A 57,671-nucleotide genomic window follows, 5' to 3' on the forward strand; every position below is an offset into this window, starting at 1 on the left:
GGTAGTTTTTTTTATTTCTTTTTTTACACAAAATAAAATATCTCTTCTCATTTCTATTTTCTGTTCTTTCCCATATGACAATTATCATTTTTTTATAATACTTATCAGGTTACTTTTGAAACTTAAAAGTAGACCATCATGTCAATTTCCTTAATTCAAAAATATAATGTTCCTGGGCCAAGATATACTAGTTATCCGACGGTTCCTTATTGGGAAGAAAATTTATTTTCATTGGAACAATGGAAAAGTACTTTTATAAAATCATTCAACGAATCTAATGCTGCTGAAGGTATTAGCTTATATATTCATTTGCCTTTTTGCGAAAGCATGTGCACCTTTTGTGGCTGCAATAAACGAATAACAAAGAACCACGAAGTTGAAAATCCTTATATTTTAGCTGTTTTAAAAGAATGGAATTTATATTGCGATTTGTTACCAAATAAACCCATTATCAAAGAAATTCATCTTGGTGGCGGAACACCTACTTTCTTCTCACCAGAAAATTTAGAAGCTTTAATCAACGGAATTTTCACTCGTGCTGTCAAAGCAAAAGAACACGAATTTAGTTTCGAAGGTCATCCAAATAACAACACAAGAAGACATTTACAATCACTTTATGATTTAGGATTTAGAAGAGTTAGTTTTGGTGTGCAAGATTATTCTAGTAAAGTTCAAACGGCCATTCATAGAATTCAACCGTTTCATAATGTGGCGAAAGTTACTTTTTGGGCCAAAGAAATTGGTTATACTTCCATTGGTCACGATTTAATATTTGGATTACCATTTCAAACTTTGAATGATGTAATTGATACGATTGATAAAACCAAATCATTATCACCTGATAGATTGGCTTTTTATAGTTATGCTCATGTGCCATGGATAAAAGGTAACGGACAACGCGGATTTAAAGGTGAAGATTTACCAAAAGACGATGAAAAACGTCAATTGTATGAAGCAGGAAAAAATCGATTATCACAGAATAATTATCATGAAATTGGGATGGATCATTTTGCTTTAGAAACCGACAGCATGTATGATTCTTTTCAAAAAGGAAATTTACATCGCAATTTTATGGGATACACATCTTCTAAAACACAATTGATGATTGGACTTGGTGTTTCTTCTATAAGCGATAGTTGGTATAGTTTTGCTCAAAATGAGAAAACTATTGAAGACTATTACAAAAGACTAGATGCTAATGAATTGCCTGTTTTTCGTGGTCATATTCTAACTGATGAAGATTTAATTATTAGAAAACACATTCTAAATTTGATGTGCCAATTTGAAACTTCATGGAAAAATGATAGTGACTTTTTTCCTGAATTACCTGAAATCATCAATCAACTTCATGAAATAGAAACTGATGGTTTGGTAAAAATTACAAGCCAATCAATACAAGTTACAGAAAAAGGTAAACCATTTGTGAGAAACATTTGTATGGCTTTTGATTTACGCTTAAAAAGAAATGCACCACAAACAGAATTATTTTCAATGACTGTATGATTATCAAAATTATAATAAAATAAGGGAATTAAAAAATTGATTTTAATTCCCTTATTTTTTTTTAAATTACTTTATAAACTGTTCTAATAATGGACAATTGTATTGTTGGTAAGTTTTAGTATTCTTATAAATAGTTAAGAAATTTTTAATTTCAATTCCTGCAATAAATGGCTTCGGATTTTCCTCATAAGGTTGTGCGAAGGAATAATGCTTGGTTAAATCACATTCAAAAATCATTAAACTTGCCATTGCTTTTATCTCTTTATTTTTAGCTAACTGCAATGCTTTTTGATAGTATTGACTTGCCATTTCAAGATTGTAGAAATTCCCATTTTGAAATGTTACTTCTTTATCTACTCTATTGCCACCAAAAACATAATCTGCAAAACTATATTCACCCGAAGACAAACCATAAGCTGTCATCATCCAAGCGTTTCCAACTGAAGACACATTGTAATAAGCATGAGCTAATTTCAAATTGCTTTCGGCAGTATTTTGTTTTTTCAACTTAATTAATGTAGCTACAAAATTGGCTTTGTCAAATTTATAATCATATTTTCTTTCCTTTGTTCCATAAACTAAAACCTTTGGAATGAAAGGATTTTCATTTAAATAGTATTTAAATTCATAATTTTTTTCATAGAACTCTTTCGGAATTTCAGCAAAAGTTTTTTGAGCTAATTCTAGATTATTATTTCTAAAAGCAAGCGTTCCTTTTACATCTTTGTAGGCATTAATATCTTGATATGTTGTACCAGAGCAAATGTATTTTTCAAAAGGCGTTTTGTTATCTTTTTGAATTAATCCCATCAGGTTATCAATATCTTTTTCTTTTGCAAAACGCTCGAAATAACCTATGTAATAATAGTAGTATTGGTCTTCATAATAGCTATAATATCCACCAAAATTATCTGAATATGTCTTCTTGTTTTCTGATTTTAAAAACAATAAACCCGCAGTTGCAGCATCTTTTTTATCTAAATATTGTTTACTTGCAATGCGATATAGAGAATACATACTTTTAAAAAGTGTGGCATCATTTTCTACAATATCTTCAATAGCATTGAAACTTTCGAATAGAATTTGTTTCGTTTTTTCATCAGAGATATTTACTTGTTTTAGAGCTATTAAAGCCAATTGAATATGCTTTTGAAGTAGAATACTAGCATTCGCATTGGCAGAAATTTTATCGGAATATTGCTTGCCTAGATCTATTTCATCGTTTATAAAACATAATTGTGATATGGCTGTGTTGTAAAAATCTTTTTGCTCACCAACAGCTTGGGATTGAATTACAATTAAAAACTCTTTCAGCTCGTTTAAGTAAGCTAAATCTTTAATTTCGTTTACTTTTTTGGCTTTTTCATAATCGGTATACCAATCTTGAGTTTCAAAAACCACTGATGGAGAATTTTCGGTATATTTTGGAGTAAAAATCCAATCTTCTAATTTGTTGATTTCTCTTCCAACAAGAAAACTAAAATACTCACTTTGAGGAATTAATTGTTGAATTTCCTTCAAGTCTTTTAAAGCTGGTGATGGATTTCTCATGCATTTTAATGCCAAAATTATTCCTTTTTCAAAATCGTTTTTAGCATATTTTAATGTTTCTTCAATGATTTTATCATCAAAATTTAGCATTACAGCAAATGCTTTTTCATCACATGAAACAAAGACTTTACTTAAATAATAATTTCTTAATGCTTTATCTTCTATAGACATAGCAAAATAATGCATTGCCCAAGGATTCAAAATAGAATTGTCTTTAGAAGTAAAATACTTTTGATACAACTCTTCAATTTCTTTAGAAGTTCCATTGTTGTAAAAATCATATCGCAACAATAAAAATGCATATCTTTTAATTAGAAAAGCGTCTTTAGTAGATTGCAATTTATTTTTGAAATTTGAAATTACCGCTTTCACTTTAGATTTTTCATGATAATAATCTACTTGAATATCATCCCAAGATTCCCATTTATTTCTGCCTAAATTGTTATATTCAATCTTTTTGGCTAATGAAATATACTCAAAAAACAATTTGTTCTTTGGTAAAGCCAATGCTTCAATAAAGGAATTGTCTTTAAATACATTTTGTAAAACTTTAGATTTAGAGGCATTTTCAAACTTTTCAGATTCAGTATTGTAAAGAATTTCATAAATGTCATCAATAGAAATTTGGTTACCAAGTTTGGCTTGCCATTCTTTACAATTTCTAATTTGATCGGCATTTTTTCCTTCTTTTACAGACATATAATAATCGGCAGAATAGCAAAATGGTCTTAACTTAATATTATTAATTCGCTCGGCACGAAATAACGCTAAACGAGTTGTTTCAGGAGTTTCACTCCATCCACAAGCAAAAACTTGAATACTAAATAACAGAAAAAAAGAACTAAAAACTTTCATAATACTTGGATATGTTTTGAACTCCATAATCGTTTATGTATTTTTTATCGAATGAAAAGAAGGTAACTTTAGTAGTGTTTGAAATCTTTACTTTATCTTTAATTATATCAATCATATCGTCAATTTCTTTATCTGAAATTTTTTCAATTTTTATTTCATCACCATTTCTTGCGTAGAAATTTCCTATTTGAATGTCATCTTGCAAAGTGTATTTGTTATCATCCGTTTTTTTGAAAATTGTTGGGCTTTTTTCAAATTCTTGATAATCGGAAACAACACCTTTAAATTCGCCACCACGAAATAAAACGGACCAACTAAACAAAGACAAAGCAATATCTAATTCTAATGGATATTTATCATGCGTGATGTAATCTGCTAATTCATCACTTGTACCGATAGAATTTTTGGTTTTATATTCGGTTGGATTTGTCATGTTGTAACACATTAAAAGTCCTTTATCTACTGGAGGTATTCCAGCTTTTTCATAGTATTTATATTGCCAAAGTCGAATGGTTGAAGCAATTTTATAATTAGAAAATTTTGATTTCAATTTTTCTAATAAATAAAAATAATTCTCTTTAGATGATTCGGTCCAATCGCAATCAAAAAGAAGTTCTTGAATGTCTCTTTCGAATTTTGGTTTTTCAGCTTTTGAAATAGAATCAATTAAATCTTGACTTGGACTATCATATACAGCTTTATTCTTATATCCTTTAGCCATAACTTTGTATGCGATAGTGCTAACTTTCTCGTCTTGATATTTACCAATTATTTTATTGATACGAGCAACTATTCGTTCCGACAAAATATCCAATTGAGGTTTTGACGAATTTAAAAGCACATCATTAGTTATAAAAATACTTGGTGTAATTTTTAAACTATCTGTAATTCGAATATTATAAATCGTTGCCACAGGTTGGGCTTCTTCTGCATACGGATTCCAATCGACATCAAAAAAGCGCACATACATGTGCTTTAGATTCATTTGTTTGGCAAGAGAATCTTCTTCTTGTCCAAAATAACTATCGGTTTTCCAATAGCAAAAAGACTTAATGACATCATGCTTCTTTTTACTTTCGCAAGATAAAAATAACAACACAACTAGCGGAAAAAGGAGTTTTTTATACATTGAAATATTGGTATTAAATCGATAACGAAATTAGTATAAAACTAGTATATTTTACTAATTAAAAAGTTAGTAATTATGAAAGTTATTTTAGCTTTGATTGTAAGTAGATTCTTTTAAAATGTTTGAACAATAATACAAAATCAAAAAGCACGTCTAACAACGTGCTTTACTTAAAACCCAAAATAAAAATTACTATCTATTAAGGTAAGAATAAATCTTGTCTTTAAGGTTTAGTAACTTTGCTTTTAACTCGTGAGCATATTCATCTATTACAATTTCTTCACCAGTATTGATATTGTGAATTCTATGTTCTAATTCGTGATATTCATCGAATATTTTTCTAAAATGAGTATCTTCAACTTTTAATAGGTGGATTTTATCCTGAAATTCAGGAAACTCGTGGATTAAATTATGTCTTTCCATAATAGTTTGTGTTTAGTTAATTAATTATGACAATTTGCATTTGCTTGCACAAACAAATTCATATTACTTGGTGATAGGTAGGCAATATCTAATCCTAATCCCCTTAAAATAAAGAGCGTTCCGATAATAACAGTAACTAAAGGAATTATCTTTTGCATTTTACTTCGTAATGGAATAGATAAGAAATTAGAGATATAAACTACAGCACTCATCATTGGTATGGTTCCCAATCCATAAAGCAACATATAGGTTACACCTAAAGTTACATTTTGCATGGCTATGGCTCCAAAGAGAGCAGCATAAACCAATCCGCATGGGAGAAATCCGTTTAACAATCCAATGGTAAAAAGAGCATCCGGAGATTTTCTTTTAAATTGGTTTCCCAAACTTGTTTTTACATTAGATAGTAACTTATAAACTGGTTTAGAAAAATTATATTTCATGAACAATCGCTCAGGAATTAATACAATTAAAATCATTAAAATTCCAACAATTATTGATATGTGTTGTTGGATACCAGCCATGTAAAATCCTTTACCCAATATTCCAAAAATAAGTCCTAATGATGCATAGGCAGATAATCTTCCTATTTGATACAGCATTATTTGAATTACTTTTTTTGTTGGATTACTTCTATCAACAGGCAACATCATAGCAATTGGACCGCACATACCAATACAGTGCAAACTACTAATCAATCCGAATATAAGAGCTGAGTAAAGCATGACGCTTGTTAATATAAAATAGTTTCTTTACTTAAGAATTCTTTGCCTTCATAAGACCAATCTATAGAAATGTCCCAACGACCGCCAACCAAATTACTTTTAGGTATGAGCAAATGTGGACTAGATAATGAAATAGGAATTTCAAAATCTAATTTTTTGTTTGACGGTCTGTATAAGGACACTTTTCCATTTATTTTTGAGATATCAAATCCATCAGGAAATGCTATCATTATTCCATTTTCAGAAGTAGTAATTTTTACTGCTTCAGACATATCGTGAGCATTTTGCTCTTTTTCCATTTGTTTTTCAAATGTTTGTTCTTTCAAATAGTATTTTTCAACCACTAATTCGTTGTCATATTTACTATCGGATTGCACTTTGAAAACAAAGAATAAGATAAAACTCATAAAAAGCGCAAATGCAATTACTATTCCTGTTCCCCAATTGATTTTCATAACTTTATTTTATTAAAATAATTATAATCTTATTTCTAATTGAAATTCCTTGGACCAATAAAATTGGTTGTTGTTGTTTCTATCAGTTTTTTATCATTATACACTTCTATTTTCAATTCTGTTTTATCTCCTGACAAAAATGCTGGGTGAATTTCAATAAACAAAGTACCTTGAGCTAAACCTTGTCTAGGAACTTTAAATGAAGGAGAACCAACCAATTTAATTTCTCCTTTGGGATCAATCAATTTGAAAGTTACATTATCAAAACCATGCTCAGTCTTATTAACCACTTTATAAGTGTAAACATTACTTAGCTTTTCTCCTTTATGCTGAAACAATTGACCAGGTAAATGAAGAATTGTTGCTTCTACATCATTTCTAAGAAATAACATACCTACTAAAACTCCAGTTAATATAGCTAAAACTGCAATATAACCTTTCATTCTTGTAGTAAGTTTGAACTTCTCTTTCTTTACGATTTCATCCTCGCTAGCATATCTTATGAGTCCTTTTGGCAAACCAACTTTCTCCATAATCGTATCACATTCATCGATACAAGCAGTACAATTAATACATTCTAATTGAGTACCATTTCTTATATCAATTCCTGTTGGACAAACATGAACACAAACTTTACAATCGATACAATCACCTTTTCCTAAAGCAGCTCTATCTTCATTTTTATTAAATTTAGCTCTACCTGTTTCACCTTCGCCTCTTACGTGGTCATAAGCAACATTTATCGACTTATTATCTAAAAGAACACCTTGCATTCTACCATATGGGCATGCTATTATACAAACCTGTTCTCTAAACCATGCATAAATAAAATAGAAAACACCAGTAAAGATTAATAAAGCAATAAGTGTACTTATGTTATTTGTTGGTCCTTCTTTAATAAATTCAATCAACTTATCACTACCTATCAAATATGCCAAAAATACATTCGCAATAATGAAAGAAATTATAAAAAAGACAATCCATTTAGTTACTCTCTTTCTTATTTTTTCAGCATCCCAATCTTGTTTTGCTAATCTTATTTGTTGTGCTCTATCACCATCTATTAAATATTCAATTCTTCTAAAAACCATTTCCATAAAAATAGTTTGAGGACAAAACCAACCACAAAATATTCTTCCAAAAACAACTGTAAAAAGAGCTAAACCAACAACTCCAGTTATCATAGAAATAACAAAAAGATGAAAATCTTGAGGCCAAAAAGGAAAGCTAAATATATTAAATCTCCTTTCAATCACATTGAACATCATAAACTGATTACCATTTATTTTAATAAATGGAGCACTCAATAAAAAAGCTAACAAAAAATAACTTAGTAACTTTCTTTTATCATAAAACTTTCCTACAGGTTTTTTGGGAAATATGTAGGATCTTTTCCCTTCTTCATCAATAGTAGAGATTGTATCTCTGAAACTATCGTCTGGCAATTTTGACATTTTATTATTATTTTTGGTTAAATCAATTGCATTTTGACAACCCTAAGATGAAAAGGTTTTGAGATTATGCTCAAAACCTTTTCATTAGATTTATTTAACAGCTACTGCTTTAGTATCTACTTTAGTACTATCAGCAACTGGAGCTTTAGCATCTTTAGTAGTGTTTTCTTCAACATATTTTTTTGCTTCGGGTTCTGTTGGCTTAGGATCTTTAGGTTTAGAACCTTGAAGACTTAAAACATAACTTGCTACTTTTTGCAAATCTGCAGGTTTCATGCTAGTTTTCCATGCTACCATTCCTTTACCTTCTCTACCACCTTCCATTAATGTGTGAAAAACATTTTTGATACCGCCACCTAATATCCAATATTCATCTGTCAGATTTGGTCCTATTTGACCTCCTCCATCAGCTCTATGGCAAGCAACACAAACATTGGTGAAAATTTCTTTTCCTTTTGCTAAACTGGCAGCATCTGTTAATTGAGTAACTTTTTCCATATCAAAAACATCAGGAGAAGTTTCTTTAAACTTTTCTATATCAGCTTTAGCAACCTCCATCTCAGTTTCAAACTCTTGTTTTTGATCGTAGTCACCAACAATATGAAAACGAACAAGGTAAACAATAGCAAAAATGACACAAGCGTAGAATAAATTTACCCACCAAGGAGGTAAAACATTATCTAATTCACGAATGCCATCGTAATCATGGTCTAACAATACATCAGATTCTTGCTCAATATCTTTAGAACGTGTTAATTTTCTCAATAAACCTTGATAAAACTCACCTTCAGTAAATGGTATTTTTTGGACATCTTCTATTTGTTTTTTCTGTTCCTCTGTTAATAAATGATAAGTAACTTTATCAACAGCACTAACTACAATTTCAATTGCAATTAATAAAAACATGAATACTGCCAAGAATAATGATACCATAGGGTATTTTATAAATGCAGGCTGATCACCTGAATCAATAAAGAATTCCAATGCAGCAAAAACTACAGCAAAAATTAAAGGAACTCTAACGTATGATGGGATTAATTTTTTCATTTTAAAATTTTTATAAATTATTAATCGTTTAGTGGTAATTCACTCAATTCCTTAATTTCATCTTTTTTATAAGTCATAGCCCATATGAAGAAAGAAACGAATACAACAAAGAAAATTGACAGTGAAATGATGGGATATATTGCAACCCCATCTATTGTCTCCATATTATGTTTTACAAACTTTAACATAGTAATTAATTGTTATTGTTTTTAACTTTTACGTCAGTTCCTAATCTTTGCAAATAAGCAATTAAAGCAACAATTTCTCTATCTTTCATTGGAACAAAAGCCTCTCCTTTTACAGCCGCATTTTTCTTACTATCTTCATATGACTTAACAAAATCAGGATCGTTATAAAGATTTTTCTCAATCTTAGACGATTGTTCATCAATACTTTTTAAGGCATTTTTGATATCACTATCTGAATAAGGAACACCTAAAGTTACCATAACTTTCATTTTATCTTCAATCAAAGAATTGTCCATTGCTTTGTTATCATACATCCATTTATATCCTGGCATTATAGAACCAGGTGAAGTACTTCTTGGATCCCACATATGATTAAAGTGCCAGTTATCATTGTATTTTGCTCCAACTCTATGCAAGTCTGGACCTGTTCTTTTAGATCCCCAAAGGAATGGGTGATCATAAACATACTCCCCAGATTTAGAATAATCTCCATATCGCTCAACTTCTGAACGGAAAGGTCGAATCATCTGAGAATGACAATTATTACAACCCTCTCTAATATAAAGATCTCTACCTTGAAGTTCTAATGGTGAATAAGGTTTTACTGCAGCAATTGTTGGAATATTAGATTTTACGACTAACATTGGAACAATTTGGACAATTCCTCCAACAGCAACAGCTAATGTTGTTAACAATGTAAATTGTACTGGTTTTCTTTCTAACCAAGCGTGCCATCCTTCACCTTTCATCTGTCTTGGACTAATTCTAACAAGAGCTGGAGCTTCCGCCAATTCATTTTCAACAGGAGAACCTTGTCTAACAGTCTGTATAACATTATAAACTAAGACTATAATACCAATCAAATATAATGTTCCTCCTATAGCTCTCATCCAATACATTGGCATTATTTGAGTAACTGTTTCAAGGAAATTTCCATAGACTAAAGTTCCATCGGGATTGAATTGTTTCCACATTGAAGCTTGAGTAAAACCAGCAACATACATTGGAAGAGTATAAAGAATGATACCTAAAGTACCAATCCAAAAGTGAAAATTAGCAAGTTTATCTGAAAATAAATTAGTTTTAGTTAGTCTTGGTATTAACCAATATATCATACCAAAAGTTAAAAATCCATTCCAAGCTAATGTACCTACGTGAACGTGAGCTACGATCCAATCTGTAAAGTGAGCAATAGCATTAACATTTTTAAGAGATAACATTGGTCCTTCAAAAGTTGACATACCATAACCAGTAATAGCTACCACATAGAATTTTAATACAGCATCTGTACGAACTTTGTCCCAAACACCTCTTAAAGTTAATAAACCATTAATCATACCACCCCAAGATGGAGCAATTAACATTACAGAGAATACAACTCCAAGATTTTGAGCCCAATCAGGTAATGTAGAATATAATAAGTGGTGAGGTCCAGCCCAAATGTAAATAAAGATTAAAGACCAAAAGTGAATAATAGACAATCTATAAGAATATACTGGACGATTAGCTGCTTTTGGAACAAAATAATACATCAAACCTAAGATTGGTGTAGTTAAGAAAAACGCCACCGCATTATGCCCATACCACCATTGTACCAATGCATCTTGAACACCAGCGTATACAGAGTAACTTTTTAAAGTTGTAAAGTTTACCGGAATTTCCAAGTTATTAAAAATATGTAACAACGCAATAGCAACAAATGTGGCAATATAAAACCATATTGCAACATATATATGTCTTTCTCTTCTTTTAATAATAGTTCCAATCATGTTTATACCATATGCAACCCAAACAATTGCTATTGCAATATCGAATGGCCATTCTAATTCTGCATACTCTTTAGAAGAAGTATAACCCAATGGAAGCGTAATAGCAGCTCCTAATATAATAAGTTGCCAACCCCAAAAATTTAACTTACTTAAGAAATCACTATACATTCTTGCTTTTAAAAGTCTTTGCATAGAATAATAAGATCCAGCAAAAACACCATTTCCAACAAATGCAAAAATTACTGCATTTGTATGAAGTGGTCTTAATCTACCATAACTTAACCAAGGTATTCCATCAGTTAAATGCGGAAATAAATATAAGAAAGCAACTAAAAGCCCTACTAACATCCCAATGACACCGAATGCTATTGAGGCATAGAGAAAGTTTCTTACAATTTTGTTGTCGTAATAAAATTGTTGTTTGTCCATAATTATAATTGTTTTTCGTCTGTTATTTGTATTTGTTTTTTATTAGTTTCTTTGAGAAGTTCATCGTCAAAAAGCATTCTGACTGATGGTGTATAATCATCGTCATATTGTCCTGATTTTACTGCTTTAATAAAAGCAACCAAGAAAAATATAGCAACCGTAATACTTACTGTGATTAATATATAAATGACACTCATACCTTAAATTTGTGTTAACAAAATTACTTTACCCTTTATTTATAAAATATGATATTTATCATACTTATTTTTTTGTTAAAATTACTTGCTTCTTGCGTATATATTTGTCACAATTGTTACAAAACTCACAATTGTGATGGTACTCAACGGCATTATAATAGCGGCAACTATTGGAGACAGATTTCCTGAAACTGCATAACTCAATCCTACAGCATTATACAATAAAGACAAACCAAAACTCATGTAAATTGTCTTCATAGTATTTTTGGAATAATTCATAAAAAAAGCTATTTTATTGAACTGGGATGCGTCTAAAATTCCGTCACAGGCAGGTGAAAAGACATTTACATTTTCTGAAATTGAGATTCCAACGTTACTTTGTGCTAAAGCTCCTGCATCATTTAGTCCATCTCCTATCATCATTACATTTTTACCTTCTTTTTGTAAACTTTCTATGTATTGTAATTTTTGTTCAGGCTTTTGATTGAAAACTAAAGAGGTATTAGATGGCAACATTTTTTCCAAAATTTTACGCTCACCATCATTATCGCCTGATAAAACTATTAGATTATATCTTTTCGATAATTTTTCAAATAACAACTCTAAACCTTCTCTGTATTGATTATTAAAAACATAACTTCCTTTATAAACTCCATTAAACTCCACATGTACTTTGGTTTTTTTATGTGTGTTTTCTGTCATGGTTTTTAAGAACTGAGACGAACCTAATTTTACTTTAACTCCTTCAATTTCAGCAAAAATTCCTTTTCCAATGATTTCTTCAAAACTTGTAGTATCTAACTTTTCTTGATTCGGAATAAAATCGTACAATCTTCTACTCAATGGATGATTAGAACCACGTAAAACGTTTTTTAACAATCTCAATTCTGCGGAATTCAATTCGGAACCTTCGTAAGTAATTGCCGTTTTTTCATTGGTTGTGATGGTTCCTGTTTTGTCAAAAACGATACTATCAACTTTAGCTAATTGTTCTACAACCAATGCATTTTTTAAGTAGAATTTTCTGTTTCCAAGAATTCGTAAAACATTTCCCATTGTGAAAGGTGCTGTTAAAGCTAAAGCACATGGACAAGCCACAATTAGAATAGCTGTAAAGACATTAAAAGCTGTGGTAACATCAATAAAAACCCAGTATAAAAAGGACACAATAGACAATCCTAACAAAGCAGGAGTGAAATAACGACTGATTTTATCGGTAATGGTTTTATGTTGTTGTTCGACTCTTTTCTGAAAAACATCATTACTCCATAATTGGGTCAAATAACTATTGGACACAGAAAAAAGCACCTCCATTTCGATTACTTTTCCCAACTGCTTTCCTCCTGCAAAAACTTTATCGCCTGATTTTTTTTCAATGGCAACTGCTTCACCTGTCACAAAACTATAATCGATAGATGCTTTTGGTGAAATTAAAATTCCGTCTACCGGAAGTAATTCTTGATTTCGGATTAATAATCTGTCACCTTTTACAATATCATAAACTTGAACCGATTCTTCGCTACCATTAGATGCAACTCTAGTAACTGCGATTGGGAAATAGGATTTATAATCACGTTCAAAAGAAAGAAAGTCGTAAGTTTTTATCTGAAATAATTTTCCCATTAACATGAAGAAAATCAAGCCACACATACTATCGAAGAAGCCTTGTCCGTAATCAAATACAATATCGACAGTACTTCGAATAAACATTACCACAATTCCCAAAGCAATAGGAATATCGATATTTAAAAGCCCTGATTTTATACTTTTCCATGCAGAAACATAATATCCGCTTGCAGAATAAATAAATGTAGGAAGTGAAAGTGCAAAAATCAACCATCGGAAAAATCCACGGTATTGATTAATCCAAAATTCTTCTACTTCAAAATATTCGGGAAAGGATAGTAGCATGATATTTCCGAAACAGAAAAATGCTACTCCTATTTTATAGATTAAGGTTCGATCTACTTTCTTTTTTCCTTCATCAAAATTTTCTAACGAAATGTATGGCTCATATCCAATAGAACTTAACATTTCTACGATTTGCTTTAGCGAAGTTTTTTCAGAATTGAAATTAATTCTAACTTTCTTTTCACCAAAATTAACTTGAGAAGTACTTATTCCTGATTGAAGCTTTTGTAGATTTTCCAAAATCCAAATACACGAACTACAGTGTATATGAGGAATGTAGAGTGAAACAATAGCGGTTGCATCCTCTTGAAACTCGAGAAGTTTAGTAACAATTTCTTCATTGTCTAAAAAATCATATTTACCTTTAATATCCAGTGGTGTTGCACCAGGAGATGCTTGAAAATCATAATAACAAGACATATCGTTCTGACTAAAAATCTCATAAACAGTCTTACAACCATTACAACAGAAACTTTTTTCATCAAATAGAACTTCGTCTTTTTTTATAATTTCATTACCACAATGGAAACAATTTTTTGTGTCCATAAATTTGCTCATTTTACCTGAGACAAAGGTGGAACAATAGTTAAAATTAAAATATGATAATTGTCATACATTCACTATTTTTGTAAATCAATAAAACTATCTCCAATGAGTAAATGTGAACAATGTATCGTTAGACAATTTAGCTCGCTTAAGGCATTAAATAAAGAAGAACTTCTTAAAATGGCAGAATGTAAGACCTCTTACATTATTAAAAAAGGAGAACCGATTTTTGAAGAAGGAGAAACTACTAATGGTATTTTCTGTATTAAAGATGGCGTTTGTAAGCTTACAAAGTTGAGTGCCAATGGTAAAGATCAAATTGTAAAATTGGTAAAACCAGGCGAATTATTGGGTCAACGTTCCTTAATAAGTGAAGAACCTACTAATTTAAGTGCTGTTGCACTTGAAGATATGGAAGTATGTTTTATTCCGAAAAAGGAGATTATGGAGTTCTTTAACGAAAATAATCAATTTTCTATGAATATGATGAAAAGTGTTTGTGGTGACTTGAAAGATGCTGATGATCATATGGTTTCTTTAGCGCAAAAAAGTGTAAAAGAGCGTCTGGCAGAAACATTATTAGAATTGGAAGATACTTTTGGTAAAAATGATGATGGTTCCCTTCATATACAATTATCAAGAGAGGAACTTGCCGGAATGATTGGAACTGCGACCGAAAGTTGTATAAGATTACTTTCTGAATTTAACAAAATTGGATTGATTGAATTAATTGGAAAGAAAATCGCTATTATTGATAGAAATAAATTAAAAAGAATGGCTGAATAGTTATTTTTCAAAACTATATTCTTTTTCTACCAAAGCTATTCTAACTGTATAATTTTCATACCATTTTGAAACGCCTAATTTTTGGGCATCAAGATGGTCTAGATTTTGTTTCCAATTCTTAATATCTTCTAGCGTTTTCCAATAGGAAACAGTTATACCAATCTCATTCCTGGCAGATTCAACACCAAGAAAACCCTCTTGCAGCTGCGCTAATTCAATCATTTTAACAGCCATTTCAGAATAATTTTCATCAACAGAAGTTCGTTTTGATGTGAAAATAACTGCATAATAAGGTAACTCCATTTTACTCTTTTTTATTCAAAAATAGATAATATACTGGAATTCCTAATCCAACTATAAAAAGTCCTAAGCCTGTACTTTTAGTATCATAAATCAATAAAGAAATACAAATTAAAGCGGTTACAACAATATACAAAATTGGAATTATTGGATAACCAAATGCTTTGTAAGGACGCTCAGCATTAGGTTCATTTTTTCTTAAAATAAAAATTCCATAGATAGTTAGTATATAAAACAAAAGTGATGCAAATGTGGCATAAGTAAGTAAATCGCCATATTTACCTGAAATACATAGTATACAAGCCCATAAACATTGCAACCAAAGTGCTCTTGCAGGCGCATCTTTATCGTTTAAATCACCTGCTGCTTTAAAAAACAAGTTGTCTTTTGCCATAGCATAAAACAATCTTCCACCAGATAAAATTAAGCCTGAATTACATCCAAAAGTTGAAATCATAATCAATCCAGCCATTACAAAAACACCAATATTTCCCATAATCATATTGGCTGCAGCAGTTCCTACTCTATCTTCGCTGGCAAACATGATTCCGTTTCCTAAAACACTTCCTGAATCAGGAGTTCCATTTATTGGAAGTAAAGCCAAATAAGCTACGTTGGCTAAAATGTAAATGATAGTTACAATTAAAGTTCCTAAAAACAAACTTCGTGGAATGTTCTTTTTGGGATCTTTAATTTCGCCAGCAATAAAAGTTACATTGTTCCAGGCATCACTTGAAAAAAGTGAGTTTATAATTGTTGCACCCATTGCTCCTATTAAACCTATTCCGACTAATTTTGTAACAGTAATACTTCCGTCTGGATTTACTATGGTTTTTGAGGCATCCCACATATTGGCAAAATTGTTAGATAAAACATCTGTTTTTAATCCAACATACAATCCTAAAATAATTAATGCAAAAAGAGCAATCAATTTGGTTGAAGTAAAAAATAATTGAATGGATTTACCTGTTTTAACTCCTCTAGTATTTATGTAAGTTAATAATAATATACTAGCCATGGCTAAAACTTGCTTATTGGTAAAAACGAAACTATCGCCAATTTTTATAAGTTCGGTATCTAAAACCGGGAAAAATACTGCCGAATACTTGGCAAAAGCAACTGCAACAGCAGCAATTACACCTGTTTGAATCACAGTAAAAACGGTCCAACCATATAGAAATGAAGCTAATTTCCCATAAGCACGTTGGATGTACACAAATTGTCCACCTGCATTTGGCATCATTCCTGCTAATTCGCCATAACTCAATGCAGCGCTCATTGTAAGCAATCCAGTAACTAACCAAATCACCAAAATCCATGCAGCCGATCCAACATCTTTTGCCATTTGGGTTGTAACTATAAATATTCCAGATCCAATCATGGAACCTGCAACAATACTTGTGGCATCAATTAATCCTAAGGAACGTTTTAATTCGTGTTTTAATTCTGACATTGGTTAGTTTTTGGTTGGTTAGTTTTCAAATATAAGTATTTTTAAATAATCAAATGAATTATAAAATATTGCAGTTACAACTTCTTCGCCTCGTTCCAAAAAACATCCATTTCTGCTAATGTCATATCCATTAATGGTTTTCCGAGTTCGCCAGCTTTGCTTTCTAAATATTGAAAACGCTTAATGAATTTTTTATTGGTTCGTTCAAGAGCATCTTCTGGATTTACTTTCAAGAATCTTGCATAATTTATCATTGAAAATAAAACATCTCCAAACTCGGCTTCAATTTTATCTTGATTTCCTTCTTTTACTTCGACTTGAAGTTCTTGCAATTCTTCTTGTACTTTATCCCAAACTTGATGCGGTTCTTCCCAATCAAATCCTACTCCTTTAACTTTATCTTGAATTCTTGAAGCTTTAACTAATGCTGGTAATCCTTTTGGAACACCCTCTAAAACCGATTTTTTTCCTTCTTTAAGTTTGAGTTTTTCCCAATTTTGCTTTACTTCTTCTTCATCGGCAACTTCAACATCACCATAAATATGTGGATGACGATGTATTAGTTTATCACAAATTTCATTACAAACATCTGCCATGTCAAAATCATTTGTTTCGCTTCCGATTTTGGCATAAAAAACTATGTGTAATAACAAATCACCAAGCTCTTTTTTAACTTCTTGCAAATCATTATTTAGAATTGCATCTCCCAATTCGTAGGTTTCTTCTATAGTTAAATGACGAAGGCTTTCGATAGTTTGCTTTTTATCCCAAGGACATTTATCACGTAAATCGTCCATAATATCTAATAATCTATTGAAAGCATCGAGTTGTTGTTGTTTTGAATTCATATCTTTTATTTTAGTAAAAATAAAAAATCCTATCACAATACTATTGCAATAGGATTTATATTTATAAAAAAGTAATTAACTATTTTTTTGCTTTAGCTTTTGGTTTTTCAGCAGTTTCATTTTTAGCCTTTACTTCTTCAACTACTTGTTCTTTTACAGATTCAGCGTTTTCAACTTTTGGTTCTTCTTTAGAAACCATTCCTTTTGCTTGAAGCATGTTGTACCAATTCAATACTTTTTTAATATCTGATGCATACACTCTATCTTCATCATAATCTGGTACAATTTGAGAAAAATATTCAATCAACTTTGCATTATCTTCTTTATGAGAAATTGCAGGTCCTTCATTTTCTTTTACTGCAATTGCACGTAAAATTTCAACTAAAGGTTTTTCTTCGCTATGTGTGTACATTGAAATTTCAGAAAGTAAACTTACGTTACTTTTCATTCCAACTGTAATCTTTTTTCCATCTAATAATGATTCAGCGACGAAACCCGAACGCGTTTGAATTTTTAATTCGAATAAACCTGGTTTTCCTGAAATGGCTAATATTTTTTCTACATTCATTTTCTAAAAATTATTTTAAGCGGTGGCAAATATATTATAAAACTTCAATTTCAACTGAAATATTAAAGATAAAATTTCTGAAATCTAAAATCTACTATTCTCAACACAAATTTATCTTCCTTTTTTGTTACAAAATCGCATTCTATAGTCTGGTCTTGCTTTACCATCCATAATATTTTGCAATTTCTTTTTAATTAACGTACGTTTTAGTGTAGATATTTTATCGGTAAATAGAATTCCTTCAATATGATCGTATTCGTGTTGTATCACTCTGGCAATCAAGCCATCATAAACTTCTGTTTTTTTGTTAAAATTTTCGTCAAAATATTCGATAGTAATCGTTTCATTTCTGTAAACGTCTTCTCTTACATCTGGAATACTTAAACAACCTTCATTAAAACCCCATTCTTCACCTTCTTCTTTCAACATTTTAGCATTAATGAATGTCTGCTTGAATCCTTTTAATTGTTCTTGTTCTTCTTTTGTTAAATCTTCACTATCACTAAAAGGTTCGGTGTCAATAACAAATAATCTAATTGTTAAACCTACTTGTGGCGCAGCTAAACCAACACCATAAGCGTTATACATGGTATCATACATGTTAGCAATGATTTCTTTCAAATTAGGATATTCGATAGTGACATCATCACATACTTTTCTTAAAACTGGATCGCCGTAGCCAACTATTGGTAATATCATTTTTTAGTATTCTGTTTTCAATATTCAGTGTTAGCCGAATAGTTTGCATTTATTTTTTGCAAAAGTAATTAAAAAAATAAATTAGTGTTACAATTTAGAGGTTTTTGATTTAGACAATCGTACACTTTTGATAAGTAAGCAACTAAGTGATTTTAAATCGCAATAAATAATCCTGCAACATTATTGTAGCAGCAATTTCGTCTACTAAAGCTTTATTCTGACGTTGTTTCTTTTTTAAACCACTATCAATCATAGTTTGGAAAGCCATTTTGGAAGTGAAACGTTCGTCAACACGTTCCATTTTCATTTCAGAAAACTCTGATTTGAATTTGATAACAAATTTTTCAATAATTTCGGCACTTTCAGACGGTTTACCATTCATTTGTTTGGGTTCACCAATAATTACCTTTTCAACTTTTTCTTTAGCAAAATATTCTTTTAAAAAAGCTATAATAGTTTCAGAAGGAATTGTTGTTAAACCTGATGCAATTATTTGAAAATCATCAGTAACTGCAATTCCTGTTCGTTTTATTCCGTAGTCTATGGCTAAAATTCTTGGCATTTTAAAAATTTTATACAAATATAGGATATTGAATTAGTGAAAATAATTTTTCTAACTTAAATAAAACAAAAAAGGCACTCTTTACAGAATACCTTTTACTAAATTGTAATTTAAAATTTAAATCAAACTATTTAACAGCTTCAAATTTTGCTAAAGCTGCACCTTTTGCCTTATGAAAATGCAACATTTTACCTTCAATCATATAATTGTCAGTTTTTTCAATTGTTTTGATGAAATTGCTTTCAAACTCCATATTTGGGCAAGCCATTTTGGTGGCAATTATTTTTGAAAAAGCTAATTTTCCTGTAGATTTCATAACAAAAGTTCCAGCTAAATTATTACAACCTGCAAAAGCTGCAAACTTACCTGATTTAGAGTCTAAATTTATAAAGTAGTCTTTGTTAGTAGCACTTTTTACTGCTTTACCGTTTAATTCTACCAATTTCCATTTAGTTTCTGCTAATGCAAACTTACCTTTAGAAGGATCTGTTGTTTTTACTGTTGTATTTGTAGACATTTTGTTTAATAATTCAACATCAGATGAATCAACTTTGATGGTGTCGGTAACCATAGTATCATTGACTACATTAGTAGCGTCTTGATATTCAATGGAGTCGTTTTCGGTTGAAGTCGTTTCATTTTCTTTTTTCTGACAACTAATTATTGTAAGAAATGTTAAAGCTAAAATAAGGTAAGTTTTTTTCATATTAATGTAACATATAGCTGTTTTTACTATATAGTACAAATTTGAGAACATTTACATTATGTATTGTTACACAATAATCTAAATATGTTACATATTAATCTGAATATGTTGCATATAAAACTATTTAGTAAAATTAAATAGTGTCAAATAACAATTGCTTTTGTAGATTATTTTTATCTTTGAAAATACTTCAAAAATTTAATTCATTTGATTAAAAGAATTACATAATAAATATACAAAATCTAAAATGCAAAATTATTTAGTTTACTTAATTCACGGTAATCCAATTTATTATTATGAATTGCATTATTCCATTTTGTCAGCTTATAAACACAAAGTCAATGAGTTATCTAAAATTGTTATTTATGCCGATGATGTAGTCTATATAAAAACACATTTTCCAGAAGATATTGAAGTGTTTTCAATAGATTCAACAACCATTGGCAAATGGAAAGGCAAAGACAATTTTATTCATAGAATGAAAGTTAAAGTAATTCAAGATATAGTTTCAAAGTATGAGGGCAATTTTCTTTACTTAGATTCTGACACTTATTTCACAAAAAACTGTTCTGAAATCTTTAACAACATCAATTCTAATTCTGTTTATTTTGATAAATGTGAAGGCAAATTAATTGATAATAAAGGTGGAATTGCTAGGAAAATGAAAGCATTTTTGAAAAATGAAAGTGAATTTAAGATTCCATTATTAAATGAAACTATAAAAATTGATTCTGATTTTACTGTTTGGAATGCTGGTGTAATTGGATTTAACTCTAGTTATTCTAACCAACTTAAAATGGTTGAAAAATTTGTTGATTTACTTTATTCTAAAAATCAACTTTTCGTGATGGAACAGATTGCATTTAATTATTTTTTTCAAAAGCAAACAACTCCTTTTGAATCTAAAAATTACATTCATCATTATTGGTATTTTAAAGAATTTAGAAGTGTTTTAACTCATTTTTTTGAGCATAATAAATCTAAATCATTTGAAGAAATGATAGTAGAAATTGACAAAATAAATCCTGAATATTTATCTTCAGAAAAAAGAGCTTACAAAAAAATGTCATTTTGGAAGAAACAATTTCACAAAATTCAAAAAGGTAGAAAATGGAAAATTTTAGACTATAAATTATAATTTACAATCATTTTATTTAGAAAATTTATCGATATTGAACTATATTTGTGACAAATTAATCACTATGCAAAACTTACAATCTACAATAGAAAAAGCTTGGGATAACCGAGAATTATTAAAAGAAGAAACTACAATAAACACTATCAAAGAAGTGATTTATTTATTAGATAGCGGCAAACTAAGAGTTGCAGAACCAACTGAGAGTGGTTGGCAAGTAAACGAATGGGTAAAAAAAGCCGTAGTTATGTATTTTCCAATTCAAAAAATGGAAACGCATGAAGTAGGAATTTTTGAATACCATGACAAAATGCTTTTAAAAACTGGTTATGCCGAAAAAGGAATTCGTGTTGTTCCACCAGCTGTTGCAAGATATGGCGCTTACATTTCTAAAGGTGTGATTTTAATGCCAAGTTACGTAAATATTGGTGCCTATGTGGATGAAGGAACAATGGTTGACACATGGGCAACAGTAGGAAGTTGTGCGCAAATTGGTAAAGATGTTCATTTATCTGGTGGTGTTGGAATTGGTGGTGTTTTGGAACCATTACAAGCAGCTCCAGTAATTATTGAAGATGGCGCATTTATAGGTTCAAGATGCATTGTTGTTGAAGGTGTTCGAGTAGAAAAAGAAGCTGTTCTCGGAGCCAATGTTTGTTTAACGGCTTCAACAAAAATAATCGACGTTACCGGAAATGAACCTGTTGAATATAAAGGTTTTGTTCCTGCACGTTCTGTGGTAATTCCGGGAAGTTATACTAAGAAATTTGCTGCTGGAGAATATCAAGTTCCATGTGCACTAATCATCGGAAAAAGAAAGCCTTCAACTGATTTAAAAACATCGCTTAATGATGCTTTAAGAGAATATGATGTAGCGGTTTAAACTATAAAATAATCATAAAAAAATCCGAATTTACGTTCGGATTTTTTTTATTTTTTTAGTTTTCTTTTTAGGTATTTTTTCTTTGTAATTCTTCTCTTGAATTGAAGTGTTTTTTCTAGCAAAATAGTATGAATTTTCTCTTCTGGCTGACCAATTAATTTGGCGTATTTCTTGGCTACTACTTTAATCATTGTTCTTGACAACCACATTTTCTTGAAATTATCCATTCGTTTTTCGATAGATAGTTTTTCAAATTTCATTCGGTTTAAATCAATTAGATAAAACTCGAATTGATTATTTTCTTTGTCTACAATTAAGGTATTTCCTGGTGAGTGATCTAAAAAATTTACATTTGCTTCATGCATTTTGAAGGTGAATTCAGCAAACTGTTCTAAAATACTATTTCGATTAGGAAACAACGGATTATGAATTAATTCTCTAATAGTAAAATCGTAATCAATTTGCTGGCTGATATAAAAACTATCTCCTAGTAAACCAAAAACACTTCGTTCTTCTATATAAGCAATTGGCTGCGGTGTGAGAATATTATGATTTGTTAAATAATTGGCATAGTCGAACGATCTTTTGGCTTTTGTGCTTCTAAAAAAAGAGTAAATAATTGATTTAAATATACCTGGTTTTTTAAAAAACTTGATATTTACCTTTTCAGAACCTAAAAAATTTGATTTAATAGTATTTCGAGAACCTTTTACTATAAGATTTCCTTCTTCAAAAAAGCTTGTAACTAATTGAATTATAGCTTTTTCTTGTTCTTTATATTTAGGATTAAGGATAATCTTCACGGTTGGAGTTAATATTTTGGTTTAAAAGTATAAAAAATAGTACTTTGCACCAAGAAATAGTTTTTCTATTAAATCGATATTTATTTTAACACTTTGGGATGAAAATATTAATTATACAAAATAAGCGAATTGGAGACGTATTAATTGCCTCGGTTATTGCCAATAATTTTAAAAGAAAATATCCCGATAGTGAAGTTCATTTTATGGCTTATGATTTTACAACCGGTGTTTTAGAACAAAATCCAAACATAGATAAAATTATTGCTATTAAAGAAAAAGAACTTAAGAAAATAAAGAACTTATTTAAGTTCATTCTTGAAATTAGAAAAGAAAAATACGATATTATTTTTGATCCTTATTCGAAAACTCAAAGCCGATTAATTTGTAAATTTAGTGGTGCCAAACAAACTATTGGTCATAAAAGCCGCAAACGATTTGGCAATTGGAACTACTATACTCATCCCACAGAAGGTTTACAATCATCAACAAAATTTTGCGGAAAAGCTATCGAAGATCGTGTTCATCTAATAGAATATGCTGGCGATTTTGAACCCATAGATTACGAACCAAAATTATTTCTTTCTGAAAGTGAAAAAAATGAAAATTGGTTGAAAAATTATCATGATAAAAAAGTAATCATGTTAGGCGTTTTAGGCAGTACACCACAGAAATCAATGCCTTTTGAATATGTAGCAACAATTATTGATTACATAGCAAAAAATTATGATGCTTACCTCCTTTTCAACTATTCGCCACATCAAAAAAAAGATGCTTTAGCTATTTATGAAATGTGTCAATACAAACAAAATATAATTTTGGATATCTATGCACCAAGTATTAGAGATTTTATCAAATTAATGAATCAATGTGATGTATTGGTTGCCAATGAAGGTGGAACGGTTCATATTGCAAAAGCGCTTCAAAAACCAACTTTTACCATATTCTCACCGTATGTAAACAAAGCACATTGGGCAAGTTTTGAAGATGGAATAAAACATCATTCCATTCATTTATTAGATAAAAAACCTGAAATATATGATGGTTTTACTTATGAAGAGCGCAAACAAATAGAACAAAATCCAAGAGAATTTTATCTTCAATTGACGCCCGAAATTATCATTCCCGATTTGGAAGTTTTTCTAAAAAATAATCTGTAATTACTTTACAAATTTTTCAAAATACCAATCAACTTGCTTTTGGAGTCCGTCTTTTAGTGTAGATTTTGGTTTGTAGTTTAACAATTTTACAGCTTTATTTATTACTGCTGATGTCTTTTGTTGATCTCCTTTACGTGCTGGTTGATGATCAATAACCAGTTTTTTATTCAATATCTCTTCTACAATGGAAATACCTTCTTGAGTTGTATTAACTACATCGGTTCCAAGATTAATTATTTCGCCGTTTACAACTGATTCGTTACCAATAATTGAAGCTAAACCATCTACAATATCTCCCACAAAGGTAAAACTTCTTTCATGCTTTACACTTCCTTCAAATAATGGGAATGGTTGGTTATTATGCAGATTATCAATCAATTTAGTATATAATTTCTCTGGACGTTCTCTTGGACCATAAACAGAATACAAACGAATAGAACAGGCTTTTAGTTTGTTAGTTCGTTCCAAGCCTAAAACTAGTTGTTCTGCAGCAAGTTTTGTCGTTCCATAAAAAGAAATTGGTTTTGGAGTTACTTCTTCATCGACAGTTGCAACCGAACCATAAACAGATGAAGTAGAAATATTTACAAATAATTTTAAATCTGAATTATACGTTAAAACACTTTCAAGTAAATTTTGAGTAGCAAAAATATTATTTGTCACATAATCATTTAACGAAGTATCAGAAGAGATTCCTGGTTGTGCAGCTAAATGATAGATATAATCAAAAGGAGTTTCGAAAACCGATTTTAAATCGTCATTCAAATCCAATCTGTAAATTTTTACACCTACATTTTCCAAATCGGATGCGTTTAATTCTTTTAGTTTTACATCGTAGTATTTATTGAAATTATCTATTCCAAATACTTCATGATGCAACGAAGCTAACTTTTCACATAAGTGTGACCCAATAAAACCTGCTGCTCCGGTAACTAATATTCGCATAATGAAAACTATTATTTTTTTATTCCAAAGTTAGTCCAAACTATCTTTTTATCTCTAACTTCTTTTCTAATGGCTAAATTTGCTGCTAAAGATTCTGGTGTTTTATAACCTCTAGCATGATCTAAATGCAAAACTATAGCTTTATGTCTAATCTGTTTACCTTTTACACCATAATTTTCTAAACGTTCTCCAAATTCTCTATCCGGACCACCATATTTCATTCGTTCATCATATCCATTAATGGCAATCATATCGGCTTTAAAACCAGATGAATTACAATTATTAAACGAAGGATTGGTTGGTGAAATAATATCTAAAAATTTACCTATCAAACTATTAGCTCCTAATTTTAATGTATTTGAAAAACCTAATTTATCTATAGATTTTAACCAACTTACATTAAAACATCTTCCAGAAACTATATCATCTTTAGAAATTGCCTTACTAGTTGTCATTGGTAATTTGCAATAACCTCCAGATAAGAATTTACCTTTTTCAGCTAATTTTGCATGAACTTCAACAAAATCTTGTCTAGGAATACAATCGCCATCAGTCATTAAAATATAATCATGATTGGCTTCTACAATGGCAACATTTAGAATTTCTTGTCTTCTGTACCCTAAATCTTCATGCCATAAATGTCTGATTGGCACAGGATAATCTTTAGCATAAGAATCTATCAACTCTTTTGTAGAAGGTCTCGAACCATCATCAGCAATAATGATATCAAAATCTTTATATGTTTGAACACTATATCCAATTAGTACTTTTTCAAGCCATTCCTCAGCGTTGTAGGTACTTATTATAACTGTTATCTTCATATTGTTATCCAAAATATTTTTGAATTGAAATTCTTTTTATTTATCAAAGATAGAGAATATTATATTCAAAATTACCTCTATCAAAAATGCTGCTTTTATTAATTTTGTAATTTTAAGAGTATTGCTCTACTCTTAATATTTTTTTGCTTTAAATCAATTTCCTTCAAATTATTAATTTTCAAATTAGTAAAACTATTAATTTGGATAAAATCTGATTTCCAACCAGATAGATTGTCACTTGAAATATCATTTTTAGAAAAAATAACATCCAAAAATGTACTCAACAAACCACTATAAGAAATCATAAAACTTCTAAAAAAACCAATCCCTTTTGATTTTAACCAAGACATTTGAAAACACTTGGAAGAATAGATTATTTCTTGTGAAATTTTATCTAAGACTGATGTATGTATTGCATAAGAAGCTCCATTTAAAAAATAACCTTCTACTCTATTTTTAATATGTTGTTCTACAAAATCTGGTCTTGCTAAACAATCAGAATTAGTAATTAAAATATAATTTGTAGACGCTATTTCGATAGCTTTTTTTACACAATCATCACCATTATTTTCTTTGTCAAAGTTCAATAAAACAATTGGAAAAAAAACTTCTTTTTGAATGGATGTAATTGATTTTGAAATAGTTTCATCAGAATTTTGATTAACTATTATCATTTCTAAATTTCTAAAAGCTTGAGTATTGTAACTCCAAATTACTTTTTCAAGTGACTCGAAATTATCGTTAGCTACTACTATTACTGAAATATTCTTTTGCATAATTCGGCAAAGGTAACCTAATTTTATTAAATTTGTACTTACAAAAAAGCAAAATTAATGCCCACTCTTTCGGTTATTATTCCTACTTACAATGAAATTGACTACATAGACGATGCTTTAAAGTCAGTCGAATTTGCTAGTGAAATTATAGTGATTGATTCCTTCAGTGAAGATGGAACTAAAGAAAGAGCTCTTGAATATGGTTGCAAGGTTTTAGAACGCAAATTTGATAATTTTTCTAATCAAAAAAACCATGCCATATCATATGCTACAGGAGATTGGATACTTTTTATTGATGCCGACGAACGAGTTTCTCAAAAACTTAAAAACGAAATTGTTTCCGCTATTGAAAAGAACCAACATTCTGGTTATAAATTGAGTTTTCCGCATTTTTACATGAATCGCTTTCTTTATCATAAAGTTGATAAAGTAGTAAGATTAGTAAAGAATAAAAATGTAAAATTCACTGGTGATGTTCATGAAAAATTACATGTTGATGGAAGCATTGGCAGCTTAAAAAACTTCATGATTCACTATACCTACAAAGGTTTATTTCATTTAATAAAAAAGAAAGATTCTTATTCTTGGTTTCAAGCCAATACTTCACTTAAAAAAGGGAAAAAAGTAACTATTTTTCATTTGTTTTTCAAACCTCTATATCGATTTTTCTCTTCTTATATCTTAAAAAGAGGTTTTCTTGATGGCGTTCCTGGTCTTGCTTTGGCAAGTATCAATGCTTATGGGGTTTTCTCGAGATATGTTAAAATGATGCTTATTGAGAAAGACATCAAATAAAGATTAAAACAAACTCAGTTTTCCAATTTTTAGTTTCCATTTGAATTTTAATAAAGTGTCTTGACCTTTAATGTCAATTCGTTGTATTTCAAATTTACTTTTGAAAGGAAAAGAATTTACTCTATTTCCTATTCTGAAAGCCATTTTTATACCTTTTTTTTCTAAAATCATAAAAAAAACATCCTTTTTTAGTCCTTTTTTAGGATAATTACCATAAGGATAAGCTAATGATGGATAAACATTTAGGTTGTTTTTAGCAATTAAATCAAAACTTTTATCAAAATCGGTCTCAATTTCTTGCTCTGATAAATCTGAATATTTTCTGTGATAAAAAGAATGATGTCCTAACTCTATAATTGATGAATCTAATGATTTTAATTGGTCAATTGACATTATTTTCTCCGAACCATTATTCCATAAATCTGTTTTACCTATGTATGAAAACGGAATGAAAAAAGTTGCTTTTACATTATATTTTCTCAACAATGGCAAGGCATACAACAATTGATTCTCGGTAACATCATCAAAAGTTATAACCACAGATTTTGATGAAATAGACTTCATTTGTTCCAATTCCGACACAAATAATGAAATGTAATTATTTTTATTTAAATAGTCTAATTGTTCTTCAAACTTACTTGTAGACAGCGTCAAACCCAAACTTAAATCATCGTTTGGGGTAATATTATGATACATTAAAACTGGGAATCTTGACACAAATTTAATTTTGAAAATACTATTGGTGTAAAAATATTATATTTGTGTCATATTTCATCTATTTATATGTCTGAAAATAACGCTATACCCAAAATAACTGCCTTAGCCATTACTTTTAATGAAGAAGTTAACGTAAAAAGATATGTTGAAAGCTTGTCTTTTGCAGATGAAATCATTTTTGTAGATTCTATAAGTAGCGATGCCACTATAGAAATTGCAAAAAATATGGGTGTAAAAGTTATTGAGCGTAAATTTACCAACTTTTCTGAACAACGAAATTACGCCATCAATCAAGCGAAGAACGATTGGATTGTTTTCTTTGATTTAGATGAAATTATTACAGAAGAATTAGAAAATGAAATTCAAGAAGTTGTTGCTAATCCTGGAGAAGATGTAGCTTTTTTTGTGAAACGAAATTTCTTTTTCATGGGAAGACATATCCATTTTGGTGGATGGCAAAGCGATAAAGCGGTGCGTCTTTTTAATAAAAATTTCTGTCAATACAATGGCTTGGTTCATGAAGAAGTTAAAGCGAATGGTACAATTGGTATTCTTAAAAATAAACTGAATCACTTTAGTTATAAAAATTTTGATAACTACAACGATAAGCTAAATTTATATAGTAAACTGCAAGCAGAAAATCTATATAACAAAAAAAGAAAACCAAATGCTTATCATTTTATTTTCAGACCTTTATACCGTTTTTTATGGCAGTATTTTTTCCGTTTAGGAATTCTTGATGGCAAAGAAGGTTTTATTTTAGCTTATGTTCATGCCTTTTCGGTATTCAAAAGATATTTGCAACTTTGGATGTTATACAGAAAAATTGAATAATAAAACTTCACTAAATGTTTGATATAGCAGCAATAATAATAAATTACAATTCGAGCAAACTTACACAAGAATGCATTGATAGTATTGTGGAAAAAACAGCTACAAATTTGAATTATCAAATTATTGTTGTAGATAATTGTTCCCAAATTGCTGATTATAAACTATTGGAAGAATTTTGCAAATCACATTCTTTCAAAAACTTACAACTTGTTAGAAGCAAAATCAATACTGGTTTTGGAGCTGGAAATATGGCTGGTTATCAATATGCAAATGCTAAATATGTTGCTTTTGTAAACAATGATACTTTGTTTTTGAACGACTGCTTTTCAATCTTAAAAACTGCTATTGAAAAAGACAATGCTATTGCAATGGTTGGAGGTCAATCGTTTACAGAAACAGGAAAAAGAATGGTTGCTTTTGATCATTTTGCCTCCATTTCTAAAGAACTTTTTGGCAGAGATTTTCTAGAAAAAGTAAATCCTAAAAAATATCCTAAAAGAAAATTTGAATATACTAATCCTCAGAAAGTAAACTACGTTCAAGGAAGTTTTATGTTTACCAGAACTGAAGATTTCAATGAAGTAGGCGGATTTGATACTAATCTATTTCTTTACTATGAAGAAACCGATTTGTGTATGCGATTAGAAAAAATAGGAAAATCTTGTTATTTAATTCCAGAAGCACAATATGTTCACTATCACGGAGCAAGTACTCCTCAAAGTATCACAATTAAAACAGAACTAAAAATTTCGCTGCTTTATATTATTAGAAAGCATTATGGCTATTTAAGTTATTGGTTTTTATTGAATTACTTACGAATAAATTACATTTTCAGTACGCTATTCAAGCCTAAATATTGGTATTTATTGAAAGTTCTTTTGGCTGGTGCTCCACTTTCTAAATCATTGAAAACCAAACAAAAAATTGTTGAATTAGAATAATTTTTTGAGTTTGTAGAATATTTTTCTGTAGAAAACATTGTCTTTAAACTTCTTGAATTCTTGTTTCGAATGTTCTAATTCGTGCATCAATCTTTCAAAGAATTTTTCTTTGTGATTGTCATCTAAAGAATTATAAATCAAAAGATAAGCCTTTTTTAGATTTTCTTCCATCAGTGCATTATTTTTGGTCATACCTTTATTATGCATTCGATATTGCGCCATATTTTCATTGATAAAAGAAACTTTTGGATTACTTTTAAAAGTTTGAATCCAAAAAAACCAATCTTCTTTGGCTTTCAATTTTTCATTAAATCTTACACTTCCAATAGTTTCTCTTTTAAAAAGTCCACAATGTATCGGAATTGAAAATCTTCTATCCCATTGCAAAAGAATTGATTCGTATGTGAATGTTTGCTCCTCTAATTTGCAAAAAGCTTTCTTTAATTGATTTAGGTTCTTTTTAAAACGAATAAAATTGGTAATCACAACTTCAGCACCATCTTTTTCAACAGCATCAATTGATTTCTGAAATTTATCTGAACTCAACAAATCATCCGAATCTAAAAACTGAATAAAATCGCCTTTAGCTACCTCTAATCCACTATTTCTAGCGCTACTTAATCCACCATTTTCTTTACTTATGTATTGAAAACGATGGTCTTTATTTGTCCATTTTTTGGCAACATTTTCAGTATCGTCTGGCGAACCATCGTTAACAATAATACATTCCCAATTAGTGTAAGATTGATTTAAAATTGAATTTAAAGTTTCGTCCAAAAAATGGGCTTGATTATAACACGGAACAATAACAGAAATCAAATAGGACATAAAGTATGATTTATAACTATGACAAATATAGTATATTTGCGCAAAAGGAATAACATAAAATGAATAACGCTACACTTCCCGAAATATCTGTCGTGATGCCAGTTTACAATGCTGAAAAGTATTTGAATGAAGCTATTGATAGCGTTTTAAATCAGACCTATTCCAACTTTGAATTAATCATTTTAAACGACAAATCAACCGATTCTAGCAAAGCGATTATTGAAAGTTACTTAGCCAAAGATTCTCGTATTGTTTTTATTGATAAAGAAACAAATGTTGGCCCAGCAAATCTTAGAAATCAAGGATTTGATTTGGCTCGAGGCACTTACATTGCGCTTTTAGACGCCGATGATATTGCCAAACCAACACGTTTTGAAAAGCAAATTGCTATTCTAAAATATAACCCTGAAATAGGAGTTTGCGGAACTTGGTTTACCACTTTTGGAGACAAAGAAAAAAATAAAGTACTACAACATCCTGAAAAGCACAATCAAATTAAAGTGAATTTTCTAATTGATTGTACAATAGGAAATTCGACTGCTTTTTTTAGAAAAAATATTTTAGACGACATTAGATATGATAAAGAATATGTTCCTGTTGAAGATTATCATTTGTGGAGTAGATTGATTGTTAAAACTCAATTTTATATTCTTCAGGAAACACTTGTTGATTATCGAATTCATGATTCAAACATTAGTCAAACCAAAATTGATAATGTAAAAAGATCTAACCGTCGTATTAAAATTGGTTTATTAAAACAATTTGGAATTGAAGAAGATAATCCAAATATAAATACATTTATTCATCTAATAGAAGGTCAAAAAGGACTAGATTTTGAAGAAATCAAATTGGTATCAGAATGTTACAATCACTTCATAAATCAAAATAATATTTTAGAAAATTTTGACGCAACTTTATTAGAGAAAATGCTTCAAAAATCTATTGGAAGAATTATTAGAAAAGCAAGTAAACAAAGTAACTCCCAAATTAAATTTTATAAAGAAAAGTTTGCTCAAGCTTATTCAAAACTAGCATTTAGTGATAAAGTTTTAATTCAAATTAAAGCAATTTTTTGATAATTTATTTTTTGTAAGTTCCGTTCAATTTTTGAATAATTCTTCTCATTTCTCTCACAATCGGACTTGCTTTAATTAACTTTCCGTGATAAGTACCTTTTGCAAGATTTATGGGTTTGTAAAACTTATAATCAAGACCAAATTTTTCATTCCAATAACCATATTTTAAAGGTTCTTCTGGATTCAATTCAGGAAAAACATAGTTGTCATTTGTTAAAATTGACATTACTTCTTCATGACTTTTTGGTATGATGACACACTTCAAATTTTCGTAAGCTGCTCTTCCTAATAAAATTACTTTTTTTCCTGCATAAGCGGCTTCTGCTCCAACAGTTGAACCAAAAACAATAATAATGTCGCTTTGATTAATTAAAGCATAAGTGTCAACACTATCTTCGGCAGCAATTACCTCAACAGCTTTTAAATTGGCAATATTTTCTCTTAAAAACTTATTCTGACTGTTGTCTAATTCTCTTAAATTGGGATGAACTCTTAAATATAATTTGATGTTGGAATGTGATTCTAAACTTTCACAAATTTGTTTAATTCCTTCATTATCATTAGCATAAAAATAAGGTCCAAAGCCTTCTAATCCTTCATATTCATCTAACGAAGAATTAAAAATTGTAACTACTTTTTTACCCTCATTATTTTTAAAACTCTCGGGCAATCTACCTTCTTGTTGCTCTTTTGTAAAAGAATACCAAGCGTCTTCTACCCTTTTGATTCTGTTATTATAAAATGTCTTCCCTATTTCAGTTTTATCTGAATCAGCATTTTTCCATAACGACTCCATTTCGGCACTAATGGTCTCAATTGAATGAGGAATCGAATTAATTCGGAATAAAAAATTATCCAATTTTCCACCACGTTCGTGGGTTGCGTAATCAATATTTTTCTGCTGACAAACTCTCAATAATGGTCTATTTTCTACAAATCTTCCATTAAATAAAATCACCAAATCAGGATTTATTTTATCTACAATCAATTGAAAAGTTTCATACAAATAAGCTCCAGTAAGCAATCCTCTATTGATAAAATCTTGATGTTCTGATAAATTTGGCTCATGATTTCTTGTGAAAGAAACTAACGAAGAAGCTGTTGCCATTCCGCAATCATACGATTTATAATGATATGCTTTTAAATCTTTAAATTCTGAAAAGGTAAAATTTTCAGGAAAGCCAGTTTGTTTGAAATCTTTTAATTTCAAAAACTCATTGTATTTTAAAATATGAAGATTAGTGTTATTAAGGACATTTTTTCTTAAAACCTCAACGCCTTTAGTAACTCTAGAATAACAAACTTTGCAATCCATTTCCTTGTGCTTTGGATTATTGAAACACACTTGAAAATCAGATTTACAAATTATCCAATAAATGGTATTTCCTTGTTGTAACAAACGTTCCATAATCTCCATTTCTGTCTCTAAATGAGGCGTTGGATGGTAGGTCGTTTGAACGAGAATAGTTTTATTGGAAATTGTATCTAAATGCATCATTGCTTTAATCTTTGAGTATTATTCGGCAAAATCCAATTGCATTGGCGTACCTTTTTCTAAATAGGATGTAGCTTTTTTACCTAACAATTGATTGTAATATTTGGGATGCAAACCAAATCCTGGACGAACCGAACGAAGATTTTTTTCTGTAAAAATTTCTCCTGCCTTAATATCTTCTGCAATGTATAATGAACGGCTAAAATCTCTTCCTTTGGCTTGTTTTTCGGTTAGATTATAATCCACAACTCCTGATGCTTTTTCGGCTTCACGAACGGCCTTTACCATGGCTGTAAATTCTTCTTCATTCATCGAAAAAGAAGCATCTGGTCCGCCAATTGCTCTGTCAATTATAAAATGTTTTTCAATAATTTTGGCTCCAAAAACTGTAGCCACAACTGGAACAGTACTTCCCATAGTATGATCTGAAAGTCCTGAAATCACGTTATATCTTTCTGCTAAATCTTTTATCATACACATATTGGCTTCCTCAATTGGTGCTGGATAACTTGATGTGCATTTTAACAAAGCAACATCATAATTTCCCATTCTATGGCAAGCATCAAGAGCCAATTCAATATCTTCTTGACGTGCAATTCCAGTTGAAATAATAACAGGTTTTCCTTTAGAAGCAACATATTCAATAAGAGGAATATCTGTAATTTCAAAAGACGCAATTTTGTAGGCTGGCGAATTTAAACTTTCTAATAAATCGACCGCAGTTTTATCAAATGGTGATGAAAAACAAATTAAACCCTCTTCTTGAGCAACTCGATAAATTTGTTCGTGCCATTCCCATGGAGTGTAAGCTTCTTGATATAAGGTGTGTAATTTTTTTCCGTCCCATATGGTACCTTTTATCACAAAATCTTCTTTATCAGAATCCAATGTAATGGTATCAGCAGTGTAGGTTTGTAATTTTATACAATCTGCACCAGCTCTTTTTGCCGCTTTTATGGTTGCCAAAGCATTATCTAAACTTCCGTTATGATTAGCTGAAAGTTCCGCAATTATAAAAACCGGACTTTTATCGTCAATAGTAAAATTACCTATTTGCATATTTCTTTATATAATGATAACTTGGAATTCCGTCGTATTCTAATACTACATCCAATTCGTAACCTGCTTTTTCAAAAGCTTTTTCAGAAGCTTTATTTTCAATTTTAATGTAAGCACTAATGCAAATTTGTGGATTTTGTTTCAAAAATTCCTCAGATGCTATTTGAATCATTTTACTTGCATAACCTTTTCCTCTGTGATTAGCATCGTTAGAAATACCAATTACAGCAGTATTCTCATCTTGCTTCTGAATACGAACTTGTCCGATTGGCGAACCTATATGATTTTCGAAAACAACCATAAAACAGGTATCTTCTTTTATTTTTTTATAAAACCAATTTTGATGATTTTCAAGCGAAATGGGTTCCGATTGATAAGAGTTTTCTCTAACTGACACATCATTTGTCCAATTAAAATAAAGCATCATATCGTTTTCATTCGCTTTTCTGAAAGAAATTGTTCTGTTCATTTTAGCATGATAAACTACATCTAAAAATTGTCCATCAAAGAAACAATGTTCTTTTAATCTTGCTTCTTCTTTAAATCCGCAAGATTCTAAAACAGGATATAAATGTGGTCTTAAATCAAATGCATAAGTAAAAATCTTATGGAAATTAAGCTCTTCAAATGCGAGTTTTTCTATTAATTTCAGATAATTTGCCCAATATTTAGCAAAACTATCTTTCTCTAATTCCGTTTTCATTACAAACGAAATTTCTGCATTTTTATCAACCCAATTGATGTGAACCAAACCACCATAACCAATAAAATTTCCGTTTTCAAAGAATGAAAACAACAATTGATTGGGTTTTTCTTGTTCAAATAAACCAGCCACAACAGTAGCAAAGTAATTTTCTTGCTTCTCTTTAGTTAAAGGTTCGTTTTGTCTAAGATGATAGATTTGTTGGTTTCTAATGTCCATAATCTCATACATATCTTCATTGCGAAGTGATTCAATATGAAAACCATTTGACTCAAATTTAGAAACCGACAAACACTTATAATTTCGCATTTTATAATATTTTTCTAAAAACAGCTTTTGCTGGACTTCCTACTAAATAGTTTGAATATCCATCTTCCAAAGCTTTTTTGTAAACTTGTAATGACTCACTAAATGCTTTTGCAAAATAGTAAACATCATCTTCGGTGTGAGAGAAACAAGGAACAAAAACACCTTGAAACAAAACGCCACGTTTAATCATTTCTTGTAAAAACAAGGTTCTAAATCCTTGGCAAGCTACTTTAGATTGGTCTTTAAACACAAAAACTGGCATCCATTCTGATGGAATAACGTTAATGTATTCAGCCAAGTTATTTTCATTAACCAATTGCTGACACAATTCTATTAATTTCTTACCAATATGATGATTGTGAGCGATTACATTTTTCTCTTTATATTCTTTGATAGTTGCAATTGCAGCCGCTAATCCGTGGGTTTCACCACCATGAGTTGTAGAAATTAAGAATACTTTTTCTTCGCCTTCACGATTGATTCCGCCTAATTCCATTACTTCTTTGGTTCCTGTAAGTGCGCAAAAAGAAAATCCGTTGGCGATACCTTTTCCCCAAGTTGCCATGTCTGGTTGGATTCCATATTTGGTAATTGTTCCAGGAAATTCTGTTTTGAATCCAGAAACCATTTCATCAGCAATAAATAACGCGCCGTTTTCGTGACACAATTCGATGGCTTGTTTCAAGAAATCTCCAACATTTAAGGCACAAGAACATCCGTTGCCACAACTATTTTTTTCTGGTTCCGTGATTACACAAGCAATTTGATCTGGATATTTTTGGAATAAAGCACGTAAAGATCCTAAATCACAACCTTTAAAGGTAACCGATAAATTCGAAATTTCTTCTGGAATTCCTTTGTTGCAAGGCGTACTTCCAATAAACCAATCATCATAGCTATAAAATGGATGATCTCCTGGAAAAGCAACTAGTTTTCTTCCTGTTTTAGCACGAGCTAATTTTACTGCGGCTGTGGTTACAATCGATCCATTTTTAGAAAACTTAATCATATCATGATCCGGAACTAGAGCTAAAAAGGTTTCAGCCATTTCTTTCTCTAACGCAGCTGGTCTTTGAAAATTTACTCCATTTTCTAATTCTTCACGAACAGCTTTCAAAACTGGTTCGTATGCGTGACCTAGACTAACACTGGTTAATCCCATCGAGCAGTCTAAATAGTGATTGCCGTCAACATCCCAAACATAAGCACCTTTACCACGAACAATGGCTGCTGGCGACAAAATAGGAAATTGATCATCGCCTTTAGAGTAAGTATGTGCTCCACCAGGAATTAAATCGTGAATTTTACTTCTGTATTCATCTGAAGCTTTGAAATTTGTGATATTTCTTAGTTCTATTTCATTGAATTTACTTTTCATATAACCTTCGTTTCTTAAAATGGAATGATTAATATTTTGTATTTCTTTATTTTGAAGAAGATAATCTGCATAGATTTTCCATGGTTGATTAGCTCCTAATTGCTGTATTAAATGTTGAATCACTTCAAAATCGGAAATTTCATCAACGGTAATTCGCAGTTCCGAATATTTTTTATCAATATTAGATTTTGGTATAATTACTTCAGAATTTCTTCTTATATATGGTGTCACATGTTCTCTATCAACTGCATTTGTGGCATTATTCCAAGCTTCTTCCAATGCTTTAAAACTGAAGACCTCAACATCTAAACCATCTGGATAGACTTCTTGAAAAACATTAGAATAATAGTCTAATTTATTATCGATACAAAATTTAACTACTTCATCTACAAGAGTTGCATCTAATAATGGGCAATCTGAAGTAACACGAACAACGTAATCTGGTTTTTCTTTTTTTACACTTTGGTAAAATCTATCAAGAACATCGTTTAAACTTCCTTTATAGCTTGAAATTTGTAGCTTATTGGCAATTTCACAAATCAAATCTGATTCTGGTTCATCAGTTGTAGCAACAATCCATTTGTTAACCAATTTAGATTGCATAGCACGTTCTAAATGATATTCCAAAAGAGTTTTATCGTTTATAGTTAAAAGTACTTTCCGTGGTAAACGAGAAGAACCTATTCGAGCTTGTGTTACACCAATTATTTTCACCAATTTACCGGATTTAATAATGATTTATCTTTTATTTCAATAGCTTCAATTTTGGAAAATAATATCTTATTTGATTTCCAATTTGTAACTAAATTTATATTTTCTCTTAATTGTTCAGCCGTTTCAATTCCGATAACTAATTTGTCAATATTTGGATTAGAAATCACATAATTCAAAGCAACTTCTCCAACAGAAACATTGTTTTCAATGCATAGATTTTTTAATTCTAATAATGAATCTTGAAGCGGTTGTAACTTTTCTGGCAACTTATTCGGATTCATAAAATACAAACCTTGTAAAAAGACAGAACGAACATGAACTTCTGTTCCTAATTGTTTTAAAATTGATAACTGTTTTTCAAATTTTCTGTCCAAAATACTATAAGGCAATTGCACTAAATCTGGAATACAATTCAAATCGAGTAATTGCTCTAGTTGCTCCGGATTATATAATGAATAACCAATTTTTTTAATCTTACCTTCTTTTTTCGCATCTAATAAAACTTCCCAAAGTGAAGGATTTTGAATTAAAACATCAGCATTATGTGCTAAATATCCATAAATAGAACTAACATTTAGCTTTTGTAAAGATTCTGATAAAGCAATTTCTAAATCTTCTTTAGAATCTACATTTGGAAATTTTGTAATGATATCAAATTTTGAATTACTTAATTGACCAATACGTTCTTCAGCGTTTCCATAAGCCTTGGCTGTATCCAATTGTTTAATTCCTAACTCACTCGCAACAGAAAATATTGATTCCAATTCACTATCCGATGGAACTCCATGTGTATTTGAAATCCCATATTGTATTCCGAATTGAACAGTTCCTAAAGTAATCTTCAAAATCTATTTATAACTTGAATTAATATCTTTTTTTAACAACGTGATACTGTAATTATCACTATAATCATTAGAAGCATCCAAATCTTTAGATTTATGACTATAGGTTGATTTATCTAATAAATAATATAACTTAGAAGATATAAAAATATCATCATAATTCTGTTTGTATGAATAAGCTTGAAACTCATCAATGTGATGGTAAGAGTTTTTTAAAGATGCGTCAGAGAAAAAATCGATTATAATTATTACTCCGTTATTTTTTAAAACTCTATCAACTTCAGAAATTACTTTGAATAAAATATTTCTATCAATTACATAAAATACAAAGCCTACAATTACTACATCAAAAGAAGCATCTTCATACATAGACAAATTGTCTGCCGTTCCGTGAGTGAAATTTACCTCTTTATAATTGTTTTCCCCATACTCAATTGCTTTTTGAGAAGGTTCAATACCATAAACATTTGTGTTTGGTATCAAATTTTTCAAAGCATTCAATCTGTAACCAGCAGAACTTCCAATTTCTAAGATAGACTGCTTGTCAAAGTTATATTTTTTGAATAAATCAACTACTCTATCATCATCTGGATTGTAATTTGAAATTACTTCAAAATTTCTCTCAAACCATGCATTGGCTTCATAACTCAGAAAAGAATTCTTTTGATTATTATCCATAAAATTGTATGATTTTTTCGATTACAAAATCTTGCTCCTCAACAGTTAAAGTAGGATACATGGGCAAACTTATACAATGTTTATAGTAATTTTCAGCATTAGTCATATCTCCTTCTTTCCAACCTTTTTCTCTGTAATAAGGCATTAAATGACATGGAATGTAATGTATTTGAGCAAAAATTTTATGCTCTAGTAAGTAATTATATAGTCCTATTCTATTTTCAACTTCAATTACATATAAATGATAAGCATGACCTTCGACAAAGTTTGAATGTCCTTTTATAAAAGATTTATTTATAAACGAATCAGCATACTTTTTGGCAATTTCTCTTCGTCTTTCTATTCCTTTATCTGCACGAGATAATTGACTAATTCCTAAAGCAGCTTGAAAATCGGTAAAGCGATAATTGAATCCTAATTGTTGCATTTCCATATACCAACCAGGATAAATATCTAATCCTTTCTGTCCATTTGCAAAATCTAGTGTGTTTGTATATTTATCATCACCTTTTGTAATTCCGTGAGAACGTAACCTAAGCAATTGTTTGTAAAGGGTTTCATCATTGGTTGTTACCATTCCTCCTTCACCAGTTGCAATATGTTTTACTGGATGAAATGAAAATATTGCCAAGTCGGCATAATTCCCATTACCACAATTTTGGTTTTCGCCTTTTGAATCAATAAAATATCCACCAGGAGAATGACACGAATCTTCTAAAATCCATAAACCATATTCATCAGCCAACTTTCTGAAATCTTCTAAATTTACTGCTCTTCCTGTAAAATCAACAGGGACAATTCCTTTGTAAGCTCCTTTTGGAGCCGCTTTCAAAAGTGCTTCAACTTTATTAATGTCTAACAAATAAGTATCCAAATCAATATCAGAAAAAACAACTTCTCCACCACAATATCTAATACAATTGGCTGAAGCAGCAAATGTTATTGGAGTAGTAATTACTTTATCACCTTCTTGAACTCCAAGAGCTAAAGCGGATAAATGCAATGCGGCTGTTCCATTAGATACTGCAACAGCATAGTTACAACCAATATAATTTGCAAATGCTTTTTCAAATTCTAGAATAGTTGGTCCTTGAGTAAGAAAATCTCCTTTCAAGGCTTTTGCTACCGCTTGAATATCTTCTTCGGTTATATTTTGTTTTCCGTAAGGTATCATTGATTGAATTATTTTGGTTGAAAATCAGGATATAAATGTTCTTTAATTAAAGAACGTAAAGTATCAACTGTTTCCCATTCTGCATTATCTCCAGAAGTATAACTGAAACCTTGAGGAACTAATTTAGCATTAAATTGTTTTTTATAATCTTCTAAATTCCAATTGGTAACTTGTGGAAGAATTACATAATATTTTCCTAAATCATAAGTTGTAAAAGAATCGGAAGCTGTAATCATTTCTTCATGAATTTTTTCACCTGGACGAATACCTACTTCTTTGTGCTCAGAACTTGGAGCAATTGCTTCAGCAACATCCAAAATACGATACGATGGAATTTTTGGAACATATAATTCGCCACCCCAAGCAGCATCTAAAGCATGCAAAACCATGTCAACACCACCTTGAAGTGAAATATTAAATCGAGTCATGGTTGCATCCGTAATTGGTAAAACTCCTTCTTCACGTTTATTCATAAAAAATGGAATAACCGAACCATTTGAACCCATTACATTTCCGTAACGAACAACCGAAAATTTGATATCTTGTTTACCTCTTATGTTGTTTGCGGCAATAAATAATTTATCAGACGTAAGTTTTGTTGCTCCGTATAAATTAATTGGAGCACATGCTTTATCTGTTGAAAGTGCCACAACTTTAGTAACACCACTTGACAAACTGGCTTTAATTACATTATCAGCACCACCAATATTTGTTTTTACACATTCATCTGGATTGTATTCCGCAATATGAACATGTTTCATGGCTGCTGCATGAATAACATAATCGATACCATTAAATGCACGTTTCAAACGTTCTAAATCTCTTACATCACCAATAAAATAACGAATAGCAGGATATTGTAATTCTGGAAATTCCTGAGCCATTTGATACTGTTTTTGCTCATCTCTAGAATAAATAACCAATCTTTTAACGTTTGGCCATTTGCTTAAAATAGTTTTAGTAAGTTCTTTTCCTAGTGAACCTGTTCCACCAGTTATTAATATTGATTTGTCATTTAACATAATTATCGAATCTAATTTAGTGCAAATATAACGATTTACAATTATCAAAAATACATCATATAATCCAAAGTTTATTGATTGAGTTTTAGTTTTAATAAATATCTTTGCAATCTTTAAAATATAGGTTTATGAGTGATATTAACACTGAAGTTCACAACGCATACGAAGTCATTAAAAATGGTGGTATCATTCTTTATCCAACAGACACTGTATGGGGAATAGGTTGTGATGCTACTAATGAAGAAGCTGTTAAGAAAATTTATGATTTAAAACAGCGAGACGATTCAAAAAGCATGATTGTATTAATGAATGGTGAAAAAATGATGTATAATGTTTTTGCTGCAATTCCAGATTTAGCATGGGAAATTTGGGATTTATCCAATCCAAGTGATGGTGAATTAGAAAAGCAAAAAGCAACTACATTAATTCTTGATAACCCTAGAAATGTTGCTTCAAATATTATAGCAGACGATAAAACACTTGGCGTTAGACTTGTGAAAGAACCTTTTTGCTTCAAGTTAATGGAACGCATGAAACGACCATTAGTTTCAACTTCGGCAAATGTTTCTGGAAACGTTACACCTAAAACATTTAAAGAAATCACTCCTGAAATTATAAATGGTGTGGACTATGTAGTAAATTTGCAACGCGATAAAGTTTGCAAAAATCCATCAACTATTATTAAACTTTCACTTGATAATCAGGTTAAAATAATAAGAAAATAGTGTTTAGTCACAGTTTTCAGTTGATTATTAAACTTGGAAAACTGAAATTGAAATCAATAAAATGAATTATACCAAAGCACTAAATAACCCAATTTTTAAAATAATTGCTCAAGCAAGTCAAGAACTTAACGTTGATAGTTATGTTATTGGTGGTTTTGTGCGTGATTTTTTATTAGAAAGAGATTTCAAAAAAGACATCGATGTTGTCGCAGTTGGATCTGGAATTGAGTTGGCTTTAAAGGTTTCTGAATTAATTTCTAACAAACCGAAAGTTCAAGTTTTTAAAAATTACGGAACAGCAATGCTTCGTTACAAAGAAATTGATATTGAATTTGTTGGTGCAAGAAAAGAAAGCTACAATCAAGATAGCAGAAATCCAATTGTGGAAAACGGAACATTGGAAGACGACCAAAACCGTCGTGATTTCACCATAAATGCATTGGCTTTTTCTTTGAATGAAAGAAATTATGGGGAATTGGTTGATCCATTTAATGGATTGGCTGATTTGGAAAATAAAATCATCAAAACGCCTTTAAATCCAGATATTACTTATTCAGACGATCCTCTGCGAATGCTACGTGGTATTCGTTTTGCAACGCAATTAAACTTTGAAATTGAAGAAGAATCATTAACTGCAATTGAACGAAATAAGGAGCGAATCAATATTATTTCTGGAGAACGCATTGTGGATGAGTTAAACAAAATTCTTTCTACTGATAAACCATCAATTGGTTTTTTACATTTATATAAAACAGGTCTTTTAGACATTATTTTACCTGAATTAACAGCGTTGAATAATGTGGAAGAAATTGAAGGTCATACCCATAAAAATAACTTTTATCACACCTTAGAAGTTGTTGATAATATTTGCCCGAATACCGATGATGTTTGGTTACGTTGGGCAGCATTGTTGCACGATATTGGAAAAGCTCCAACAAAAAAATTCAACAAAAAACAAGGTTGGACGTTTCACGGACACGAATTTCTTGGTGGAAAAATGGTGAAAAAAATCTTTGAAAGATTACACATGCCATTGAATCAAAAAATGAAGTTTGTTCAAAAAATGGTTATGTTGAGTTCACGTCCAATTGTTTTGGCTGAAGATATTGTAACCGATTCTGCTGTAAGACGTTTGGTTTTTGATGCTGGTGAAGATGTAGATCATTTAATGACGCTTTGTGAAGCTGATATTACAACTAAAAATCCAACGAAATTCAAGAAATACCATAATAATTTTGATATCGTTCGCAAAAAAATTATTGAAGTTGAAGAACGCGATCATGTGCGCCAATTTCAACCGCCAATTTCTGGTGAAGAAATCATGGAACTATTCAATCTAAAGCCTTCAAAAGAAATTGGAATGTTGAAAGAATCGGTAAAAGAAGCTATTTTGGACGGAAAAATCCCGAATGAATATCAAGCAGCTTATGATTTTGTTCTAAAAAGAGCAGAAAAATTAGGATTAAAAAAAGTAGAAAATAATAAGTAAAGATTAACTTTTGTTAAATGAGTTAATCAAAGGATTAAAAATAATTTTGCATAAAAATTACTTCTCAAATGAAGAATAACAAATCAGTCATATATTGGCTACTTTCAGGTTGTATCTTACTTTTTATAATGGTTACTGTTGGTGGAATTACGCGTTTGACTAATTCTGGACTTTCAATGACCGATTGGCATTTGGTAACAGACACTTTTCCACCTTTGACAGAAGAAAAATGGCAAGCAGCATTTGATGAATACAAGAAATTTCCTGAATATCAAAAAATCAATATTCACAACGATTTCCAACTTTCAGATTATAAATTTATTTATTTCTGGGAATGGTTTCACCGATTTATTGGTCGAATAATTGGAATGGTTTTCATTATTCCATTCGTTTACTTTTTAATCAAAAAGAAATTAGATTCTGAAACCATTAAAAAATGTATCATCCTTTTAGGAATGGGTGCATTTCAAGGGTTTTTAGGATGGTTCATGGTTAAAAGTGGTTTAATTGATAATCCTGATGTAAGTCATTTTAGATTAGCTTTACACTTAACTTTTGCATTTATAACCTTTGCCTACACACTTTGGGTTGCGTTAGATTTAATCTATCCTGATAAAAAAGAAGTCAATACAATTTTAAGAAAATATGCTCGAATTGCTATCGTTTTTCTTGTAATCCAAATAATTTATGGTGGATTTGTAGCAGGATTGAATGCAGGTTTAATTCACAACCATTGGCCATTGATGAGCGATGGAAAATTTTTCCACGAAAGTATTATTTTAGAAAAAGATTCTTGGCTTTTGCGATTAACCGAAGGTAAAAGTGGGGTTCAGTTTGTTCATAGAACTATGGCTTATGTTGTTGTTGGATTAATTTTATTTTTATATTTTCAGAGTAAGAAATTTACCCTTTCAACGCAACAGAAAAATGGATTAAACCTATTGGTTTTTATAGTGTTTTTGCAATTTACATTAGGTGTTTTAACCTTACTATTAGGTGTACCAATGTGGTTAGGATTAACGCATCAAATAATGGCTTTTATTTTGTTGGCAACTATGACTTACACCTTACATAGACTAAGTAAATAATGAAACATTTAACTCAATATATTTGGATTTTATTCATTTTAGTAAACTTTTTTAATGCTTATCTTTTAAGAAAAAAAGCCGCTGAATTTATAGAAGAAAGTCCAGAGAAAGAGAATGGTTATAAAATTATCTTTAAAAACTTTTTAATTTATGGTTCCATTCCATGGATTATTATTGGAATTGGAAATACTTTTGGACTTACAGAATCTGTATTTGATTACTTTCAACCATCAAAAATGAATCCGATGGTTTTATTATTTCACTTTTCTATAATAGTTATTTGGATATTATTAATTCGATTTATTTTCTTTAAAAACGGAGCAAAATTTTTAGAAAATCATCCAGGAATTATTAGGGTTAATAGCTTTGGAAATGTAAACGATAATCCATCAGAAAATACTATAAAGTTGATTACTATTGTTGGAATAATAGGTGGAATAATCGCAATGTCAATGATGTGGTTTGTTGCGATTCCATTCCCAAAATAAATTTACAGACTATATTGTCGCAGTTCTATTTAGAAACTTTAAATGTCAAAACTTACGGCTCAAGATAAATTTCTTGACTTATCAGATTACGGAAGACCATTCGGAAAATTCCTTGCTAATCAATTAAAAAGTACACGCTTCACTCCTATTCATGTTACCATTTTATTTGGAATTTCTGGTTTAATTGCGATTTATTGTATTGTAACACATCAGTATTTTTGGGCTGCTTTTTTTATAATTCTAAAATCTGGAATTGATGCTGCCGATGGCGAATTGGCTCGACTTAAAAACACACCTTCTTATGTGGGAAGATATTTAGATAGTATATTTGATATTATTCTGAATTTTTTGATTCTTATGGCTATTTGTTATGTATCAAAGACAACTATTTGGTTTTGTTTACTAGCTTTTATCGGAATTCAACTTCAAGGAACGTTGTATAATTATTACTATGTAATTCTTCGAAATAAATCGGTTGGTGGTGATTCTACAAGTAAAGTATTTGAATATAAATCACCGAAAGCTTTACCTGGAGAAAAACAAAAATCGGTTGATATTTTATTTGGAATTTATACCATAGTCTATGGCCCTTTTGATAAAATAATTCACTTTTTAGATAAAGATGCTTACAAAGTAAAAACGTTTCCTAATTGGTTCATGACCCTATTATCTCTTTATGGATTGGGATTTCAATTGCTAATTATTGCCATAATGTTGCCTTTGGGTTGGATTGAATTTATTGTACCTTTTTTTATTGTTTATACTTTATTAGTGTTTTTTTTAATTGCAATTCGCAAAATTGTAATAAAGTAATTATGTAACTTTTATCTGGAAAAGTAAAACAATTTTGAAATTTAATTTCTGAAATTTGAATAGATAAAAATTATTAATTTAAAAAAAATCATTATGCCGAATTCAAAAGAAATTAAAGGTAATTGGGAACAATTAAAAGGAAAAATGAAACAAAAATTTGCAGAATTAACTGATGATGATTTGTTATATGAAGAAGGAAAAGAACAAGAAATGTGGGGAAAACTAAAAGAAAAATTAGGTAAAACCGAAAAAGAAATCAAATCATTTATTTGAATAAATTATTCTCAAAAAAAAAGCCATCAAATAACTAATTATTGATGGCTTTTTTTTATCCCAACCAAGTTTTAAAATCACTTACTTTTTCTCTTGCAACAATTACCTCATCGTCTTTGTAAGTTGGTAAAATTACTTTTAATCGTGAGTTGCTGTGCATTTGAATTTCCTTAATTCCTTTCAATGGAATGATAAATTTTCTTGAAACTCGATAAAAATCCTTTGGATCTAATTCGTTTTCTAAACTTTCTAAAGTAGTATCCAGTAAGTAATCTCGTCCATCAGATGTGTGCAGGTAAGTTCCTTTGTTTTCACTATAAAAACATTCAACTTCATCAATAGTTATCATTTTAAGTTGTTGTCCCATTTTAATAGTGAATCGCTTTTTGTATTCTCTATCAATTGGATTTACCAACATTTTTTTTATCATTTCAAAATCCAATGATAAATTGGGAGTTGCTACATTTCTTGCTTTAAATTTGTTTACAGCAGTTTCCAAATCTTCCTCATCAATTGGTTTTAGAAGATAATCAATACTATTTAATTTAAAAGCTCGCAGAGCATATTCATCGTAAGCAGTTGTGAAAATCACAGCGCTTTTTATGTCAATATTTTCGAATATTTCAAATGATAATCCATCTGACAATTGAATATCCAAAAATATCAAATCTGGATGCGGATTATTCTGAAACCAACTTATGGATTCTTCCACAGAATGAAGCATTTGATCGACTTGCAATCCTAATTTTTCAACCTTGCGTTGCAACAATCTTGCAGCAGGTTTTTCGTCTTCTATAATAATTATGTTCATATTCTTATTTTGAAACGATTTTATATTTATTTGACCATTTAATAATTAATGGAACTAGTAATACAGTTGGTAAAAGCCAAGCAACAACTGCTGGTAAAAAAGTATTATTGACTACTAAAAAAGCTGTTGCAGCAGCAATATAGCTACCTATCATTCGCTGAATGTGAACTAACAACCAAAAGTTTTTTATTGAATTTTGACCTTTATAATTTTTAAAATCTTGATAAACCATTGAAATACTGATAAATCCAAAGACTAATAATACGATTCCAAAATTATTGCTTGAAAACAATATTAGGATTCCATATATCACAAATCCAATTCCGAAAAGTAACATTATTGCACTTAAAATCCAATCTATATTTTTGGCTTTTTCACCTTTCAATAATCCTTTTAAAGAAAGATATCGTTGTCCTGTGGCTGCCATGTATATTGAAAAAATTCCAACAATAAACAGAAATGGATTACTATGAATTAAGGTCATTAATAAACCTGCAATGCCATTGATTATCATTCCGTAAAGAAAAAACAAACCAACATTTTTATGCAACTTATCTCCTTTTTTTCTAGTAATATTGATAGTTCCGGTAATCAAACCAATGCTTCCTGCAATGATGTGAATTACAAGTAAAATTTTAAAAATAAGTTCCGAATTTATCATTAGTCCCATTTTTGTTGTTCGCTCTTCTCCTTCTCCATCAACTCTTTAATTTTCTTTTCTTCCCAATCGCTTCCGAAGAAAATTTCACCACCAAAAGTTGATAATCCGTGAGCTACTAAACCAATTCCCCAAAAGAAAGCCGTGAAGAAATTCTCCAATTTAAAATAACTTTCACCGGTTTTGAGATTTTGGATATTAATTATTACAATCATCAAATTTATAACCACATAAACCAATAAATGAGTATAAAAACCTTTAATCTTTTTGACACGTTTAAGTGCTCTTTCGTATTGTATTTGCTCTTCTGTTGTCATGATTATTCGTATTTATTTTGTTTGTTCTTTTCTTCTTCTATAAACTGTTGCATCTTTTTTTCTTCCCAACTTTTTCCAAAAAAAGGAAACCAATTAAAGACTTTTAACGCATGAAAAAACAATCCAATTCCCCAACTGAAAGTCGTCCAAAAAAACCAAAGATGATTGGGTGAATATTTTAAATTGATAAAAATTATTATTGCATTAAAAATTATAAAAAATGTTAAATGCGAATAAAATCCTTTGATTTCTTCAACTTGCTTTTTTGCTTTTTGATAGTTCTCAAAATCTTGATTAGTATTCATAATTACTTCCATTTGTTGTTAGTATTATTTTGTTTATTCAATATTTCTTGAATCTTTTTCTCTTCCCAAGATTTTCCATATCCAAAAGTTTCAAAAGCATGGAATAGTACTCCTAAACCCCAACCCAACATTGGGAACCAAAACCATTGAAAATTGTGCGGTGAGTTTAAATTGATGATGATTAATATTGGAATTACTACACAATAGGATGCAAGATTTCCATAAAATCCTTTTATTTTTTCTACACGTTCTTTTGCTCTCAAGTAAGAAGTGTTTTCGTTAAATGTATTTGTTGTTTCCATGATACTTATTTGTTTTGTTAAAATAGGTAGATATACTGCAAACGTTTCTTTAGTTTCGTCAATTAAGACTTTTCGTTCTGAAAGAATAGCATAACGACTTACTATATTTTGAAGTCCTACACCTTTTCTATCTTGTAAAACTTCTTTCTTTTGCAGGTTATTTTCTACTACTAAAAAATTATCTTTTATATAAATTTTAATATGAAGTGGTTTGTTTTCGCTAACCACATTATGTTTAATCGTGTTTTCTAATAATAATTGCAATGACAACGGAACCACTTTTGCATCAGGATTTTCAAAATCAGTTGGAAGTTCAAAAGTGATGCTGTTTTCGAAACGCATTTTTAATAACTTCATATACGTTTTTGCGAAAGCTAATTCTTCTGAAACTGTAACTAATTCTTTATCCTTTTGTTCTAAAACGTAGCGATAAATCTTAGATAATGAAGTGGTAAACTGTTGTGCATTTTCAGGATTTTCTTCTATCAATGAACTTAAAACATTCAAACTATTGAAAAGAAAATGAGGATCAATTTGATTCTTTAAGCTTTCGAATTTAGCATTGGCAGTTCCGGCGATTATCTTTTGTTCTTTTAGGCGACTTTCTTGGTAAGCTTTGTAAAAGTAAAATGCATGAAAAGCAAGTGTTACAATAAATGTTATTATGATGGTAACTAGATAATTACTAAACTTTTCTTTTTCAAAAAATAAAGCTAATGAACTTCCTTCAATAATTACATCTTCAAAAATTCTCAACAAAAAGATTACTCCAACTGAAATAATAAATGAACCTATAAAACCTATTAGAATTCTTTTTCTATTGAACCTTTCTTTGCTAAAAATCTCATCAAGTTTCATGAATAAAATGGCATTCGCATAGTATAACATGAAACCGTATAAAGTTGTATAACCAAAATTGATTAATAAACTTGAGTTGAATTCTATTCTAACTCCTGATAAGAATCTTATGATTAATAGAACTAAAAAGATGCTTATAGAAATAAAAATCGCTCTTGGTAATTCTTTGATTAATTTGGTTATCATCTTCTTAAGATTTTATTTTTGAAATTACTTTCCGCAGTTTTTCAATGTTTCTTGAGCTCTATCTAAACCCCAAGTTGGATGAAATTCTGTTTCTGGTTTAAATTTAGCAAATAATTCGATAGATTTTGCAACTTGCTCACACATTGGTTTGGTATCTGTTCCCCAATATTGAGCACCACCAATTTCAAATTCTGCTTTACCAAAAACAGCTCTTGGATTTTCTGGAGCTAATTTTAATGCTCTTTCATATAATTCAATAGTTGGAGCTGAAAGTTTCATTCCGTTTGTCATTGGATCTTGAACAATCCAAGCGGTATTTATCATGGCTTGCATTATTAAAATTTCAGGATTGTTTGGCGAAATTAATTCTGCTGCATCCAAAGCAGTTTGTGCTTTATTGATTAAAGCTGTTGCGTTTTTAGCATTTGCTGGATTGAAAGCTTCTGTTGTGTTTACTAAAGCTACATAATAATTTGGTAACCAATTTGTTTTTTCAACCGATGCAATTCTTTCAAATAAAGCTGATGCTTCTGTTGCGTTTCCTGTTTTCCAAGTTGCGAATGCTTTTCCCATTCCTTGCTCATACTGTTGAGCATTTAAAGATAAAACTGATACTAAAAATACTACTAATGTTGTGATAACTTTTGTCATAATTTCTAATTTTTTAATTGATACTGTTATTGATTAATTGATGATTAAAACTCTTGTTCTTAATTCTGATGTAAAAGTATTCTGTTTGTATGTGCTGTGAAATTTATACTTACTGAAATGTTGATTTTTTGGGATGAATTGTAAACTATAAATTATCCAATTGATTGTCCTTTTTATTATCACTTATCGTCCAAAAGAATCCAACAAAGAAAAATCTATCTGCTGTTGGAATTATTTCATTTCTTTGAAAAACGCCATTTGAATCAGGTGAGTTAGCATAGTCATATCCAAATACATTTTGAGTTCCTAAAACATTGCTAATTGAAATGAATAATATCTTTTGTTGACTTAACAAATATGCCCAACTCAAACTCACATTATTATAACTTTTAGTTTTTCCGTTCATAAAACTCACTTCATTTGGATTGTCATAAGGTCTTCCTGAATTGAAACTATAAGATAAACCAACACTTGACTTCCAATCGTTTATCCAATATTTAGTTACTATCGAAAAATTGTTTTTAGCTACAAAATTTGGAGTAACTTCGGCTTCATAATTTCTATAATCTCTTTTAGTATCGATGTAAGAATAAGAAACCCAATATTCTAAATTTTTAATTGATTTATTGTCTCTCCAAAAAACATCTAATCCTTTTGCAAATCCAAATCCGTTATTATTAAAATTAGAATTGTATTGAGCTATTTGAGTATCAAATTTTACCAAGTCATTATAATCTTTAAAGTAAATTTCACTCCTAAAAGTGCGCTTATCTTTACTGTATTGATAATTCAAAATATAATGAGAAGCTCTTTCGTTTTTAAAATCAGAATTGAACTTCAAATAATCTTGTCTTGGAGCTTGTTCGAATTCGCCATAAGCAACAGAAAACTGACTTGCTTTACTAACTTTATAAGCCAATGATGTTCGAGGAGAAATGGAAGTTTCATTCAATAAATCATTATTTACAGCTCTAACTCCAACTTTCATCGCTAGTTTTTTAGAAAAGAAAATATCAGCTTCAGTATATCCAGCGAAAATATTAGAATTGTAGCCAGTTTTATTGGTTATAAATGAATATTTTTCATCAAATTTTGTTATAAAATAATCCGCACCAAAAGACAATTTGATTCTATCCGAAATTGGTTTTTTGATTTTTAATTTCAAATGTGATGCGTGTTCTGTATTCTCTATCCTTTGGTTGTCCAAACCTATTTTATTGTTTCCTAAACCATAACTCAAACCTGTTGTAATTTGCCAATTTGAACCAAAATTTCCTTTATAAGATGCATTTACATAAAGATTATTATTTTTTAAATCAACTCTTGTTTTAGCAACAGAATTGATGCTTTCTTGATTCAAATCAAATCTTGATGCGTCGAAAGCCGTGTAAAGTTTGAACAAACCTCTTTCCAATTCATAACGATAAACTATCTCACCAGAAAGCGATTGAAAAGCTTTATTCCAATCAACATTTTGAGGAATCGCTACTTTATAAGGAGCTAAATCAATATAAGCCGTATTAAATGTCAGTGAACTTTTTTCCCATTTTTGAGTATTTGCAACTCCTAAACCTACAGTCATAAATGAAATGTCAGTTTTATTTTCTGTTGCCATATCAGTTGTGTTCAATAACAATACACTTGATAAAGCTTCACCATATTCGGCAGAATAACCTCCAGTTGAAAACGAAATTCCACTAAAAAGAAAAGGTGAAAATCGTCCACGAGTTGGTAAGTTTTGGGTTGTTGAACCAAAAGGTTGTGCTACTCGAATTCCGTCAACATAAGTTTGAGTTTCATCTGCTTCACCACCACGAACAAACAACCTTCCGCTTTCACCAACTGTTTGTGTTCCTGGTAAAGTTTGCAAAGCCGAAACAATATCGCCATTAGAACCAGCAGTTGTAACAATATCTAATGGTTTTAAAACCGTATTTTTAGCTTTGTCACCTGCTTCAAAAGTTCCTGCATTAATAACAACTTCATCTAAAGTATTGATACTTTCTTTTAGTTTGAAAGTTTTATTTTGGTAGGTTTCAATTTCAATTGTAGTTTTTAAAGTTTCATAAGTAAGAAATGAAATTACAAGAATTTTATTTCCTTTTTCAGATGTACTAAAAGTAAATTCACCAATTTCATTTGAAGTTGCTCCATCGTAAGTTCCATCAATGTAAATATTAGCTCCAGCTATAGGATTGCTTTTTTCATCTACAATTTTACCAAAAATTTTGGTTTGAGAGAATGTAAAGTTTGAAATTAATACTATTAGAAAAATAATTATTGTTTTCATATTGTTTGTAATTTGATGAAGCAAAGTTGCAGTATCTATTTTAATACCAAAACTAATAGTAACTGAAATGTTGAAAATTAGTGATGAATTGTAGATTTAATTTTATAAAATTTAACTCGATTGTTTAAAAAAAATTATTATTATTGCATAACATTTAAATATTACAATGATGAAATTAATAAAATCTTTATTCGCAATTGCATTTTTCTTTGCAATTAATACTGTTTCAGCTCAATCAATAGCTTCAAAATGGCCACAACTTAATGATTTTCAACAATTACTAGTTAAAACATTTGAACCAGCAGGAGAAGGAAATTTTGGACCAATAAAAAATTCTTGTGAATATTTAGTTGAAAAAGCAGAAGCATTAGATGTTAACACGATGCCACAAGATTTAAGAAATCCAAAAGCTGATGAAGCAGTAGTAGTTTTAAAAAGACAAACTAAGCTAGTTGCAGAATTAGTGAGAACTAAAGCATCAGATGTTGAATTAATGAAGTCTTTTCAAAAATTAAATGAGACATATGACCGATTACTTAGTTTATATGAACCAAAAAAATAAATAATTAACCTAGCCAAGTGCTAGGTTTTTTTTTGAAAAACAATTTCTATCTAAAATTCATTACTACCTTTGCAAAAAAAATATCATGTCAAATATCTATTTAGGATATCATTTTACAATTGAACCAAAAGAACTAGGGTCAGAAATATTAATTGCCGAATTAGGTGAAAAACCATTTGAAAGTTTTATTGAAACTGAAACTGGCTTTAGTGCATATATTCAAAAAGATCTTTGCACAGAAGATGTGCTTGAAGACATTTATATTTTAGGTTCTGATGAATTTAAAATTTCTTACGTTATAGAAGAAATAGATCAAGTGAATTGGAATGAAGAATGGGAAAAGAATTTTGAGCCAATAGATGTTAATGGAAAATGTCATGTTAGAGCTCCATTTCATAAAAAAACAGAAGCTGAATTTGATATAATTATTGAACCTAAAATGAGTTTTGGAACAGGACATCATGAAACAACCCACATGATGATTCAACATTTATTGGAAACAGATGTTACTGGTTTAAAAACACTTGACATGGGTTGCGGAACTGCTATTTTGGCTATTTTAGCCGAAATGAAAGGCGCTAAACCTATTGATGGTATTGACATTGACAATTGGTGTTATTTGAATTCAATAGAAAATGCTGAACGTAATAATTGCACAGAAATAAGTGTCTATGAAGGTGATGCAGAACTATTAAAAGGTAAAAGTTATGATTTAATAATCGCCAATATTAACAGAAATATCCTATTAAACGATATGCAGACTTACGTTGATTGTTTAAATAAAAATGGTATACTGCTTTTAAGCGGATTTTACAACGAAGACATTCCTTTCATAGATGCATCTTGTACAGAAAAAGGTTTAACCTATGTTAAAAAATTTGAAAGAAACAATTGGGTATCATTAAAATATTTAAAAAATAATTAAATTTACTTTTTGCTAAATTTTCAAATAGAATAGATAGTTATGAGTACGATAGAAAAAACACAAGAAGAAGTATCCGTTCAGGAATTGGTTGGAATAAATAATGAGATAGTTCTTTACAATGATGATGTAAATACTTTTGATCATGTAATTGATACACTTATAAGAGTATGCGAACACACTTCAGAACAAGCTGAACAATGTGCTATATTGGTTCATTACAAAGGACAATGTACTGTAAAAACTGGAGCTTTCAATGAATTGAAATCTCAATGTACTCAATTGCTTGAAGCTGGTTTAAGTGCAGAAATAATTTAATGTGGTAATTTATCTTTTATCAATCCGTAAAAGAAAGTACCTAATAAAGCACCTATTAATACAAATCCAACTGAGATAAAACCTGCGCCAATTAATATAAAGATTGGCCCAGGACATGCTCCAACCATAGCCCATCCCAACCCAAAAATCAATCCTCCAATCCAATAACGAAAAGTTCCTTTTTCCTTATCAAGAATTTCAATTGGAAGTCCTTTAATATCATTTAGTTTTTTTCGCTTTATTATTTGTATACCAACAACTCCAGTAGCAATAGCTGACATAATGATTCCATACATATGAAAAGAATCAAATTGAAACATCTCATAAATTCTATACCATGAAACGGCTTCAGCTTTTGTTAATACAACCCCAAAGATAAAACCTACTAGTAAGTATTTTATTAAATTCATAATTGACTATTTAAAAATTAAAGGGAAAATAAAATTGACCATTATAAGTCCTCCAACAAAAAAACCGATAACTGCTTTTAGAGAAGGTAATTGAAAATTACTCAATCCAGAAATAGCATGACCAGAGGTACATCCGCCAGCATATCTTGAACCAAAGCCTATAAGTAAACCTCCAATCAAAAGAAATAATATCATTTTTGGAGATTCAAATACATTTTTTCCAAACAATGAATCTGGCAATAACTTTGAATTTGGAGCTTCAATACCAATATTTTGTAATTTTTGAATAGTTATTTCATTAATGGCAACATTAGAATCGGAGCTTAAAAAATGTGTTGCTACATATCCTCCTAACATTGTCCCAGCAACAACAACTAAGTTCCAACGTTGTGATTTCCAATCCCAATCAAAAAATGGGATCTTTTTACCAATTCCTGTCATAGAACACAAACTTCTCAAATTAGAAGACATGCCAAAAACTTTTCCAAAATAAATAAGTGAAAGCATAACCAATCCAATGAGAAAACCAGAAATTGACCAATGCCAAGTATTTGTAATAAATTCCATCGCTTTTTTTTACAAAAATAACTATATGGTTTGATTTTTGATTATTATTTGTGAAATTTGAATAAAAATATCATACTCCTAATTTGTCGATAAAATGAAAAGCAAAATTATGTTCCTCCTATTTACCTCAATCTTAATGCTATCTTCCTGTGGAAGCATTAAATCAACTATACAAAATATTGATAATTCTGCTATCAAACCTCCTATTAAAAACAAGCAATTTTTGTTAACAGAATATGATAAAGACGGAAAATATGGATATGACATGGATTATCCTATAAATCTTGGCTTTGAAAATGAAAAATATTCACCTAAAAATGTTGTATACTTTTTTAATGCGATAAGCGGTCCAAATGGTGAAAAAATTAGCTATGAAAAAATAGATACTTGTTGTCCATTTCCAACTAAAAAAAGTGCAGTCGGAGCAGGTACATTAGATATATATCAAATTTCACTTGAAGGAACAGAAAAAAAAATAATCCTTTACATTAATATATATGAAAAAGGAAAATTACTCTGCCCGAAAGGATTTAGTATAAAAAATCAATCCTAAACACTTTATCTTTTCTGTACACAATACCTAACAGAAAACCTTCTAATTAACAAGTTAGAAGGTTTTTTCTTATTATATTTGCACTTCAAAATCATACAATATGAACATTAACAATATTCCACAAATCAAGCATATTGAAAGTGGTAATTTCTTTTTATTAGCCGGTCCTTGTGCTATTGAAGGAGAAGAAATGGCTATGAGAATTGCTGAAAAACTTATTTCAATAACCGATAAATTAGAAATTCCTTATGTATTTAAGGGCTCTTTTAAAAAAGCCAATCGTTCAAGAATTGATAGCTTTTCTGGTATTGGAGATGAAAAAGCATTAAAAATTCTTCGTAAAGTTTCTGAAACTTTTCATGTTCCAACTGTAACAGATATTCACACTAATGAAGATGCTGCCATGGCTGCAGAATACGTAGATATTTTACAAATTCCTGCTTTCTTAGTAAGACAAACCGACTTGGTTGTAGCTGCAGCAAAAACTGGAAAAACGGTCAACTTAAAAAAAGGACAATTTATGAGTCCAGAAAGCATGAAACATGCCGTACAAAAAGTATTAGATTGTCATAACGAGAATGTTATGGTGACTGACCGAGGAACTATGTTTGGGTATCAAGATATGATTGTTGATTACAGAGGTATTCCAACCATGCAACAATATGCAACTACTGTTTTAGATGTAACACATTCACTTCAGCAACCCAATCAAACTGCTGGTGTAACTGGAGGAAGACCCGATATGATTGAAACGGTTGCCAAAGCTGGAATAGCAGTTGGTGTCGATGGAATCTTTATCGAAACACATTTTGATCCAGCAAATGCAAAAAGCGATGGAGCCAATATGCTTCACTTAGATTACTTTGAAGATCTTATGACTAAACTAGTAGCAATTCGTAAAACAATAAATCAATTCTAAAATAAAATGTTTTCTAATTTAAAAAGTAGAATAGTTGTTGTGTTGGCTATTTTTTCACAATTTTTAATAGCACAAGAAAAAACAGAATCTGAAAAATATACAAGCCATAATAAAGGTAAATTTTACTTTTTTTGGGGAGGAAACAGAGAAAGCTATTCAAAATCTGACATTCATTTTGAAGGTCAAAATTATGATTTCACAATTCATGAAGCCATAGCTGATGACAGACCAAAAGGTTGGCATGTTGATTATATAAATCCTGGTTCTATGACAATTCCTCAAACTAATTTTAGAATGGGTTACTTCATAAATGACCATTACAATATTTCATTAGGATTAGACCATATGAAATATGTTATGAGACAAAACCAAACAGCAAATGTTTCTGGAAATATAAATTTACCTTCAAGTGAAAGTGGCTCAATATATAATGGAACGTATAACAACTCTCCTATTAATTTTTTTAACAATTACACAGGATTAGATACATCACCTACTCCTCCATTTCTAACATTTGAACATACTGATGGTTTAAATTATATCAATACAGAATTTTGTAGAGTTGATGATGTTTCAAAAATTTTTAAAATTGCAAATACTGATAAATTTCAATTAAATGTAACTGAAGGAATTGGCTTAGGAATATTATATCCAAAAACAAACTCAAGAGTACTTGGAAAACAACGTTATGATGATTTTCATGTTTCCGGATATGGAATTTCTGCAAAAGTTGGATTGAATTTTACTTTTTTTAAATATTTTTTTGTTCAAACCGAGATAAAAGCAGGATACATTGACATGAATGACATTAAAATAACTAATGAAAATACTGATAAAGCAAGCCAACACTTTCTTTTTTTACAAAGAATTATAGCATTTGGAGGAATTTTCAAAATTTAAATTAAATATTTTATATTTTTTTTATATTTTTGGTAATTATCTATTAAATAACAAACCAATCAATTTATATTTTTTAT

The 57,671-nt window shown here is 30.0% G+C and carries 63 protein-coding genes (1 of these 63 only partly in view); 22 read left to right on the forward strand and 41 right to left on the reverse strand.

Annotation, left to right across the window (positions count from 1 at the left end):
* Positions 1–138: 138 nt before the first annotated feature.
* A complete protein-coding gene (hemN, locus tag ABD771_RS06365; protein ID WP_345092273.1) occupies positions 139–1,503 on the forward strand; it encodes an oxygen-independent coproporphyrinogen III oxidase in 1,365 nt (454 codons plus the stop codon).
* Between the two features lie 66 nt (positions 1,504–1,569).
* On the opposite strand, the gene ABD771_RS06370 is transcribed toward hemN, so the two are convergent.
* From ABD771_RS06370 to ABD771_RS06420, 11 genes are all read right to left on the reverse strand, one after another.
* Positions 1,570–3,936 carry a hypothetical protein gene (locus ABD771_RS06370; protein WP_345092276.1) on the reverse strand — a complete coding sequence of 789 codons (2,367 nt, stop codon included), beginning with the start codon at positions 3,934–3,936 and terminating at the stop codon, positions 1,570–1,572.
* On the reverse strand, positions 3,896–5,038 hold the full coding sequence (locus ABD771_RS06375) for a hypothetical protein (RefSeq protein WP_345092280.1): 1,143 nt from the start codon (positions 5,036–5,038) through the stop codon (positions 3,896–3,898). Before ABD771_RS06375 ends, ABD771_RS06370 begins: the two co-directional genes overlap by 41 nt.
* Before the next feature lie 192 nt (positions 5,039–5,230).
* Positions 5,231–5,461 carry an HP1242/YdcH family protein gene (locus ABD771_RS06380; protein ID WP_345092283.1) on the reverse strand — a complete coding sequence of 77 codons (231 nt, stop codon included), beginning with the start codon at positions 5,459–5,461 and terminating at the stop codon, positions 5,231–5,233.
* 20 nt (positions 5,462–5,481) lie between these two features.
* Positions 5,482–6,186, reverse strand: a complete 705-nt coding sequence (locus ABD771_RS06385) for a sulfite exporter TauE/SafE family protein (protein WP_345092286.1) — start codon at positions 6,184–6,186, stop codon at positions 5,482–5,484.
* An 8-nt stretch (positions 6,187–6,194) separates the two neighbouring features.
* Positions 6,195–6,641 carry a FixH family protein gene (locus tag ABD771_RS06390; protein ID WP_345092289.1) on the reverse strand — a complete coding sequence of 149 codons (447 nt, stop codon included), beginning with the start codon at positions 6,639–6,641 and terminating at the stop codon, positions 6,195–6,197.
* Positions 6,642–6,676: 35 nt separating this feature from the next.
* A complete protein-coding gene (gene ccoG, locus ABD771_RS06395; RefSeq protein ID WP_345092292.1) occupies positions 6,677–8,095 on the reverse strand; it encodes a cytochrome c oxidase accessory protein CcoG in 1,419 nt (472 codons plus the stop codon).
* 90 nt (positions 8,096–8,185) lie between these two features.
* Positions 8,186–9,142: a cbb3-type cytochrome c oxidase N-terminal domain-containing protein gene (locus tag ABD771_RS06400; protein WP_345092295.1), complete on the reverse strand. Its 957-nt coding sequence runs from the start codon at positions 9,140–9,142 to the stop codon at positions 8,186–8,188.
* Positions 9,143–9,162: 20 nt separating this feature from the next.
* Positions 9,163–9,330, reverse strand: coding sequence for a CcoQ/FixQ family Cbb3-type cytochrome c oxidase assembly chaperone (locus ABD771_RS06405; protein WP_345092298.1), 168 nt, complete (start codon positions 9,328–9,330; stop codon positions 9,163–9,165).
* A gap of 5 nt (positions 9,331–9,335) precedes the next feature.
* Positions 9,336–11,528, reverse strand: a complete 2,193-nt coding sequence (gene ccoN / locus ABD771_RS06410) for a cytochrome-c oxidase, cbb3-type subunit I (protein WP_345092302.1) — start codon at positions 11,526–11,528, stop codon at positions 9,336–9,338.
* A 2-nt stretch (positions 11,529–11,530) separates the two neighbouring features.
* Complete coding sequence (gene ccoS, locus ABD771_RS06415; RefSeq protein WP_345092305.1) at positions 11,531–11,725, reverse strand: cbb3-type cytochrome oxidase assembly protein CcoS; 195 nt, start codon at positions 11,723–11,725, stop codon at positions 11,531–11,533.
* 81 nt (positions 11,726–11,806) lie between these two features.
* Positions 11,807–14,182 carry a heavy metal translocating P-type ATPase gene (locus tag ABD771_RS06420; protein WP_345092308.1) on the reverse strand — a complete coding sequence of 792 codons (2,376 nt, stop codon included), beginning with the start codon at positions 14,180–14,182 and terminating at the stop codon, positions 11,807–11,809.
* A gap of 105 nt (positions 14,183–14,287) precedes the next feature.
* Here ABD771_RS06420 and ABD771_RS06425 point away from each other — a divergent pair, with 105 nt between their 5' ends.
* Positions 14,288–14,968, forward strand: coding sequence for a Crp/Fnr family transcriptional regulator (locus ABD771_RS06425; RefSeq protein WP_345092311.1), 681 nt, complete (start codon positions 14,288–14,290; stop codon positions 14,966–14,968).
* Here ABD771_RS06425 and ABD771_RS06430 read toward each other — a convergent pair whose 3' ends face one another.
* The 7 genes from ABD771_RS06430 to ABD771_RS06460 form a co-directional block, all read right to left on the reverse strand.
* The gene (locus ABD771_RS06430) at positions 14,969–15,271 is read right to left on the reverse strand and encodes an antibiotic biosynthesis monooxygenase family protein (protein WP_345092314.1); all 303 of its coding nucleotides are present in this window, start codon (positions 15,269–15,271) and stop codon (positions 14,969–14,971) included.
* A gap of 1 nt (position 15,272) precedes the next feature.
* Entirely contained in the window at positions 15,273–16,721 is a 1,449-nt protein-coding gene (locus ABD771_RS06435) for an APC family permease (RefSeq protein ID WP_345092317.1), read from the reverse strand.
* A 74-nt stretch (positions 16,722–16,795) separates the two neighbouring features.
* The gene (gene mazG, locus ABD771_RS06440; protein ID WP_345092320.1) at positions 16,796–17,569 is read right to left on the reverse strand and encodes a nucleoside triphosphate pyrophosphohydrolase; all 774 of its coding nucleotides are present in this window, start codon (positions 17,567–17,569) and stop codon (positions 16,796–16,798) included.
* A gap of 79 nt (positions 17,570–17,648) precedes the next feature.
* Positions 17,649–18,137, reverse strand: a complete 489-nt coding sequence (locus ABD771_RS06445; RefSeq protein WP_345092323.1) for a DUF5606 family protein — start codon at positions 18,135–18,137, stop codon at positions 17,649–17,651.
* Between the two features lie 111 nt (positions 18,138–18,248).
* Entirely contained in the window at positions 18,249–18,836 is a 588-nt protein-coding gene (def, locus tag ABD771_RS06450; protein ID WP_345092326.1) for a peptide deformylase, read from the reverse strand.
* Positions 18,837–18,978: 142 nt separating this feature from the next.
* The gene (gene ruvX, locus ABD771_RS06455; protein WP_345092328.1) at positions 18,979–19,398 is read right to left on the reverse strand and encodes a Holliday junction resolvase RuvX; all 420 of its coding nucleotides are present in this window, start codon (positions 19,396–19,398) and stop codon (positions 18,979–18,981) included.
* 127 nt (positions 19,399–19,525) lie between these two features.
* Positions 19,526–20,104 carry an META domain-containing protein gene (locus ABD771_RS06460; RefSeq protein ID WP_345092331.1) on the reverse strand — a complete coding sequence of 193 codons (579 nt, stop codon included), beginning with the start codon at positions 20,102–20,104 and terminating at the stop codon, positions 19,526–19,528.
* Positions 20,105–20,351: 247 nt separating this feature from the next.
* Between ABD771_RS06460 and ABD771_RS06465 the strand changes: the two genes are divergently transcribed.
* Positions 20,352–21,242 carry a hypothetical protein gene (locus ABD771_RS06465; protein ID WP_345092334.1) on the forward strand — a complete coding sequence of 297 codons (891 nt, stop codon included), beginning with the start codon at positions 20,352–20,354 and terminating at the stop codon, positions 21,240–21,242.
* A 64-nt stretch (positions 21,243–21,306) separates the two neighbouring features.
* Positions 21,307–22,122, forward strand: a complete 816-nt coding sequence (locus ABD771_RS06470; RefSeq protein ID WP_345092336.1) for a 2,3,4,5-tetrahydropyridine-2,6-dicarboxylate N-succinyltransferase — start codon at positions 21,307–21,309, stop codon at positions 22,120–22,122.
* Positions 22,123–22,169: 47 nt separating this feature from the next.
* On the opposite strand, the gene ABD771_RS06475 is transcribed toward ABD771_RS06470, so the two are convergent.
* Complete coding sequence (locus ABD771_RS06475) at positions 22,170–22,925, reverse strand: lipopolysaccharide kinase InaA family protein (protein ID WP_345092339.1); 756 nt, start codon at positions 22,923–22,925, stop codon at positions 22,170–22,172.
* A gap of 98 nt (positions 22,926–23,023) precedes the next feature.
* Here ABD771_RS06475 and ABD771_RS06480 point away from each other — a divergent pair, with 98 nt between their 5' ends.
* A complete protein-coding gene (locus ABD771_RS06480) occupies positions 23,024–24,082 on the forward strand; it encodes a glycosyltransferase family 9 protein (RefSeq protein WP_345092342.1) in 1,059 nt (352 codons plus the stop codon).
* On the opposite strand, the gene ABD771_RS06485 is transcribed toward ABD771_RS06480, so the two are convergent.
* The 3 genes from ABD771_RS06485 to ABD771_RS06495 all read right to left on the reverse strand — a co-directional run bounded on the left by ABD771_RS06485 (position 24,083) and on the right by ABD771_RS06495 (position 26,624).
* Positions 24,083–25,027: an NAD-dependent epimerase/dehydratase family protein gene (locus tag ABD771_RS06485; protein ID WP_345092345.1), complete on the reverse strand. Its 945-nt coding sequence runs from the start codon at positions 25,025–25,027 to the stop codon at positions 24,083–24,085.
* An 11-nt stretch (positions 25,028–25,038) separates the two neighbouring features.
* Positions 25,039–25,848, reverse strand: coding sequence for a glycosyltransferase family 2 protein (locus tag ABD771_RS06490; protein ID WP_298302659.1), 810 nt, complete (start codon positions 25,846–25,848; stop codon positions 25,039–25,041).
* 98 nt (positions 25,849–25,946) lie between these two features.
* Positions 25,947–26,624 carry a glycosyltransferase gene (locus tag ABD771_RS06495; protein WP_345092349.1) on the reverse strand — a complete coding sequence of 226 codons (678 nt, stop codon included), beginning with the start codon at positions 26,622–26,624 and terminating at the stop codon, positions 25,947–25,949.
* A 57-nt stretch (positions 26,625–26,681) separates the two neighbouring features.
* On the opposite strand from ABD771_RS06495, the gene ABD771_RS06500 reads away from it, so the two are divergent.
* Positions 26,682–27,419 carry a glycosyltransferase family 2 protein gene (locus ABD771_RS06500; RefSeq protein WP_344816066.1) on the forward strand — a complete coding sequence of 246 codons (738 nt, stop codon included), beginning with the start codon at positions 26,682–26,684 and terminating at the stop codon, positions 27,417–27,419.
* A 3-nt stretch (positions 27,420–27,422) separates the two neighbouring features.
* On the opposite strand, the gene ABD771_RS06505 is transcribed toward ABD771_RS06500, so the two are convergent.
* Positions 27,423–28,136 carry a polysaccharide deacetylase family protein gene (locus ABD771_RS06505; RefSeq protein WP_345092352.1) on the reverse strand — a complete coding sequence of 238 codons (714 nt, stop codon included), beginning with the start codon at positions 28,134–28,136 and terminating at the stop codon, positions 27,423–27,425.
* Positions 28,137–28,202: 66 nt separating this feature from the next.
* On the opposite strand from ABD771_RS06505, the gene ABD771_RS06510 reads away from it, so the two are divergent.
* On the forward strand, positions 28,203–28,970 hold the full coding sequence (locus ABD771_RS06510) for a glycosyltransferase family 2 protein (protein WP_345092355.1): 768 nt from the start codon (positions 28,203–28,205) through the stop codon (positions 28,968–28,970).
* A gap of 14 nt (positions 28,971–28,984) precedes the next feature.
* Complete coding sequence (locus ABD771_RS06515; protein ID WP_345092358.1) at positions 28,985–29,911, forward strand: glycosyltransferase family 2 protein; 927 nt, start codon at positions 28,985–28,987, stop codon at positions 29,909–29,911.
* Here the strand turns inward: ABD771_RS06515 and ABD771_RS06520 are convergent.
* Complete coding sequence (locus tag ABD771_RS06520) at positions 29,903–30,739, reverse strand: glycosyltransferase family 2 protein (protein WP_345092360.1); 837 nt, start codon at positions 30,737–30,739, stop codon at positions 29,903–29,905. The two genes, ABD771_RS06515 and ABD771_RS06520, sit on opposite strands and share 9 nt — an antisense overlap.
* 59 nt (positions 30,740–30,798) lie before the next feature.
* On the opposite strand from ABD771_RS06520, the gene ABD771_RS06525 reads away from it, so the two are divergent.
* Complete coding sequence (locus ABD771_RS06525) at positions 30,799–31,815, forward strand: glycosyltransferase family 2 protein (RefSeq protein ID WP_345092363.1); 1,017 nt, start codon at positions 30,799–30,801, stop codon at positions 31,813–31,815.
* Positions 31,816–31,819: 4 nt separating this feature from the next.
* Here the strand turns inward: ABD771_RS06525 and ABD771_RS06530 are convergent, their stop codons facing one another.
* From ABD771_RS06530 to pseB, 8 genes are read right to left on the reverse strand one after another with little or no spacing between them, the layout of a single operon-like run.
* On the reverse strand, positions 31,820–33,313 hold the full coding sequence (locus ABD771_RS06530) for a capsular polysaccharide export protein, LipB/KpsS family (protein ID WP_345092366.1): 1,494 nt from the start codon (positions 33,311–33,313) through the stop codon (positions 31,820–31,822).
* A gap of 18 nt (positions 33,314–33,331) precedes the next feature.
* Positions 33,332–34,369, reverse strand: a complete 1,038-nt coding sequence (gene pseI / locus ABD771_RS06535) for a pseudaminic acid synthase (protein ID WP_345092369.1) — start codon at positions 34,367–34,369, stop codon at positions 33,332–33,334.
* Positions 34,356–35,381 carry a GNAT family N-acetyltransferase gene (locus tag ABD771_RS06540; RefSeq protein ID WP_345092372.1) on the reverse strand — a complete coding sequence of 342 codons (1,026 nt, stop codon included), beginning with the start codon at positions 35,379–35,381 and terminating at the stop codon, positions 34,356–34,358. Before ABD771_RS06540 ends, pseI begins: the two co-directional genes overlap by 14 nt.
* Before the next feature lies 1 nt (position 35,382).
* Positions 35,383–37,473 carry a glutamate-1-semialdehyde 2,1-aminomutase gene (locus tag ABD771_RS06545; protein ID WP_345092679.1) on the reverse strand — a complete coding sequence of 697 codons (2,091 nt, stop codon included), beginning with the start codon at positions 37,471–37,473 and terminating at the stop codon, positions 35,383–35,385.
* A complete protein-coding gene (locus tag ABD771_RS06550; RefSeq protein ID WP_345092375.1) occupies positions 37,470–38,318 on the reverse strand; it encodes an aldo/keto reductase in 849 nt (282 codons plus the stop codon). Before ABD771_RS06550 ends, ABD771_RS06545 begins: the two co-directional genes overlap by 4 nt.
* A gap of 3 nt (positions 38,319–38,321) precedes the next feature.
* Positions 38,322–38,993 (reverse strand): class I SAM-dependent methyltransferase, encoded by a 672-nt coding sequence (locus ABD771_RS06555; RefSeq protein WP_345092380.1) that lies wholly within the window; start codon positions 38,991–38,993, stop codon positions 38,322–38,324.
* Positions 38,986–40,167, reverse strand: coding sequence for a UDP-4-amino-4,6-dideoxy-N-acetyl-beta-L-altrosamine transaminase (pseC, locus tag ABD771_RS06560; RefSeq protein WP_345092382.1), 1,182 nt, complete (start codon positions 40,165–40,167; stop codon positions 38,986–38,988). The genes ABD771_RS06555 and pseC overlap by 8 nt, the downstream gene beginning before the upstream one ends.
* 8 nt (positions 40,168–40,175) lie before the next feature.
* Positions 40,176–41,189, reverse strand: coding sequence for a UDP-N-acetylglucosamine 4,6-dehydratase (inverting) (pseB, locus tag ABD771_RS06565; RefSeq protein WP_345092384.1), 1,014 nt, complete (start codon positions 41,187–41,189; stop codon positions 40,176–40,178).
* A gap of 128 nt (positions 41,190–41,317) precedes the next feature.
* On the opposite strand from pseB, the gene ABD771_RS06570 reads away from it, so the two are divergent.
* From ABD771_RS06570 to ABD771_RS06595, 6 genes are all read left to right on the forward strand, one after another.
* Positions 41,318–41,914 carry an L-threonylcarbamoyladenylate synthase gene (locus tag ABD771_RS06570; protein WP_345092387.1) on the forward strand — a complete coding sequence of 199 codons (597 nt, stop codon included), beginning with the start codon at positions 41,318–41,320 and terminating at the stop codon, positions 41,912–41,914.
* Between the two features lie 61 nt (positions 41,915–41,975).
* The gene (locus tag ABD771_RS06575; protein ID WP_345092390.1) at positions 41,976–43,403 is read left to right on the forward strand and encodes a CCA tRNA nucleotidyltransferase; all 1,428 of its coding nucleotides are present in this window, start codon (positions 41,976–41,978) and stop codon (positions 43,401–43,403) included.
* 68 nt (positions 43,404–43,471) lie between these two features.
* On the forward strand, positions 43,472–44,491 hold the full coding sequence (locus ABD771_RS06580) for a COX15/CtaA family protein (protein ID WP_345092393.1): 1,020 nt from the start codon (positions 43,472–43,474) through the stop codon (positions 44,489–44,491).
* Positions 44,491–44,979, forward strand: coding sequence for a hypothetical protein (locus ABD771_RS06585; protein WP_345092396.1), 489 nt, complete (start codon positions 44,491–44,493; stop codon positions 44,977–44,979). Before ABD771_RS06580 ends, ABD771_RS06585 begins: the two co-directional genes overlap by 1 nt.
* A gap of 42 nt (positions 44,980–45,021) precedes the next feature.
* Complete coding sequence (locus tag ABD771_RS06590; protein ID WP_345092399.1) at positions 45,022–45,792, forward strand: CDP-alcohol phosphatidyltransferase family protein; 771 nt, start codon at positions 45,022–45,024, stop codon at positions 45,790–45,792.
* A gap of 93 nt (positions 45,793–45,885) precedes the next feature.
* Entirely contained in the window at positions 45,886–46,065 is a 180-nt protein-coding gene (locus ABD771_RS06595; RefSeq protein ID WP_345092402.1) for a CsbD family protein, read from the forward strand.
* Positions 46,066–46,120: 55 nt separating this feature from the next.
* Here the strand turns inward: ABD771_RS06595 and ABD771_RS06600 are convergent, their stop codons facing one another.
* From ABD771_RS06600 to ABD771_RS06630, 7 genes are all read right to left on the reverse strand, one after another.
* The gene (locus ABD771_RS06600; RefSeq protein ID WP_345092405.1) at positions 46,121–46,876 is read right to left on the reverse strand and encodes a LytR/AlgR family response regulator transcription factor; all 756 of its coding nucleotides are present in this window, start codon (positions 46,874–46,876) and stop codon (positions 46,121–46,123) included.
* 4 nt (positions 46,877–46,880) lie between these two features.
* Complete coding sequence (locus ABD771_RS06605) at positions 46,881–47,537, reverse strand: DUF2306 domain-containing protein (protein WP_345092408.1); 657 nt, start codon at positions 47,535–47,537, stop codon at positions 46,881–46,883.
* Positions 47,537–47,851: a 2TM domain-containing protein gene (locus tag ABD771_RS06610; protein WP_345092411.1), complete on the reverse strand. Its 315-nt coding sequence runs from the start codon at positions 47,849–47,851 to the stop codon at positions 47,537–47,539. Before ABD771_RS06610 ends, ABD771_RS06605 begins: the two co-directional genes overlap by 1 nt.
* A gap of 2 nt (positions 47,852–47,853) precedes the next feature.
* The gene (locus ABD771_RS06615; protein ID WP_344816085.1) at positions 47,854–48,156 is read right to left on the reverse strand and encodes a 2TM domain-containing protein; all 303 of its coding nucleotides are present in this window, start codon (positions 48,154–48,156) and stop codon (positions 47,854–47,856) included.
* 2 nt (positions 48,157–48,158) lie between these two features.
* Entirely contained in the window at positions 48,159–49,502 is a 1,344-nt protein-coding gene (locus tag ABD771_RS06620) for a 2TM domain-containing protein (protein WP_345092414.1), read from the reverse strand.
* Between the two features lie 24 nt (positions 49,503–49,526).
* Complete coding sequence (locus ABD771_RS06625; RefSeq protein ID WP_345092417.1) at positions 49,527–50,153, reverse strand: hypothetical protein; 627 nt, start codon at positions 50,151–50,153, stop codon at positions 49,527–49,529.
* A 145-nt stretch (positions 50,154–50,298) separates the two neighbouring features.
* Positions 50,299–52,443, reverse strand: a complete 2,145-nt coding sequence (locus ABD771_RS06630; protein WP_345092420.1) for a TonB-dependent receptor — start codon at positions 52,441–52,443, stop codon at positions 50,299–50,301.
* A 166-nt stretch (positions 52,444–52,609) separates the two neighbouring features.
* Between ABD771_RS06630 and ABD771_RS06635 the strand changes: the two genes are divergently transcribed.
* The 3 genes from ABD771_RS06635 (at position 52,610) to ABD771_RS06645 (ending at position 54,245) form a co-directional block, all read left to right on the forward strand.
* The gene (locus ABD771_RS06635; RefSeq protein WP_345092422.1) at positions 52,610–53,005 is read left to right on the forward strand and encodes a hypothetical protein; all 396 of its coding nucleotides are present in this window, start codon (positions 52,610–52,612) and stop codon (positions 53,003–53,005) included.
* Between the two features lie 85 nt (positions 53,006–53,090).
* Positions 53,091–53,930, forward strand: coding sequence for a 50S ribosomal protein L11 methyltransferase (prmA, locus tag ABD771_RS06640; protein ID WP_345092425.1), 840 nt, complete (start codon positions 53,091–53,093; stop codon positions 53,928–53,930).
* A gap of 39 nt (positions 53,931–53,969) precedes the next feature.
* Positions 53,970–54,245, forward strand: a complete 276-nt coding sequence (locus ABD771_RS06645; protein WP_345092428.1) for an ATP-dependent Clp protease adaptor ClpS — start codon at positions 53,970–53,972, stop codon at positions 54,243–54,245.
* On the opposite strand, the gene ABD771_RS06650 is transcribed toward ABD771_RS06645, so the two are convergent.
* Positions 54,242–54,655: a DUF6691 family protein gene (locus ABD771_RS06650; protein WP_345092431.1), complete on the reverse strand. Its 414-nt coding sequence runs from the start codon at positions 54,653–54,655 to the stop codon at positions 54,242–54,244. The two genes, ABD771_RS06645 and ABD771_RS06650, sit on opposite strands and share 4 nt — an antisense overlap.
* A 6-nt stretch (positions 54,656–54,661) precedes the next feature.
* On the reverse strand, positions 54,662–55,222 hold the full coding sequence (locus ABD771_RS06655) for a YeeE/YedE family protein (RefSeq protein ID WP_345092434.1): 561 nt from the start codon (positions 55,220–55,222) through the stop codon (positions 54,662–54,664).
* Between the two features lie 94 nt (positions 55,223–55,316).
* Here ABD771_RS06655 and ABD771_RS06660 point away from each other — a divergent pair, with 94 nt between their 5' ends.
* The 4 genes from ABD771_RS06660 to ABD771_RS06675 form a co-directional block, all read left to right on the forward strand.
* Positions 55,317–55,775: a 2-dehydro-3-deoxyphosphooctonate aldolase gene (locus ABD771_RS06660; protein ID WP_345092436.1), complete on the forward strand. Its 459-nt coding sequence runs from the start codon at positions 55,317–55,319 to the stop codon at positions 55,773–55,775.
* Between the two features lie 100 nt (positions 55,776–55,875).
* On the forward strand, positions 55,876–56,694 hold the full coding sequence (kdsA, locus tag ABD771_RS06665) for a 3-deoxy-8-phosphooctulonate synthase (RefSeq protein ID WP_345092438.1): 819 nt from the start codon (positions 55,876–55,878) through the stop codon (positions 56,692–56,694).
* Positions 56,695–56,700: 6 nt separating this feature from the next.
* A complete protein-coding gene (locus ABD771_RS06670; RefSeq protein ID WP_345092440.1) occupies positions 56,701–57,594 on the forward strand; it encodes a hypothetical protein in 894 nt (297 codons plus the stop codon).
* A 75-nt stretch (positions 57,595–57,669) separates the two neighbouring features.
* Positions 57,670–57,671 carry a 2-nt sliver of a fibronectin type III domain-containing protein gene (locus ABD771_RS06675; RefSeq protein ID WP_345092442.1) on the forward strand. 7,909 nt of this gene lie beyond the right edge of the window, so just 2 of its 7,911 coding nucleotides fall inside the window; its start codon straddles the right edge of the window (only 2 of its three bases are visible, at positions 57,670–57,671); the stop codon falls past the right edge of the window.

Origin of the sequence: Flavobacterium chungnamense (genome assembly GCF_039539165.1) — a bacterium.
Lineage (GTDB): Bacteria > Bacteroidota > Bacteroidia > Flavobacteriales > Flavobacteriaceae > Flavobacterium > Flavobacterium chungnamense.

What these genes read in the sequence shown, in the direction of transcription:
- hemN (WP_345092273.1), top strand. Translation starts at nt 139, where the DNA reads ATGTCAATTTCCTTAATTCAAAAATATAATGTTCCTGGGCCAAGATAT.
- ABD771_RS06370 (WP_345092276.1), bottom strand. Translation starts at nt 3,936, where the DNA reads ATGGAGTTCAAAACATATCCAAGTATTATGAAAGTTTTTAGTTCTTTT.
- ABD771_RS06375 (WP_345092280.1), bottom strand. Translation starts at nt 5,038, where the DNA reads ATGTATAAAAAACTCCTTTTTCCGCTAGTTGTGTTGTTATTTTTATCT.
- ABD771_RS06380 (WP_345092283.1), bottom strand. Translation starts at nt 5,461, where the DNA reads ATGGAAAGACATAATTTAATCCACGAGTTTCCTGAATTTCAGGATAAA.
- ABD771_RS06385 (WP_345092286.1), bottom strand. Translation starts at nt 6,186, where the DNA reads ATGCTTTACTCAGCTCTTATATTCGGATTGATTAGTAGTTTGCACTGT.
- ABD771_RS06390 (WP_345092289.1), bottom strand. Translation starts at nt 6,641, where the DNA reads ATGAAAATCAATTGGGGAACAGGAATAGTAATTGCATTTGCGCTTTTT.
- ccoG (WP_345092292.1), bottom strand. Translation starts at nt 8,095, where the DNA reads ATGTCAAAATTGCCAGACGATAGTTTCAGAGATACAATCTCTACTATT.
- ABD771_RS06400 (WP_345092295.1), bottom strand. Translation starts at nt 9,142, where the DNA reads ATGAAAAAATTAATCCCATCATACGTTAGAGTTCCTTTAATTTTTGCT.
- ABD771_RS06405 (WP_345092298.1), bottom strand. Translation starts at nt 9,330, where the DNA reads ATGTTAAAGTTTGTAAAACATAATATGGAGACAATAGATGGGGTTGCA.
- ccoN (WP_345092302.1), bottom strand. Translation starts at nt 11,528, where the DNA reads ATGGACAAACAACAATTTTATTACGACAACAAAATTGTAAGAAACTTT.
- ccoS (WP_345092305.1), bottom strand. Translation starts at nt 11,725, where the DNA reads ATGAGTGTCATTTATATATTAATCACAGTAAGTATTACGGTTGCTATA.
- ABD771_RS06420 (WP_345092308.1), bottom strand. Translation starts at nt 14,182, where the DNA reads ATGGACACAAAAAATTGTTTCCATTGTGGTAATGAAATTATAAAAAAA.
- ABD771_RS06425 (WP_345092311.1), top strand. Translation starts at nt 14,288, where the DNA reads ATGAGTAAATGTGAACAATGTATCGTTAGACAATTTAGCTCGCTTAAG.
- ABD771_RS06430 (WP_345092314.1), bottom strand. Translation starts at nt 15,271, where the DNA reads ATGGAGTTACCTTATTATGCAGTTATTTTCACATCAAAACGAACTTCT.
- ABD771_RS06435 (WP_345092317.1), bottom strand. Translation starts at nt 16,721, where the DNA reads ATGTCAGAATTAAAACACGAATTAAAACGTTCCTTAGGATTAATTGAT.
- mazG (WP_345092320.1), bottom strand. Translation starts at nt 17,569, where the DNA reads ATGAATTCAAAACAACAACAACTCGATGCTTTCAATAGATTATTAGAT.
- ABD771_RS06445 (WP_345092323.1), bottom strand. Translation starts at nt 18,137, where the DNA reads ATGAATGTAGAAAAAATATTAGCCATTTCAGGAAAACCAGGTTTATTC.
- def (WP_345092326.1), bottom strand. Translation starts at nt 18,836, where the DNA reads ATGATATTACCAATAGTTGGCTACGGCGATCCAGTTTTAAGAAAAGTA.
- ruvX (WP_345092328.1), bottom strand. Translation starts at nt 19,398, where the DNA reads ATGCCAAGAATTTTAGCCATAGACTACGGAATAAAACGAACAGGAATT.
- ABD771_RS06460 (WP_345092331.1), bottom strand. Translation starts at nt 20,104, where the DNA reads ATGAAAAAAACTTACCTTATTTTAGCTTTAACATTTCTTACAATAATT.
- ABD771_RS06465 (WP_345092334.1), top strand. Translation starts at nt 20,352, where the DNA reads ATGCAAAATTATTTAGTTTACTTAATTCACGGTAATCCAATTTATTAT.
- ABD771_RS06470 (WP_345092336.1), top strand. Translation starts at nt 21,307, where the DNA reads ATGCAAAACTTACAATCTACAATAGAAAAAGCTTGGGATAACCGAGAA.
- ABD771_RS06480 (WP_345092342.1), top strand. Translation starts at nt 23,024, where the DNA reads ATGAAAATATTAATTATACAAAATAAGCGAATTGGAGACGTATTAATT.
- ABD771_RS06485 (WP_345092345.1), bottom strand. Translation starts at nt 25,027, where the DNA reads ATGCGAATATTAGTTACCGGAGCAGCAGGTTTTATTGGGTCACACTTA.
- ABD771_RS06490 (WP_298302659.1), bottom strand. Translation starts at nt 25,848, where the DNA reads ATGAAGATAACAGTTATAATAAGTACCTACAACGCTGAGGAATGGCTT.
- ABD771_RS06495 (WP_345092349.1), bottom strand. Translation starts at nt 26,624, where the DNA reads ATGCAAAAGAATATTTCAGTAATAGTAGTAGCTAACGATAATTTCGAG.
- ABD771_RS06500 (WP_344816066.1), top strand. Translation starts at nt 26,682, where the DNA reads ATGCCCACTCTTTCGGTTATTATTCCTACTTACAATGAAATTGACTAC.
- ABD771_RS06510 (WP_345092355.1), top strand. Translation starts at nt 28,203, where the DNA reads ATGTCTGAAAATAACGCTATACCCAAAATAACTGCCTTAGCCATTACT.
- ABD771_RS06515 (WP_345092358.1), top strand. Translation starts at nt 28,985, where the DNA reads ATGTTTGATATAGCAGCAATAATAATAAATTACAATTCGAGCAAACTT.
- ABD771_RS06520 (WP_345092360.1), bottom strand. Translation starts at nt 30,739, where the DNA reads ATGTCCTATTTGATTTCTGTTATTGTTCCGTGTTATAATCAAGCCCAT.
- ABD771_RS06525 (WP_345092363.1), top strand. Translation starts at nt 30,799, where the DNA reads ATGAATAACGCTACACTTCCCGAAATATCTGTCGTGATGCCAGTTTAC.
- ABD771_RS06530 (WP_345092366.1), bottom strand. Translation starts at nt 33,313, where the DNA reads ATGATGCATTTAGATACAATTTCCAATAAAACTATTCTCGTTCAAACG.
- pseI (WP_345092369.1), bottom strand. Translation starts at nt 34,369, where the DNA reads ATGCAAATAGGTAATTTTACTATTGACGATAAAAGTCCGGTTTTTATA.
- ABD771_RS06540 (WP_345092372.1), bottom strand. Translation starts at nt 35,381, where the DNA reads ATGCGAAATTATAAGTGTTTGTCGGTTTCTAAATTTGAGTCAAATGGT.
- ABD771_RS06555 (WP_345092380.1), bottom strand. Translation starts at nt 38,993, where the DNA reads ATGGATAATAATCAAAAGAATTCTTTTCTGAGTTATGAAGCCAATGCA.
- pseC (WP_345092382.1), bottom strand. Translation starts at nt 40,167, where the DNA reads ATGATACCTTACGGAAAACAAAATATAACCGAAGAAGATATTCAAGCG.
- pseB (WP_345092384.1), bottom strand. Translation starts at nt 41,189, where the DNA reads ATGTTAAATGACAAATCAATATTAATAACTGGTGGAACAGGTTCACTA.
- ABD771_RS06570 (WP_345092387.1), top strand. Translation starts at nt 41,318, where the DNA reads ATGAGTGATATTAACACTGAAGTTCACAACGCATACGAAGTCATTAAA.
- ABD771_RS06575 (WP_345092390.1), top strand. Translation starts at nt 41,976, where the DNA reads ATGAATTATACCAAAGCACTAAATAACCCAATTTTTAAAATAATTGCT.
- ABD771_RS06580 (WP_345092393.1), top strand. Translation starts at nt 43,472, where the DNA reads ATGAAGAATAACAAATCAGTCATATATTGGCTACTTTCAGGTTGTATC.
- ABD771_RS06585 (WP_345092396.1), top strand. Translation starts at nt 44,491, where the DNA reads ATGAAACATTTAACTCAATATATTTGGATTTTATTCATTTTAGTAAAC.
- ABD771_RS06590 (WP_345092399.1), top strand. Translation starts at nt 45,022, where the DNA reads ATGTCAAAACTTACGGCTCAAGATAAATTTCTTGACTTATCAGATTAC.
- ABD771_RS06595 (WP_345092402.1), top strand. Translation starts at nt 45,886, where the DNA reads ATGCCGAATTCAAAAGAAATTAAAGGTAATTGGGAACAATTAAAAGGA.
- ABD771_RS06600 (WP_345092405.1), bottom strand. Translation starts at nt 46,876, where the DNA reads ATGAACATAATTATTATAGAAGACGAAAAACCTGCTGCAAGATTGTTG.
- ABD771_RS06605 (WP_345092408.1), bottom strand. Translation starts at nt 47,537, where the DNA reads ATGATAAATTCGGAACTTATTTTTAAAATTTTACTTGTAATTCACATC.
- ABD771_RS06610 (WP_345092411.1), bottom strand. Translation starts at nt 47,851, where the DNA reads ATGACAACAGAAGAGCAAATACAATACGAAAGAGCACTTAAACGTGTC.
- ABD771_RS06615 (WP_344816085.1), bottom strand. Translation starts at nt 48,156, where the DNA reads ATGAATACTAATCAAGATTTTGAGAACTATCAAAAAGCAAAAAAGCAA.
- ABD771_RS06620 (WP_345092414.1), bottom strand. Translation starts at nt 49,502, where the DNA reads ATGATAACCAAATTAATCAAAGAATTACCAAGAGCGATTTTTATTTCT.
- ABD771_RS06625 (WP_345092417.1), bottom strand. Translation starts at nt 50,153, where the DNA reads ATGACAAAAGTTATCACAACATTAGTAGTATTTTTAGTATCAGTTTTA.
- ABD771_RS06630 (WP_345092420.1), bottom strand. Translation starts at nt 52,443, where the DNA reads ATGAAAACAATAATTATTTTTCTAATAGTATTAATTTCAAACTTTACA.
- ABD771_RS06635 (WP_345092422.1), top strand. Translation starts at nt 52,610, where the DNA reads ATGATGAAATTAATAAAATCTTTATTCGCAATTGCATTTTTCTTTGCA.
- prmA (WP_345092425.1), top strand. Translation starts at nt 53,091, where the DNA reads ATGTCAAATATCTATTTAGGATATCATTTTACAATTGAACCAAAAGAA.
- ABD771_RS06645 (WP_345092428.1), top strand. Translation starts at nt 53,970, where the DNA reads ATGAGTACGATAGAAAAAACACAAGAAGAAGTATCCGTTCAGGAATTG.
- ABD771_RS06650 (WP_345092431.1), bottom strand. Translation starts at nt 54,655, where the DNA reads ATGAATTTAATAAAATACTTACTAGTAGGTTTTATCTTTGGGGTTGTA.
- ABD771_RS06655 (WP_345092434.1), bottom strand. Translation starts at nt 55,222, where the DNA reads ATGGAATTTATTACAAATACTTGGCATTGGTCAATTTCTGGTTTTCTC.
- ABD771_RS06660 (WP_345092436.1), top strand. Translation starts at nt 55,317, where the DNA reads ATGAAAAGCAAAATTATGTTCCTCCTATTTACCTCAATCTTAATGCTA.
- kdsA (WP_345092438.1), top strand. Translation starts at nt 55,876, where the DNA reads ATGAACATTAACAATATTCCACAAATCAAGCATATTGAAAGTGGTAAT.
- ABD771_RS06670 (WP_345092440.1), top strand. Translation starts at nt 56,701, where the DNA reads ATGTTTTCTAATTTAAAAAGTAGAATAGTTGTTGTGTTGGCTATTTTT.